The 57,065-nt window shown below is 71.1% G+C and carries 57 protein-coding genes (2 of these 57 cut by a window edge); 44 read left to right on the plus strand and 13 right to left on the minus strand.

What is annotated here, in order from left to right; genetic code table 11:
* The 19 genes from ffh to FHS29_RS10510 all read left to right on the plus strand — a co-directional run.
* Window positions 1-1,419, plus strand: partial view of a signal recognition particle protein gene (ffh, locus tag FHS29_RS10420; RefSeq protein WP_184690370.1) — the 3' portion only. Its footprint begins 120 nt before the window's first position; the window shows 1,419 of its 1,539 coding nt (coding positions 121-1,539); its start codon lies beyond the left edge, outside the window; its stop codon occupies window positions 1,417-1,419.
* Complete coding sequence (locus FHS29_RS10425; protein ID WP_184690371.1) at window positions 1,416-2,492, plus strand: amidohydrolase family protein; 1,077 nt, start codon at window positions 1,416-1,418, stop codon at window positions 2,490-2,492. The genes ffh and FHS29_RS10425 overlap by 4 nt, the downstream gene beginning before the upstream one ends.
* 99 nt (window positions 2,493-2,591) lie before the next feature.
* Entirely contained in the window at window positions 2,592-3,302 is a 711-nt protein-coding gene (locus tag FHS29_RS10430) for a CPBP family intramembrane glutamic endopeptidase (RefSeq protein WP_184690372.1), read from the plus strand.
* A gap of 14 nt (window positions 3,303-3,316) precedes the next feature.
* A complete protein-coding gene (locus FHS29_RS10435; protein ID WP_184690373.1) occupies window positions 3,317-4,093 on the plus strand; it encodes a CPBP family intramembrane glutamic endopeptidase in 777 nt (258 codons plus the stop codon).
* Complete coding sequence (locus FHS29_RS10440) at window positions 4,090-4,845, plus strand: LamB/YcsF family protein (RefSeq protein ID WP_184690374.1); 756 nt, start codon at window positions 4,090-4,092, stop codon at window positions 4,843-4,845. Before FHS29_RS10435 ends, FHS29_RS10440 begins: the two co-directional genes overlap by 4 nt.
* 152 nt (window positions 4,846-4,997) lie before the next feature.
* Entirely contained in the window at window positions 4,998-5,441 is a 444-nt protein-coding gene (rpsP, locus tag FHS29_RS10445; protein WP_184690375.1) for a 30S ribosomal protein S16, read from the plus strand.
* On the plus strand, window positions 5,438-5,677 hold the full coding sequence (locus tag FHS29_RS10450) for an RNA-binding protein (RefSeq protein WP_015104447.1): 240 nt from the start codon (window positions 5,438-5,440) through the stop codon (window positions 5,675-5,677). Before rpsP ends, FHS29_RS10450 begins: the two co-directional genes overlap by 4 nt.
* An 8-nt stretch (window positions 5,678-5,685) precedes the next feature.
* Complete coding sequence (rimM, locus tag FHS29_RS10455; RefSeq protein WP_184690376.1) at window positions 5,686-6,201, plus strand: ribosome maturation factor RimM; 516 nt, start codon at window positions 5,686-5,688, stop codon at window positions 6,199-6,201.
* Window positions 6,191-6,928 (plus strand): tRNA (guanosine(37)-N1)-methyltransferase TrmD, encoded by a 738-nt coding sequence (trmD, locus tag FHS29_RS10460; RefSeq protein ID WP_184690377.1) that lies wholly within the window; start codon window positions 6,191-6,193, stop codon window positions 6,926-6,928. The genes rimM and trmD overlap by 11 nt, the downstream gene beginning before the upstream one ends.
* Before the next feature lie 158 nt (window positions 6,929-7,086).
* Window positions 7,087-7,446: a 50S ribosomal protein L19 gene (rplS, locus tag FHS29_RS10465; protein WP_184690378.1), complete on the plus strand. Its 360-nt coding sequence runs from the start codon at window positions 7,087-7,089 to the stop codon at window positions 7,444-7,446.
* A gap of 35 nt (window positions 7,447-7,481) precedes the next feature.
* The gene (lepB, locus tag FHS29_RS10470) at window positions 7,482-8,399 is read left to right on the plus strand and encodes a signal peptidase I (protein ID WP_184690379.1); all 918 of its coding nucleotides are present in this window, start codon (window positions 7,482-7,484) and stop codon (window positions 8,397-8,399) included.
* 4 nt (window positions 8,400-8,403) lie between these two features.
* On the plus strand, window positions 8,404-9,306 hold the full coding sequence (lepB, locus tag FHS29_RS10475) for a signal peptidase I (RefSeq protein WP_184690380.1): 903 nt from the start codon (window positions 8,404-8,406) through the stop codon (window positions 9,304-9,306).
* A gap of 9 nt (window positions 9,307-9,315) precedes the next feature.
* Window positions 9,316-10,110, plus strand: a complete 795-nt coding sequence (locus FHS29_RS10480; RefSeq protein ID WP_184690381.1) for a ribonuclease HII — start codon at window positions 9,316-9,318, stop codon at window positions 10,108-10,110.
* Window positions 10,110-10,433 carry a DUF2469 domain-containing protein gene (locus tag FHS29_RS10485; RefSeq protein ID WP_015104440.1) on the plus strand — a complete coding sequence of 108 codons (324 nt, stop codon included), beginning with the start codon at window positions 10,110-10,112 and terminating at the stop codon, window positions 10,431-10,433. The genes FHS29_RS10480 and FHS29_RS10485 overlap by 1 nt, the downstream gene beginning before the upstream one ends.
* Before the next feature lie 185 nt (window positions 10,434-10,618).
* Window positions 10,619-10,975 carry a YraN family protein gene (locus tag FHS29_RS10490; RefSeq protein WP_184690382.1) on the plus strand — a complete coding sequence of 119 codons (357 nt, stop codon included), beginning with the start codon at window positions 10,619-10,621 and terminating at the stop codon, window positions 10,973-10,975.
* Between the two features lies 1 nt (window position 10,976).
* A complete protein-coding gene (locus tag FHS29_RS10495; RefSeq protein WP_184690383.1) occupies window positions 10,977-12,494 on the plus strand; it encodes a YifB family Mg chelatase-like AAA ATPase in 1,518 nt (505 codons plus the stop codon).
* Window positions 12,495-13,813: 1,319 nt separating this feature from the next.
* On the plus strand, window positions 13,814-14,962 hold the full coding sequence (gene dprA, locus FHS29_RS10500; RefSeq protein WP_184690384.1) for a DNA-processing protein DprA: 1,149 nt from the start codon (window positions 13,814-13,816) through the stop codon (window positions 14,960-14,962).
* Between the two features lie 33 nt (window positions 14,963-14,995).
* Entirely contained in the window at window positions 14,996-15,973 is a 978-nt protein-coding gene (locus FHS29_RS10505) for a tyrosine recombinase XerC (protein WP_184690385.1), read from the plus strand.
* Window positions 15,948-17,072, plus strand: a complete 1,125-nt coding sequence (locus tag FHS29_RS10510) for a FliA/WhiG family RNA polymerase sigma factor (protein ID WP_221455739.1) — start codon at window positions 15,948-15,950, stop codon at window positions 17,070-17,072. Before FHS29_RS10505 ends, FHS29_RS10510 begins: the two co-directional genes overlap by 26 nt.
* On the opposite strand, the gene FHS29_RS38465 is transcribed toward FHS29_RS10510, so the two are convergent.
* Complete coding sequence (locus FHS29_RS38465; RefSeq protein WP_376774404.1) at window positions 17,050-17,967, minus strand: peptidoglycan DD-metalloendopeptidase family protein; 918 nt, start codon at window positions 17,965-17,967, stop codon at window positions 17,050-17,052. The genes FHS29_RS10510 and FHS29_RS38465 overlap by 23 nt on opposite strands.
* A gap of 339 nt (window positions 17,968-18,306) precedes the next feature.
* Here FHS29_RS38465 and rpsB point away from each other — a divergent pair, with 339 nt between their 5' ends.
* The 5 genes from rpsB (at window position 18,307) to FHS29_RS10540 (ending at window position 22,579) form a co-directional block, all read left to right on the plus strand.
* The gene (gene rpsB, locus FHS29_RS10520) at window positions 18,307-19,221 is read left to right on the plus strand and encodes a 30S ribosomal protein S2 (RefSeq protein WP_184690386.1); all 915 of its coding nucleotides are present in this window, start codon (window positions 18,307-18,309) and stop codon (window positions 19,219-19,221) included.
* A gap of 109 nt (window positions 19,222-19,330) precedes the next feature.
* Window positions 19,331-20,146 (plus strand): translation elongation factor Ts, encoded by an 816-nt coding sequence (gene tsf, locus FHS29_RS10525; protein ID WP_184690387.1) that lies wholly within the window; start codon window positions 19,331-19,333, stop codon window positions 20,144-20,146.
* A gap of 112 nt (window positions 20,147-20,258) precedes the next feature.
* Entirely contained in the window at window positions 20,259-20,969 is a 711-nt protein-coding gene (gene pyrH, locus FHS29_RS10530) for a UMP kinase (protein WP_221455847.1), read from the plus strand.
* Between the two features lie 46 nt (window positions 20,970-21,015).
* Window positions 21,016-21,573, plus strand: coding sequence for a ribosome recycling factor (frr, locus tag FHS29_RS10535; protein WP_184690389.1), 558 nt, complete (start codon window positions 21,016-21,018; stop codon window positions 21,571-21,573).
* Window positions 21,574-21,667: 94 nt separating this feature from the next.
* Window positions 21,668-22,579: a phosphatidate cytidylyltransferase gene (locus FHS29_RS10540; protein ID WP_376774405.1), complete on the plus strand. Its 912-nt coding sequence runs from the start codon at window positions 21,668-21,670 to the stop codon at window positions 22,577-22,579.
* A 125-nt stretch (window positions 22,580-22,704) separates the two neighbouring features.
* Here the strand turns inward: FHS29_RS10540 and FHS29_RS10545 are convergent, their stop codons facing one another.
* A complete protein-coding gene (locus tag FHS29_RS10545; protein ID WP_312864855.1) occupies window positions 22,705-23,445 on the minus strand; it encodes a VOC family protein in 741 nt (246 codons plus the stop codon).
* Window positions 23,446-23,576: 131 nt separating this feature from the next.
* Between FHS29_RS10545 and FHS29_RS10550 the strand changes: the two genes are divergently transcribed.
* Window positions 23,577-24,323 (plus strand): class I SAM-dependent methyltransferase, encoded by a 747-nt coding sequence (locus FHS29_RS10550; RefSeq protein WP_184690391.1) that lies wholly within the window; start codon window positions 23,577-23,579, stop codon window positions 24,321-24,323.
* Window positions 24,324-24,359: 36 nt separating this feature from the next.
* Window positions 24,360-25,337: an aldo/keto reductase gene (locus FHS29_RS10555; RefSeq protein WP_184690392.1), complete on the plus strand. Its 978-nt coding sequence runs from the start codon at window positions 24,360-24,362 to the stop codon at window positions 25,335-25,337.
* 1 nt (window position 25,338) lies between these two features.
* On the opposite strand, the gene FHS29_RS10560 is transcribed toward FHS29_RS10555, so the two are convergent.
* Complete coding sequence (locus tag FHS29_RS10560) at window positions 25,339-25,971, minus strand: PadR family transcriptional regulator (RefSeq protein WP_184690393.1); 633 nt, start codon at window positions 25,969-25,971, stop codon at window positions 25,339-25,341.
* 108 nt (window positions 25,972-26,079) lie between these two features.
* Between FHS29_RS10560 and rlmN the strand changes: the two genes are divergently transcribed.
* Entirely contained in the window at window positions 26,080-27,186 is a 1,107-nt protein-coding gene (gene rlmN, locus FHS29_RS10565; protein ID WP_184690394.1) for a dual-specificity RNA methyltransferase RlmN, read from the plus strand.
* Window positions 27,187-27,192: 6 nt separating this feature from the next.
* Here the strand turns inward: rlmN and FHS29_RS10570 are convergent, their stop codons facing one another.
* Complete coding sequence (locus FHS29_RS10570; protein ID WP_184690395.1) at window positions 27,193-27,888, minus strand: PP2C family protein-serine/threonine phosphatase; 696 nt, start codon at window positions 27,886-27,888, stop codon at window positions 27,193-27,195.
* Between the two features lie 10 nt (window positions 27,889-27,898).
* Window positions 27,899-28,387 (minus strand): beta-class carbonic anhydrase, encoded by a 489-nt coding sequence (locus tag FHS29_RS10575; RefSeq protein WP_184690396.1) that lies wholly within the window; start codon window positions 28,385-28,387, stop codon window positions 27,899-27,901.
* Between the two features lie 141 nt (window positions 28,388-28,528).
* Between FHS29_RS10575 and FHS29_RS10580 the strand changes: the two genes are divergently transcribed.
* Window positions 28,529-30,115 carry a serine/threonine-protein kinase gene (locus FHS29_RS10580; RefSeq protein ID WP_184690397.1) on the plus strand — a complete coding sequence of 529 codons (1,587 nt, stop codon included), beginning with the start codon at window positions 28,529-28,531 and terminating at the stop codon, window positions 30,113-30,115.
* A 68-nt stretch (window positions 30,116-30,183) separates the two neighbouring features.
* Here the strand turns inward: FHS29_RS10580 and FHS29_RS10585 are convergent, their stop codons facing one another.
* Window positions 30,184-30,441, minus strand: coding sequence for a DUF2631 domain-containing protein (locus FHS29_RS10585; RefSeq protein ID WP_184690398.1), 258 nt, complete (start codon window positions 30,439-30,441; stop codon window positions 30,184-30,186).
* Window positions 30,442-30,621: 180 nt separating this feature from the next.
* On the opposite strand from FHS29_RS10585, the gene FHS29_RS10590 reads away from it, so the two are divergent.
* From FHS29_RS10590 to FHS29_RS10615, 6 genes are all read left to right on the plus strand, one after another.
* Complete coding sequence (locus FHS29_RS10590; protein WP_184690399.1) at window positions 30,622-31,773, plus strand: ABC transporter ATP-binding protein; 1,152 nt, start codon at window positions 30,622-30,624, stop codon at window positions 31,771-31,773.
* Window positions 31,766-32,911: a polyamine ABC transporter substrate-binding protein gene (locus tag FHS29_RS10595; protein ID WP_184690400.1), complete on the plus strand. Its 1,146-nt coding sequence runs from the start codon at window positions 31,766-31,768 to the stop codon at window positions 32,909-32,911. Before FHS29_RS10590 ends, FHS29_RS10595 begins: the two co-directional genes overlap by 8 nt.
* 167 nt (window positions 32,912-33,078) lie before the next feature.
* Entirely contained in the window at window positions 33,079-33,927 is an 849-nt protein-coding gene (locus FHS29_RS10600) for an ABC transporter permease (RefSeq protein WP_184690401.1), read from the plus strand.
* A gap of 164 nt (window positions 33,928-34,091) precedes the next feature.
* Window positions 34,092-34,736 (plus strand): ABC transporter permease, encoded by a 645-nt coding sequence (locus tag FHS29_RS10605; protein WP_312864856.1) that lies wholly within the window; start codon window positions 34,092-34,094, stop codon window positions 34,734-34,736.
* A gap of 40 nt (window positions 34,737-34,776) precedes the next feature.
* The gene (locus FHS29_RS10610) at window positions 34,777-36,408 is read left to right on the plus strand and encodes a sensor histidine kinase (RefSeq protein WP_312864857.1); all 1,632 of its coding nucleotides are present in this window, start codon (window positions 34,777-34,779) and stop codon (window positions 36,406-36,408) included.
* Between the two features lie 3 nt (window positions 36,409-36,411).
* Window positions 36,412-37,062 carry a response regulator gene (locus FHS29_RS10615; protein WP_184690404.1) on the plus strand — a complete coding sequence of 217 codons (651 nt, stop codon included), beginning with the start codon at window positions 36,412-36,414 and terminating at the stop codon, window positions 37,060-37,062.
* A 434-nt stretch (window positions 37,063-37,496) separates the two neighbouring features.
* Here the strand turns inward: FHS29_RS10615 and FHS29_RS10620 are convergent, their stop codons facing one another.
* Window positions 37,497-37,763 (minus strand): GlsB/YeaQ/YmgE family stress response membrane protein, encoded by a 267-nt coding sequence (locus FHS29_RS10620; RefSeq protein WP_184690405.1) that lies wholly within the window; start codon window positions 37,761-37,763, stop codon window positions 37,497-37,499.
* A gap of 156 nt (window positions 37,764-37,919) precedes the next feature.
* Between FHS29_RS10620 and dxr the strand changes: the two genes are divergently transcribed.
* The 6 genes from dxr to map all read left to right on the plus strand — a co-directional run bounded on the left by dxr (window position 37,920) and on the right by map (window position 45,268).
* Window positions 37,920-39,140, plus strand: coding sequence for a 1-deoxy-D-xylulose-5-phosphate reductoisomerase (gene dxr, locus FHS29_RS10625; RefSeq protein ID WP_184690406.1), 1,221 nt, complete (start codon window positions 37,920-37,922; stop codon window positions 39,138-39,140).
* A 2-nt stretch (window positions 39,141-39,142) separates the two neighbouring features.
* Window positions 39,143-40,336: a M50 family metallopeptidase gene (locus FHS29_RS10630; protein WP_312864858.1), complete on the plus strand. Its 1,194-nt coding sequence runs from the start codon at window positions 39,143-39,145 to the stop codon at window positions 40,334-40,336.
* A 21-nt stretch (window positions 40,337-40,357) separates the two neighbouring features.
* Window positions 40,358-41,515 (plus strand): flavodoxin-dependent (E)-4-hydroxy-3-methylbut-2-enyl-diphosphate synthase, encoded by a 1,158-nt coding sequence (gene ispG / locus FHS29_RS10635; RefSeq protein ID WP_184690408.1) that lies wholly within the window; start codon window positions 40,358-40,360, stop codon window positions 41,513-41,515.
* A 50-nt stretch (window positions 41,516-41,565) separates the two neighbouring features.
* The gene (locus FHS29_RS10640; protein ID WP_184690409.1) at window positions 41,566-42,420 is read left to right on the plus strand and encodes a GNAT family N-acetyltransferase; all 855 of its coding nucleotides are present in this window, start codon (window positions 41,566-41,568) and stop codon (window positions 42,418-42,420) included.
* 45 nt (window positions 42,421-42,465) lie between these two features.
* A complete protein-coding gene (locus FHS29_RS10645; RefSeq protein WP_184690843.1) occupies window positions 42,466-44,259 on the plus strand; it encodes a penicillin-binding transpeptidase domain-containing protein in 1,794 nt (597 codons plus the stop codon).
* 151 nt (window positions 44,260-44,410) lie between these two features.
* Window positions 44,411-45,268: a type I methionyl aminopeptidase gene (gene map / locus FHS29_RS10650; protein ID WP_184690410.1), complete on the plus strand. Its 858-nt coding sequence runs from the start codon at window positions 44,411-44,413 to the stop codon at window positions 45,266-45,268.
* Between the two features lie 30 nt (window positions 45,269-45,298).
* Here map and FHS29_RS10655 read toward each other — a convergent pair whose 3' ends face one another.
* Window positions 45,299-46,009, minus strand: coding sequence for an alpha/beta hydrolase family protein (locus FHS29_RS10655; protein WP_184690411.1), 711 nt, complete (start codon window positions 46,007-46,009; stop codon window positions 45,299-45,301).
* A 7-nt stretch (window positions 46,010-46,016) separates the two neighbouring features.
* Here FHS29_RS10655 and FHS29_RS10660 point away from each other — a divergent pair, with 7 nt between their 5' ends.
* Window positions 46,017-47,582, plus strand: a complete 1,566-nt coding sequence (locus FHS29_RS10660) for a cobyric acid synthase (RefSeq protein ID WP_184690412.1) — start codon at window positions 46,017-46,019, stop codon at window positions 47,580-47,582.
* A 333-nt stretch (window positions 47,583-47,915) separates the two neighbouring features.
* On the opposite strand, the gene FHS29_RS10665 is transcribed toward FHS29_RS10660, so the two are convergent.
* Complete coding sequence (locus FHS29_RS10665; RefSeq protein ID WP_184690413.1) at window positions 47,916-48,842, minus strand: pentapeptide repeat-containing protein; 927 nt, start codon at window positions 48,840-48,842, stop codon at window positions 47,916-47,918.
* Between the two features lie 63 nt (window positions 48,843-48,905).
* Here FHS29_RS10665 and FHS29_RS10670 point away from each other — a divergent pair, with 63 nt between their 5' ends.
* Window positions 48,906-50,852: an ATP-binding protein gene (locus FHS29_RS10670; RefSeq protein WP_184690414.1), complete on the plus strand. Its 1,947-nt coding sequence runs from the start codon at window positions 48,906-48,908 to the stop codon at window positions 50,850-50,852.
* Here the strand turns inward: FHS29_RS10670 and FHS29_RS10675 are convergent.
* Complete coding sequence (locus tag FHS29_RS10675) at window positions 50,841-51,734, minus strand: EamA family transporter (protein WP_184690415.1); 894 nt, start codon at window positions 51,732-51,734, stop codon at window positions 50,841-50,843. The two genes, FHS29_RS10670 and FHS29_RS10675, sit on opposite strands and share 12 nt — an antisense overlap.
* 73 nt (window positions 51,735-51,807) lie before the next feature.
* On the opposite strand from FHS29_RS10675, the gene FHS29_RS10680 reads away from it, so the two are divergent.
* Window positions 51,808-52,716 carry a LysR family transcriptional regulator gene (locus FHS29_RS10680; protein ID WP_184690416.1) on the plus strand — a complete coding sequence of 303 codons (909 nt, stop codon included), beginning with the start codon at window positions 51,808-51,810 and terminating at the stop codon, window positions 52,714-52,716.
* 253 nt (window positions 52,717-52,969) lie between these two features.
* On the opposite strand, the gene FHS29_RS10685 is transcribed toward FHS29_RS10680, so the two are convergent.
* Window positions 52,970-53,641 carry a FadR/GntR family transcriptional regulator gene (locus FHS29_RS10685; RefSeq protein ID WP_184690417.1) on the minus strand — a complete coding sequence of 224 codons (672 nt, stop codon included), beginning with the start codon at window positions 53,639-53,641 and terminating at the stop codon, window positions 52,970-52,972.
* Window positions 53,642-53,802: 161 nt separating this feature from the next.
* Between FHS29_RS10685 and FHS29_RS10690 the strand changes: the two genes are divergently transcribed.
* Window positions 53,803-54,984, plus strand: coding sequence for an MFS transporter (locus tag FHS29_RS10690; protein ID WP_312864859.1), 1,182 nt, complete (start codon window positions 53,803-53,805; stop codon window positions 54,982-54,984).
* Window positions 54,985-55,536: 552 nt separating this feature from the next.
* Here the strand turns inward: FHS29_RS10690 and FHS29_RS10695 are convergent.
* Together FHS29_RS10695 and FHS29_RS10700 are read right to left on the minus strand one after the other, a co-directional pair.
* On the minus strand, window positions 55,537-56,910 hold the full coding sequence (locus FHS29_RS10695) for a mycothione reductase (protein WP_184690845.1): 1,374 nt from the start codon (window positions 56,908-56,910) through the stop codon (window positions 55,537-55,539).
* A 61-nt stretch (window positions 56,911-56,971) separates the two neighbouring features.
* Window positions 56,972-57,065: the end of a YbhB/YbcL family Raf kinase inhibitor-like protein gene (locus FHS29_RS10700; RefSeq protein WP_184690418.1), read on the minus strand. It continues 434 nt past the right edge of the window; the window shows 94 of its 528 coding nt (coding positions 435-528); its start codon lies off the right edge, out of view — the gene reads right to left on this strand; the stop codon is at window positions 56,972-56,974.

Consider the following 57,065-nt stretch of genomic DNA (forward strand, 5'->3'; position numbering starts at 1 on the left):
GCCGACGTCGCCCTGCCCGTCGTCCGCACCTTCATCGCGAAGGTCAAGGAACGGGCCAAGGGCTCCGAGGTCTCCCAGGCGCTCAACCCCGCCCAGCAGGTCGTCAAGATCGTCAACGAGGAACTGGTCGGCATCCTCGGCGGGGAGACGCGGCGGCTGAACCTCGCGAAGAACCCGCCCACGGTGATCATGCTCGCCGGTCTCCAGGGCGCCGGCAAGACCACGCTCGCGGGCAAGCTCGCGAAGTGGCTGCGCGGGCAGGGGCACACGCCGATGCTCGTCGCGTGCGACCTCCAGCGACCCAACGCGGTCACCCAGTTGCAGGTCGTCGGTGAGCGGGCCGGAGTCCCGGTGTTCGCCCCCGAGCCCGGCAACGGTGTCGGCGACCCGGTCGACGTGGCCCGTCGCGGCATCGACGAGGCCAAGCGCGCGCAGCACGACGTCGTGCTCGTCGACACGGCCGGCCGGCTGGGTGTCGACGAGGAGATGATGCGCCAGGCGATCGACATCCGCGCCGCCGTGCAGCCCGACGAGGTGCTGTTCGTGGTCGACGCGATGATCGGTCAGGACGCGGTGAACACCGCGACCGCGTTCCGGGACGGCGTCGGCTTCACCGGCGTCGTGCTGACCAAGCTCGACGGCGACGCGCGCGGTGGTGCCGCGCTGAGCGTCCGCGAGGTGACCGGCCAGCCGATCCTGTTCGCGTCCAACGGCGAGAAGCTGGAGGACTTCGACGTCTTCCACCCGGACCGGATGGCGTCGCGGATCCTCGGCATGGGCGACATGCTGACCCTGATCGAGCAGGCCGAGCAGGCGTTCGACGCCGACCAGGCCGAGGCCGCCGCGGTCAAGATGGGGTCCGGCCAGCTCACGCTGGAGGACTTCCTGGAGCAGATGCTCACCCTGCGCAAGATGGGCCCGATCGCGAACCTGCTCGGCATGCTGCCCGGCGCGGGTCAGATGAAGGACCAGCTCGCGAACCTGGACGAGAAGCACCTGGACCGGGTGCAGGCCATCATCCGGGGCATGACGCCCGCCGAGCGGGACGACCCGAAGATCATCAACGCGTCCCGCCGGCTGCGCATCGCGAACGGCTCGGGCGTCCGGGTCAGCGAGGTGAACGACCTGGTCAACCGGTTCTTCGAGGCGCGCAAGATGATGTCGCAGATGGCCGGCCGGTTCGGTCTGCCGGGCGGCAAGAACACCCGCAAGGGCAAGGGCAAGAAGGGCAAGAAGGGCAAGGGCCGCGGCCCGACGCCGCCGAAGGTGCGCGGCGGCTTCCCCGGCATGCTGCCGGGCGGGATGCCCCCCGGTATGCCCGGTGGCGGCGGCGGGATGCCCGAACTGCCGCCGGGGCTGGGCAGCCTGGACCAGTTGCCGCCCGGGTTCGACCCGTCGAAGTTGAAGTTCGGCAAGTGACCGGTCTGCACCTGCGCGGCGTCGTCCTGCCCGACGGGGGCGACCCGCGTGATCTGTGGGTGGTCAACGGGCGCATCCGCACCCAGCCGGTGCCGGGTGCGCGGACCGTCGTGGACGGCGGGTACCTGGTGCCCGGCCTGGTCGACGCGCACTGCCACGTCGGGCTGGGCGCGAAGGGCGCGGTGGACCTGCCGGAAGCCGTCGAGCAGGCGTTGCTGAACCGGGAGGCGGGCGCGCTGCTGCTGCGCGACTGCGGTTCCCCGCTGGACACCCGTCCGCTGCAGGAACGCCTGGACCTGCCCCGCATCGTCCGGGCGGGACGGCACCTGGCACGGCCCAAGCGGTACATCAAGTACCTGGGCGTGGAGATCGAGGACGAGCAGGACCTGCCCGGTGCGGTGGCCGAGCAGATCGCCGAGGGCGACGGCTGGATCAAGCTGGTCGGCGACTGGATCGACCGCGGCACCGGCGACCTGGCCCCGCTGTGGTCCGACGACGTGCTGGCGCAGGCGATCAAGGTCGCGCACGACGGCGGCGCACGGGTCACCGCGCACGTGTTCGGCGAGGACGCCCTGCCGGGCCTGCTCGCGGCGGGCATCGACTGCATCGAGCACGGCACCGGCCTGACCGACGACACCATCGCCACCATGGCCGCCGCCGGCACCGCCCTGGTCCCGACGCTGATCAACATCGAGAACTTCCCCGACATCGCCTCGGCGGGCGCGGAGAAGTTCCCGGCGTACGCCACCCACATGCGGGACCTGTACGCGCGGAACAGGGCCACCGTCGCCGCCGCGGTCGAAGCCGGCGTCCCGGTCTACGCGGGCACCGACGCGGGCGGCGGCATCCGGCACGGCCGGATCGTGGACGAGGTGCGGGCGCTGCACGAGGTAGGCCTGTCCCGGCACGACGCGCTGGCCGCCGCGTCCTGGTCGGCGCGCGAGTGGCTGGGCTTCCCGTCGTTGGTGGAAGGCGCGGCGGCGGACATCGTCGTGTACGAGGACGACCCGCGCGAAGACCTCGAAGCCCTGCGGCACCCCGCGCTGGTCATGCTGCGCGGACGCATCCACTGACACGTCCGCCGACGCCTCGCGCGTAGCGCGCGTCCGTCAGAGTGATCTTGGGCCGATCCGGGCAGTGCGGCTCCCGGTTGTGCCGCTACGTTCGGACGAGTGGACGAACAGCGGGACAGCGGGCGGGCGCATTGGGGCTTCCTCGCCTTCTTCTCGGGCTTGGCCGGGTACCACCTGTCCACGCTGGTGTTCACCGCGGTCACCGCCGACCGGTTCGCCGAGGTCGACATCACCGACCCGCCGGTGCTCGGACCGTTGCTGCTGCTGCTCTTCCTGCCGAACGTCCTGCTGGGCCTCGGCCCCGTGGTCGTCTCGTGGCGCCGGGGTGAGGGGCCGAACAAGGACTTCGGCATCGCCCCGCGCTGGTACGACGTCAAGGTCGGCCTCCTGTGCGGCGGGTTGTCCCTGCTCGCCGCGTGGGTACTCGGCGTGGTGCTGCTCCGCGTCAACCGCGACACCGGCAGCTCCCCGGAACAGGTCGAGGCGCTGTCCGGCGGACGGTCGGTGTGGCTGGCGCTCGCGGCGCTGTTCGTCTTCCTCGGCGCGCCCCTGACCGAGGAACTGCTCACCCGGGGAGCCCTGTGGAACGCGCTGGAGCACTACCGGGTTCCCAAGGTCGCGATCCTCGGCCTCACCGCCCTGATGTTCGCGTTCCTGCACGAGGAGTCGTGGCGGACGGTCAGCCTGTTCGCCCAAGGCCTCGCCATCGGCGCCGCCCGGATGGTCACCGGGCGGGTCTCGGCGAGCGTCGTCGCGCACGCGGCCAACAACCTGCTGCCCGCCGTCTACCTGTACGTAGGCGCCTCCTGATTAGGGTGTTCGCTGTGAACCCACCGGATGAACCCCCGACAGGGCTGATCGCCGGAGTCCGCGCGGTCGGCCGTGAGCCGTCGCCCGCGAACGCCGGGCAGCGCTGGGGCTTTGGCGCGTTCCTGCTGGTCGAGGCGATCTTCGTGTTGAGCGCCGTGTTCATCACCGCGGTCGCCCGCACCTCCGGCACGGACATCGGCTCGTCGGTGGCGTTCATCCTGGTCGGCTCGATGGTGCCCACCGTGCTGGCGGCCGCGGTCGCCGTGGTCATCACCAGGGTCCGCGGCAACGGCCCGCTGGTGGACCTGCGGCTGAGCTGGAACTGGGCGGACGTCAAGATCGGCCTCAAGCTGGGGCTGCTCGGGCTGGTGCTGACCTACCTGGCCGCGCTGATCTGGTCCAGGGTCGTCGGCGACCAGAACGCCACGTCCGCGATCGGCGAGCTGGTGGACGGCGCCGGGCTGCCGCTGTCCGCCGCCATCGCGATGTTCCTCTACGTGTGCTTCGTGGGCCCGATCTGCGAGGAGCTGATCTACCGGGGCCTGCTGTGGGGCGCGATCGAACGGCAGGGCTGGAGCCAGTGGGCCGCGTTCGTGCTCACCACGCTGATCTTCGCGGCCAGCCACCTGGAGCCGCTGCGCACGTCGCTGCTGATCGTGATCGCCCTGCCGATCGGCATCGCCCGCCTGATCACCAGGCGGCTCACCGCGAGCGTCGTGGCGCACGTGGTCAACAACTTCCTGCCCGGCCTGACGCTGCTGCTCGTCTCGGTGGGGTTGATGCCCACGTGATCGACCTGAACAGCGACCTCGGCGAGGGCTTCGGCATCTGGCGGCTCGGTGACGACGCCGCCCTGCTCGACGTCGTGACCAGCGCGAACGTGGCCTGCGGCTTCCACGCGGGCGATCCGTCGACCATGCGCCGGGTGTGCGGGCAGGCCGCCGAACGGGGCGTCGCCGTCGGCGCGCAGGTGTCGTACCGCGATCTGGCCGGCTTCGGGCGGCGGTTCATCGACGCCGATCCGGCCGAACTGGCCGACGAGGTGCTGTACCAGGTCGGGGCTCTCGACGCGTGTGCGCGTGCGGCCGGCACACGGGTGTCTTACGTCAAGCCTCACGGTGCTCTCTACAACGCGACCGTGCACCACGACGCACAGGCCGAGGCTGTCGTGAACGGCGTCAAGGCGTTCGGTGACCTGCCCGTACTCGGACTGCCCGGCTCGCGTCTGCTGCACCACGCCGCACGTGCGGGGCTGCGGGCGGTGCGGGAGGCGTTCGCGGATCGCGCGTACACGCCCGAAGGCACGCTGGTGCCCCGTACGCGGCCCGGAGCCGTCCTGTCGAGCACCGAAGCCGTGCTCGACCAGGTGCTCCGGCTCGCTCGCCACGGCGAACTGGTCGCGGTGACGGGTGAGACGATCGCCACCGAAGTGGACTCCATCTGCCTGCACGGAGACACGCCAGGTGCCGTAGAGCACGCCCGATCCGTGCGGAAAGCGCTCCTCGAAGCCGGTGTGCGGCTGGGGCGATTCGTGGTGGAGTAGGCCTGTCTGGCAGAATGGCCTGTTGTTCGCCGCGGTCGGTCCCTCTCACCGTGCCATGGCGCCCAGACACTTGGGCTTTCCCACCCGTGCCCCACGCGGGTGAGGAGTGCCCGCACCTGAGCAAATTGAGAGCCTGAGGAGTACCCACACCCGTGGCCGTCAAGATCAAGCTTCAGCGGCTTGGCAAGATCCGTCAGCCGTACTACCGGATCGTCGTCGCCGACGCGCGCACCCGCCGCAGCGGCAAGGCCATCGAGACGATCGGCAAGTACCACCCGAAGGAAGAGCCGTCGTTCATCGCGGTCGACTCCGAGCGGGCCCAGTACTGGCTCGGTGTCGGCGCGCAGCCGACCGAGTCCGTGCAGCGCCTCCTGGAGATCACCGGCGACTGGCAGAAGTTCAAGGGCCTGCCGGGCGCCGAGGGCACCCTGAAGGTCAAGGAGCCCAAGACCAGCAAGGCGGAGCTGTTCGCCGCCGCGCTGGCCGCCGCCGGTGACGCGCCGACGACCGAGGCCACCACGCCGAAGAAGAAGTCCTCGAAGAAGGACGACTCCGCGAAGGCCGAAGAGGCCCCCGCCGCCAAGGACGAGGCGTGAGCTTGTTGGCCGACGCCCTGGAACACCTCGTCCGGGGCATCGTCGACCACCCGGACGACGTCCGGGTGAACCTGGTCACGACCCGGCGCGGTCGCACGCTGGAGGTGCACGTCCACCCGGACGACCTCGGCAAGGTCATCGGCCGCAGTGGCCGGACCGCGACCGCACTGCGCACCGTGATGGCCGGCATCGGCGGCCGTGGCGTGCGCGTCGACGTGGTCGACACCGACCGCTGAGCGCGCACATGGACGTCGTCGTCGGCCGGGTGGCCAAGGCGCACGGGATCAGCGGCGAGTTGGCCGTCGACGTGCGCACCGACTCGCCCGAGCTGCGGTTCGCGCACGGCTCGGCACTGGTCGCGAAGCTGCGTGACGGCACCTCCCGCACGCTCACCGTGGCAGCCGCCCGGAACCACTCCGGGCGGCTGCTGGTGCGTTTCGAAGAGGTCCTGACCAGGGACGTCGCCGAGACGCTGCGCGGCACGCTGCTGCTCGCGGCCACCTCCGACCTGCCGCCGACCGGCGACCCGGACGAGTTCTACGACCACCAGCTGGAAGGCCTGCGGGCCGAACTGCTCGACGGCACCGCGGTCGGGACGGTCCTGGAGGTCGTGCACGGTCCGGGTGGCGAGCTGCTGGTGATCCGCCGCGAGGGCGACGAGGTGCTGGTGCCGTTCGTGCGGCAGATCGTGCCCACCGTGGACCTGGCGGGCGGCCGTGTCGTGCTGGACCCGCCAGAGGGCCTGCTCGATGCGGATTGACGTCGTCACGATCTTCCCGGAGTACCTGGAGCCGCTGCGCGCGGCGCTGCTCGGCAAGGCCGTCGACAAGGGCCTGATCAGCGTCGACGTGCACGACCTGCGGGACTGGACGCACGACGTGCACAAGGCCGTGGACGACAGCCCGTACGGCGGCGGCCCCGGCATGGTGATGAAGCCCCAGGTCTGGGGTGAGGCGCTGGACGCCGTGTGCGCGGGGGAGACCCCGCGGCTGGTGGTGCCCACGCCGGCGGGTCGGCCGTTCACCCAGCGGTTGGCGCACGAGTACGCCGCCGAACCCCGGCTGGTGTTCGCGTGCGGCCGGTACGAGGGCATCGACCAGCGGGTGGTGGACGACGCGTCCCGGCGGATGCGGGTGGACGAGGTGTCCATCGGCGACTACGTGCTGGTCGGCGGCGAGGTCGCGGTGCTGGTCATGGTCGAGGCCGTGGTCCGGCTGCTGCCCGGCGTGCTGGGCAACCCGGCGTCGGCGGCGCAGGACTCGTTCTCCGACGGGCTGCTGGAAGGCCCCTCGTACACCCGGCCCGAGGTGTGGCGCGACCTGGCCGTGCCGGAGGTGCTGCGGTCCGGCAACCACCGGCTGATCGACCGCTGGCGGCGTGACCAGGCGTTGCGCCGCACGCTCGAACGCCGCCCCGACCTGCTCGACGCGCTCCCCGAGGGCGCGTTGGACAAGCACGACCGCAAGCTGCTCGACGAGCTCCGCTAGCCCCGATTTCGTCGGCGCACACCCGATCTGGCACACTGGACAGGTTGCTGCACCCGGTCAGCCCCGGCGTGCGCCGCAAAGCCCGCCCCCACGTAGGTACTTGACTTAGAACGTGCCCTGGGGGAGTACGTACACGTGAGGACGAGGACGGACCACCGATGAACACCCTGGACGCTCTTGACGCCCAGTCGCTGCGCTCCGACATCCCGAGCTTCCGGCCGGGCGACACGCTGAAGGTCCACGTCCGCGTCATCGAGGGCTCCCGCGAGCGGGTCCAGGTGTTCCAGGGCGTCGTGATCCGCCGGCAGAACGGCGGGATCCGCGAGACCTTCACCGTCCGCAAGGTCTCGTTCGGTGTCGGCGTCGAGCGCACCTTCCCGGTGCACTCCCCGAACATCGCCGAGATCGAGGTCGCCACCCGCGGCGACGTCCGCCGCGCGAAGCTGTACTACCTGCGCGACCTGCGCGGCAAGGCCGCCAAGATCAAGGAGAAGCGCGAAGCCAAGCCGGCCTCCTGACGGCGGGTTCACGCGCAACCAGTAGCCTGCCCCACGTGGCAGAACCCGTGCACAGCTCCGCTGACGAAGACGGTCAGGAACCAGATGCCGAGTCCACCCCGGACTCGGCATCTGGTCGTAAGGGCAAGAAGGACAAGAAGAAAGCCCCGTTGTGGCGCGAGATCCTCGTGCTGCTGGGCACAGCCCTCGTGCTCACAGTCCTGATCCAGACCTTCCTCGCGCGCGTGTACGTCATCCCGTCGGCGTCGATGGAGCAGACGCTGCACGGCTGCACGGCCCCCTGCTTCGGCGACCGGGTACTCGTGGACAAGCTGGTCTACGACTTCACCGACATCGAGCCGGGCGAGGTCGTGGTGTTCCGCGGGCCCCCCGCGTGGACCGCGAACGACTTCCAGTCGCCCCGTTCGGATAACCCGATCGTGCGAATTTTCCAATCCGGCCTGTCCCTGATCGGCCTCGCGCCGCCGGACGAGCGGGACTTCGTCAAGCGCGTCATCGCGGTGGGCGGGCAGACCGTGGAGTGCTGCGACGAGCAGCACCGGCTCAAGGTCGACGGCAAGCCGCTGGACGAGCCGTACATCTACTGGCAGCCCGGCACCGGCCCGCAGGACCACGACCCGTTCGAGCCGGTCAAGGTGCCCGAGGGGCAGCTGTGGGTGATGGGCGACAACCGCACCAACTCCACCGACTCGCGCCGCCAGGGCGGTGGCGGGGTGAACGGGACCGTGCCGGAGTCCGACGTCATCGGCAAGGCGCGGGCGATCGTGCTGCCGCCGTCCCGCTGGGGTGGCGTGGGCGACCACAACCCGCAGGCCGTGGCGCTGGGCGCGCCCGTCTGGCAGTCCGGCATCCCGGCCGGTGCGGGCTTGGTCGCCGCGTGGCCCGTGGTGTTCATCGGCCGGAAACTCCGCAGGCGGTTGACCAGGGCCTCACAGGCCGGATCGGTACGCTGACACAGTGGTAGACGTGGCACCTTCCCGCGACTCGTCCGACGAGGACCCCGAGCGCGCCTCCGACGAGGAGAAGATCGAGGAGTTCCGCAAGCGGTCGAAGAAGAAGCGGAAGGGCTCGTTCTGGCGTGAACTGCCGATCCTGGTCGTGGTCGCGGTGGGGCTCGCGTTCCTGATCCAGACGTTCCTGGCGCGGGTCTACATGATCCCGTCGGAGTCGATGGAGCAGACGCTGCACGGCTGCGCCGCGCCGTGCTTCGGCGACCGGGTGCTGGTCGACAAGCTCACCTACGACTTCACCGACCCCTCGGCGGGCGAGGTGGTGGTCTTCCACGGTCCGGACAGCTGGATCAACAACGACTTCGGGCCGACCGAGCCGCCGAACGCGGTGGTGGGGTTCTTCCAGGGGCTGGGGTCGCTGATCGGCATCCCGACCGCCAGCAAGGAGGACTTCGTCAAGCGGATCATCGCGGTCGGCGGGCAGACCGTGAAGTGCTGCGACGAGAAGAACCGCGTGCTGGTGGACGGCAAGCCGCTGGACGAGCCGTACGTGTACTGGGAGCCGGGGCGCGGCAGCTTCCAGGAGTCGTTCGACGAGCTGAAGATCCCGGACGGCTACCTGTTCGTGATGGGCGACAACCGGAACGACTCGTGCGACTCGCGGTGCCAGGGCGACCGGCGGCTCGGCGGTCTGGTGCCGGTGGAGAACGTGGTGGGCAAGGCGCGGGTGATCGTGCTGCCCCCGTCCCGCTGGGGTGGCGTGGGCGACCACAACCCGCAGGCCGTGGCGCTGGGCGCGCCCGCGTGGCAGGACGCGGTGCCCGCCGGGGTGGGTATCGCGGCGGCGTGGCCCGTGTTGCTGATCGGCAGGCGGGTGAGGGCCCGGATCCGGCGTTCGCGGCTGGGATAGGGTCGGGTGGTGATCCGCAAGCCGCCTCGCGCCCAGGTTCGGCAGACCGCGGGAATCTGGGCCTTCCAAGCAGCGCTCGACCGGCGTGGCCTGGGGCCGGTCGCCGGGGTGGACGAGGCCGGGCGCGGCGCGTGCGCCGGTCCGCTGGTGGTGGCGTCGTGCGTGCTCAAGCCGGGTGACGCGGCCCGGTTCGAGGGGCTGACCGACTCGAAGCTGCTGACCGCGCCGGCCCGGGACCGGATGTACGACCTGGTGCTGAAGCGGGCCGTGGACTACGCGGTGATCGTGATCCCGGCGTGGGAAGTCGACCTGATCGGTGTGCACGTGGCGAACATCGAGGGCATGCGGCGGGCCGTGGCGCGGCTGTCCGCGCACCCCGGCTACGTGCTGACCGACGGTTTCCCGGTGCCGGGGCTGACCGCGCCGAACATGCCGGTGATCAAGGGGGACCGGGTGGCCGCCTGCGTGGCGGCGGCATCGGTGCTGGCCAAGGTCACCAGGGACCGGATCATGACCGGGATGCACGATGAGCTGCCGGTCTACGGGTTCGACGTGCACAAGGGCTACAGCACGCCCGAGCACAGCGCCGCGCTGCTGGCCCACGGGCCGAGCGCGGAGCACCGCTGGTCGTATGCGAACGTGGCCTCGGCGGGGGCCCGGCACGGGTTGACGCCGCCGCACCGAGTGGCGCGTGACGTGCTTTCCGCCGCCGTGGTCCAGAATGGAACATCGCCGCAGACCAGCGGTGGCAGGCTCGCGACGAGGAGGGGCGCGGATTCGATGAGCACCCGCGCGGAGGCGTAATGAGTGCAGAGGATCTCGAGAAGTACGAGACCGAGATGGAGTTGTCGCTGTACAAGGAGTACCGCGACATCGTCAGCCAGTTCTCGTTCGTCGTGGAGACCGAGCGGCGGTTCTACCTGGCCAACTCGGTGGACGTGCAGGTCCGCAACGCGGACGGCGAGGTCTACTTCGAGGTGCGGATGTCCGACGCCTGGGTGTGGGACATGTACCGGCCGGCCCGGTTCGTGAAGAACGTCCGGGTTATCACGTTCAAGGACGTGAACGTGGAAGAGCTGGACAAGCCGGACCTGAGGCTGCCCGAGGACGGTCCGTTCAACTCCTGACCGCCGCTCAAAGTCGCAGGGGCTCACCCGAAGGGGTGGGCCCCTTTGCGGCTTTCGGGTGGGTTTCCGCCGAGTTGTCCACAGGCCCGAAATCCATCCACAGATCGTGATCTCCCCCTGGCTCCCCAAGATCCGCTTCGGCAAAGTCGATCACGACACGACTTCACACCGAACCGGGAGCCACCGTGCGGACCACGCAGGAGCTGGGCGAACTGGGCGAGCACCTCGCCTGCGAATACCTGTGCCGGCAGGAGCGCCTGGCGCTGCTCCAGCGCAACTGGCGCTGCCCCGAGGGCGAACTCGACATCGTCGCGACCGACCGCGCGCAGCTGGTCGTCTGCGAGGTGAAGTGCCGTTCCGGCCCCGGCCGGGGCAGCCCGCTGGAAGCCGTCACGCGCACCAAGCTGGACCGCATCCGGGCGCTGGCCCTGCGCTGGCGGGAGATCCACGACCTGACCCGCCTGAAGATCCGCTGCGACCTGGTGGGCGTCCTCTGGCCCCGGTCGGGTCCGATCCGACTGCACCACGTGCGGGGTGCCTGACATGGCGCTGGCGAGAGGGTGGTCGGTGGCGCTGTTCGGCGTGGACGGCGTGCCGGTGGAGATCGAGGCGGACGTGGGCGCGGGCACCGTGCGGACCCAGCTGCTCGGCCTGCCGGATGCCGCCCTGCACGAGTCGAAGGACCGCGTGAAGGCGGCCGTCCGCAACAGCAACCACACCTGGCCGACCCAGCGCGTCACGCTGGGCCTGTCCCCGGCCACCCTGCCGAAGGGCGGTTCGAGCTACGACCTGGCCCTGGCCTGCGTCGTGCTGGCGGCGTCGCAGGCCGTGCCCGCCGACCGCCTGGCCGGCACCGTGCTGATCGGCGAACTGGCGCTGGACGGCCGGCTGCGCACCGTCCGAGGCGTGCTGCCCGCCCTGATGGCCGCCCGTCGGGCAGGCCTGGCACGGGCCGTCGTGCCGACCGCGTCCCTGCCCGAAGCCGCCCTGGTGGAGGGGCTGGCCCTGCACGGCGCGGAGAACCTCACCGACGTGATCGCCTGGCTGAACGGCGACGACACCTCCCTCACCCCGGCCCCGACCCTCGACCCGACGCCGCCGCCCCCGCCCGGTCCGGACCTGTCCGACGTGGTGGGCCAGCCCGAGGCCCGCTGGGCGCTGGAGGTCGCCGCGGCGGGCGGCCACCACGTGCTGCTCACCGGTCCGCCCGGCACCGGCAAGACGATGCTGGCCGAACGCCTGGTCAGCCTCCTGCCGCCGCTGTCGACGGACGAGGCGATCGGCGTGACGGCCATCCACTCCGTCGCGGGCCTGCTCACCCCGCAGGCCCCGCTCGTGGCCACACCGCCGTTCGTCTCCCTGCACCCGTCCACGTCGACGGCGGCACTGGTCGGCGGGGGCACGGGCCTGGCGAAACCCGGCGCGGTGAGCCACGCGCACCGGGGAGTGCTGTTCATCGACGAGGCGTGCGAGTTCGGTGCCCGGAGCCTGGACGCCCTGCGCACCTGCCTGGAGGAGGGCGAGGTGCGGATAGCCAGGAGGGACGGCATCGCCAGGTACCCGGCCCGTTTCCAACTGGTGCTGGCCACCAACCCGTGCCCGTGCGCCCCGCCGAAGGACCTGGACTGCATCTGCCTGCCCACCACCAAACGCCGCTACCAGGCCAAGCTCTCCGGCCCACTGCTCGACCGGGTGGACCTGCGGGTGACCATGCGCCCGTTGACCGTGATGATGGCCCCCGAGGTCGCCGACCCCGAGCCGACCGCGGCGGTCCGCCACCGCGTGCTCGAAGCGAGGACCAGGGCGAGGAACCGCTGGGCAGCCCACGGCTGGCGGACCAACGCCGAAGTCCCCGGCCCGGCCCTGCGGCGGGAGTTCCGCCTGCCCCGGGAGGCGACGACCCTCCTGGACCGCGCCCTCGCCCTGGGCGCACTGACCGGCCGAGGCGCCGACCGGTGCCTCCGGGTGGCCTGGACGCTCGCCGATCTCGCCGAAACCCCCGAGCCCACCGCCGACCACGTGGCGGCAGCCCTCGAATTCCGAGAAAGACGAAGGCCATGACCCCGAAACTGTCCCGTCCGACAACCGGAAAACCCGCAAGACCCGACCCGACGCCGCCCGAACCGGACCTGGACACCTATCCCGCCAGACCGAGACTCCGCCGCCTGCAAATCCCCCGACGCGGCACCCGCTGGCCCTTGGGCCAACCCGCCAGGCGAATCAAAGCCCGTTCCCACCAACAAAACCCGGAAACCACCCACCCCACCGACGCGCCGAATCCACCCAACGGAGGCACCCCATGACCCACCCCACCAACCTCGACCCCGCCGCGCCCGAACTCCCCGCCAGCCCCGGACTCGCCACCACCCTCGAACCTGCTGCCAGCCCCGGACTGGCCCCCACCCTCGAACCTGCTGCCAGCCCCGGACTGGCCCCCACCCTCGAACCCGCTGCCAGCCCCGGACTCGCCACCCCGCCCGACGACCAACACCCTCGAACCTCTAGCGCCCCACCGGCCACGCATTCCGCCCTTCCCCTCCCGCACGCCCCATACGCAAGCCTCGGCCTCCCGCCCGACCCGCACTCCGCTCTCCCCCTCCCGCCCTCGCTAGGTGCGGGACAGGACGACTGGCCGGACACCTCGCCCGAAACCTGCGACCGTCTTCGGCGGCCCAAGGCCCCCAACCCCACCGCCGCGCACACCGACGGTCCACACCTCCATCGCGGACGCATCACCGCCCCGGCCTCACCACCGGGCAGCCTTCCCGCCTCACCACCCAGCAGCACCCCGCGCACCGACCGCGAGGGCACGGCCATGGCAGGTAGCAGGCAATCCAAGGGCCACCTGGCTTCTGATCCGACCACCGCTCACGGCTCCAAGCCGCGTGACTGCGAAACGCAGCGGCGTGAGCCGCACAACTGTGGATCGCACCGGTACGACAGCACCCGGCGGTGCGAAGGTGCCCAGTACGAAAGCGCCAGGCAGTACGACAGCGCCAGGCAGTACGACGGTGCCCCGTGGTGCGACTGTGCTCGGCGATGCGACCGCGCCTCGCGATGCGGCAGCAGCTCGCGGAGCGGCGGTGCCTCGCGGTGCGGAAGTGTCCGGCGGTACGACGGTGTTCCGCGATGCGGCAGTGTCCGACAGTCGCGTGTCTGTGCTGCCGCCGACGTGAGCCTCGGGTGCGGCGCGGGATGTGGCCGGGGTGTTCGCTGCAAGGGCTGGCTGTGCGGCGTGGTCGCACATGCGTGGTGGTCGCGCGTGAAAGCGTGTTGCGGCTCGTGGCCTGGAACCTGTCGGGGCTCGGTGCGCAGCTGTTCCCGGAGGGACCGGTCGTGGTGGGCGGTGTGGAGCGGGCTGTACCCGTTGGCGGCGTGTCGTGAGTGATGACGAACTCCGGTTGGCTCGGGCCTACCTCTCCCGCGTCGCCGAGCCGCCCGCGCACGCGGTGGCCGCCCTGGTTGCCGCGGTGGGGCCGGTGCGGGCGGCCCGGTTGATCCGGGACGGGGACGTCTCCGCTGCCGTCGACAGCCAGACCTCCGCTCGCCGGGACGGGGACACCGCCGCCGAAGACCTGGCCGCCGTCGCCGTACTCGGCGGCAGGCTGGTGATTCCCGAGGACGGCGAATGGCCCGCGTGGCCGTTCAACGCACTGGCGGTGGCCGCTTCGCACGGACTGCGGTGCGGGTTGGAGCCGCTTGCGCTGTGGGTGCGCGGGGACGGGGAGTTGGCCAAGTTGACCGAGCGGGCGGTGGCGGTGGTCGGCAGTCGGGCGGCCAGTGCGTACGGGCAGCACGTCGCGGCCGAGTTCGGGTTCGGGCTGGCCGAGGCCGGGGTCACGGTGGTGTCCGGGGCTGCCTACGGCATCGACGGAGCCGCTCACCGTGGGGCGCTGACCGCCGGCGGGCCGACCATCGCGGTGTTGGCCTGCGGCGTTGACATCGCCTATCCGCGTGGGCACGAAGGGCTGCTCGAACGCATCCCGCACCACGGCCTGGTCGTCAGCGAGTACCCGCCCGGATGTCGGCCGGCCCGCCATCGCTTCCTCACCCGCAATCGGCTGATCGCCGCCCTGGGCGAAGGGACCGTGGTGGTCGAAGCGGGGAAGCGCAGCGGCGCGAAGAACACCGCCGCCTCCACCGCCGCGCTCGGGCGGGTGCTGATGGCGGTGCCGGGACCGGTCACGTCGGCCAGTTCCTCCGGCTGCCACGAACTGCTGAGGTCGGGGGAGGCGGTGGCCGTGAGCAGCGTGGCCGAGGTCATCGAGTCGACCGGTCGGCTCGGCGTGGACCTCGTGGAGGCCACGCGGGCCACCGAAGTCGGTCTTCCACAGGGGGAGGCGCTGCGGGTGTTCGAGGCGCTCCCGCTGGGCTCCGGGATCAGTGCCGAGGCCGTCGCGGTGGAATCCGGGGTCGAACTGCCCCGGGTCCGGGCGCTGTTGCCGGAACTGGAGTTGGTCCGACTCGCGGAGCGCGTCGACACCGGATGGAAGCGCTCTCATGAAGGGAGTTGGCGTGGCGATACTTGACCAAGGGCGCTCGGAGGCGCAGCGTCAGGGGCTATGTCCCCGCCGCCGCCCGCTCGGACTCGCCGTGTCGATCTTGTCGGCCTGCGTCGTGCGCTGCCCGCCGACGTCTCGGTGGCCTTGGACGGCTACCAGCGCCATCTCGCGATGGAGCGCTCGCTGTCGCCGCACACCGTCCGCGCCTACCTGGCTGACGTGGTGTCCTTGCTGGTCCACCTGGCTGCCGGCACGGCTGCCGACGCCACCGTGGAGGCGATCGACCTGGCCGGCTTACGGTCGTGGCTGGCCGCCCAGCACTCGGCGGGCGCGAGTCGGACGACGCTGGCCCGCCGCGCGGCCGCCGCCCGGACGTTCACCGCCTGGGCGTCGCGGGCCGGGTTGCTCGCCGACGACCCGGGGCTTCGTCTCGCCGCGCCCCGACCGCACCGCACGCTGCCCGCCGTGTTGCGGGCCGACCAGGCGCGAGCCGCGATGTCCGCTGCGGAAGTCTCCGCGGAACGCGGCGATCCGGTTGCGCTGCGTGACCAGGCCGTGGTGGAGTTGCTGTATGCGACAGGGGTGCGGGTCGCCGAGTTGTGCGGTCTCGACCTCGACGACATCGACTACTCCCAAAGGGTGATCCGGGTTCTGGGAAAGGGTAGGCGCGAACGCACCGTGCCGTTCGGCGTTCCGGCCGAACGGGCAGTACGGCGGTGGGTGGAACACGGGCGGTCGGCGCTGGTCAGCGACCGTTCACAGGGCGCGCTGTTCGTCGGTGCGCGCGGCGGCCGGCTCGACCCGCGTACCGCCAGGAGGGTTGTCCACGATGTAGTGGGTGCGGTACCTGAAACGGCCGACATCGGGCCGCACGGCCTGCGCCACACCGCGGCCACGCACCTGTTGGAAGGGGGAGCGGACCTGCGCACCGTCCAAGAGCTTCTTGGTCACGCTACGCTCGCAACGACTCAGCTCTACACACACGTCACCGTCGAACGGCTGAAGGCGATCCATGACCGAACCCACCCCCGCTCCTGACGTCGCAGGGGGAGGTTCGCGGACCGCAACCGTGACCTCTCCTGCCGCCGCGCACGTCGGGACCTCGTCGGAGGCGCAGAACTCGGCTGCGCACGCCCCGACCGGGACGAACGGTCACCACGTCGACGAGCCCACGGCCAGCGGACATGACGACGAGCCCCTGCAAAGCGCGCCCGCCGATCAGGACCTTTCGCACAGTGGTCGCATCGACGACGAATCCCGGCGCAGTGAGCACGCCGTCGATGAATCCCTGCACAACGGGCATCCCGTGACCGCGCCCGTGGGCAGGCCCGCGCACCCGGCCTCCGAGTCGCGGACCGCCGACGACGTGGAAGCCGGCATCATCGCGCTCTGGCACACCTACGGCCAGTCGCACGAGCAGTTCCTGCGCGACCGCCTGGTGCTGCACTACGCCCCGCTGGTCAAGTACGTCGCGGGCCGCGTCGGCACCGGTCTGCCCGCGCACGTGGACGTCGCCGACCTGATCCAGTCCGGCATCTTCGGCCTGGTCGACGCGATCGAGAAGTTCGAACCCGAACGCGGCCTGAAGTTCGAGACGTACGCGATGCAGCGCATCCGGGGAGCGATCCTGGACGACCTGCGCTCGCAGGACTGGGTTCCCAGGTCCGTCCGCAGCCGTGCCCGCGACGTCGAACGGGCCCTGGAACGCCTCGGCGCGAGCCTCCAGCGCACCCCGACCGACCGCGAACTCGCCGTCGAGCTGAAGATCGGCCTGGCGGAGCTGCGTGAGCTGTACGCGCAGCTGCAGCTCACCAGCGTGGTCGCCCTGGACGAACTGATCGCGGCGGGTCGCAGCGTCGGCGGCGCGGGAGCCTCCCTGGCCGAGTCGCTGCCCGACGAGGGCGCGGAAGACCCGATCGCCACCCTGGTCGACCAGGACAGCCGTCGACAGCTGGCGGACGCCATCGCGCAACTCGCCGAACGCGACCGGGTGGTGGTGACGCTGTACTACTTCGAAAACCTCACCCTGGCCGAGATCGGCAAGGTCCTGGGCGTGACTGAGTCCAGGGTCTGCCAACTCCACACCCGCGCGGTCCTGCGCCTGCGCACCAAGCTCAACGAGCAGCTCGAAGCCTGACCGGGCTCGCGGACGCCCTGGCGGCCGGCCTCGCCCCGGGTGCGGCAGGTCTGGGCGCGTCCGGCCGGGATGCGTGGGGTTTGGGCGCGGTGCGCCTGGGCGCGGTGGGGCGGGATGCGGTGGGGCGGGATGCAGTGGGCTCGGGCGCGGTGGGGCGGGATGTGGCGGGCCTTGGTGCGGTGGGGCTCAGGGGCAGCAGGCGGACCTGGCCTCTGGCCAGGAGCGTGAGCGGGTCGAAGTACTCGCGGCCGGGTTGTGGGATGCCATCGGGCTCAAGCGTGACGTTGGGCTGTGGAGGGCTGGATTGCGGCGCGTTCGGCTGCGGTGCGCCGGGTTGCGGCGCGCTGGATGGTGAGGTGCTGGGCGGTGAGGTGCTGAGCTGGGGTTGTGGGGGACTCGGTTGTGCTTTGAGGCGGAATGCGCCCCAGTGCAGGCAGGTGGTCCGACAGCCCTCGTGGCCCGGTTGGAGGGTGCCGATCGGGGTACCTCTGGCTACCCGTTGACCACGGGCGACCAGCGGTTTCAGTGGTTCGTAGGTGGTGCGTAGGCCGCCCTGGTGGGACAGGGAGACCAGTTGTCTGGTGCCTACCGGGCCGGCGAACACGACCGTGGCGTCGCCTGCCGCCAGCACGCGTGCGGCGGGCGGACTGCCCAGGTCCACGCCTCGGTGGCCCGGGCCGAACGGGGTCGACGGGGCGTGGAAGGTGCGCAGCACCGGGTGCGGCGGTGCCAATGGCCAGGCGTAGCGGAGTGGTCGGGCGGCTGCGGGGAACGCTGCGGGGAGCGGGGTGACCAGTGAGGCCAGCAGAGCGGCCGTGGTCAGGACCAACAGGGTGGGCCGGGGCCGGAGCCGGAGCGTGGTCGGGGGCGGTGGGGGTCCGGGCTTTTGGGGCATGAGTCCACGTTGCCTGGACTCGGTGGGGGCTACCAGGGGCTATCCGTGAACTGTGGACAGGCGGACGGGCTGTGGATAACTCGGGGGCGGTTCGTTGTGCGGGGCGTTCTCGGCGTACACTTCCTGCGCGGCCCGTGTAAGTGCGGGGCGACTTCGCGTGCCAATGCAGATTCGATCCTCCCGCGGTCGGGTCACGGCGTCCGGCGGTCCTGAGGTCAACTCCGGTTCGGACGGCGGCAAGGGCACTAGGGCGGCGGTCCACCCCGGCCCGCCGCGAACAACCGGAACGCGTGCCGGACGAGTGCCGGCGCGCCTGATCGAAGAGGTGCGAACCCGGCCATGGCCGTCGTCACCATGAAGCAGCTGCTCGACAGCGGCGTGCACTTCGGGCACCAGACCCGCCGCTGGAACCCGAAGATGAAGCGCTACATCTTCACCGAGCGCAACGGCATCTACATCATCGACCTCCAGCAGACGCTGACCTACATCGACCGGGCTTACGAGTTCGTCAAGGAAACGGTCGCGCACGGCGGGTCGATCCTGTTCATCGGCACCAAGAAGCAGGCTCAGGAGGCCATCGCCAACGAGGCCCTCCGGGTCGGCATGCCCTTCGTGAACCAGCGCTGGCTGGGCGGCATGCTCACCAACTTCTCCACGGTCCACAAGCGCCTCCAGCGGCTCAAGGAGCTGGAGTCGATGGAGCAGACCGGCGGTTTCCAGGGTTTCACCAAGAAGGAAATCCTGATGATGAACCGTGAGAAGGACAAGCTGGAGCGCACGCTCGGCGGTATCCGCGACATGTCCAAGGTGCCCAGCGCCGTGTGGATCGTGGACACCAAGAAGGAGCACATCGCGGTCGGCGAGGCGCGCAAGCTGAACATCCCGATCGTCGCGATCCTGGACACCAACTGCGACCCGGACGAGGTCGACTACCCGATCCCGGGCAACGACGACGCCATCCGGTCCGCCGCGCTGCTGACCAAGGTCGTCGCCGAGGCCGCGGCCGCCGGTCTGATGGCCCGTTCCGGCGCCCGCACCCAGGCCGCCGACGGCGCCGACAAGCCGGAGCCGGGCGCCGACGAGCCGCTGGCCGAGTGGGAGCAGGAGCTGCTCGTCGGCGCCGAGCCGACGGACAAGCCCGCCGCTGCCGCCGAGCCCGTTGCCGCCGAGCCCGTTGCCGCCGAGGCTGCCCCGGCTGCCGAGCCCGCCGCGGCTGCCGCGCCGGCCGAGGACACCGAGGCCGTCCAGTCCTGACCCGTCGCACGCCGTGCCCGCGACTCGTCCCGGGCACGGCGTGCGCACCGGCATCCGGCCACCGCAACACCCCCGCGCGTATCCCGCAGAAGGAACGGAAAACCGCACGATGGCGAACTACACCGCCGCTGACGTGAAGCGCCTGCGTGAGCTGACCGCCGCAGGCATGATGGACTGCAAGAAGGCGCTGGAAGAGGCTGACGGCGACTTCGACAAGGCGGTCGAGATCCTGCGCATCAAGGGTGCGAAGGACGTCGACAAGCGCGCCGCGCGGACCACCTCCAACGGTCTGGTCTCCGCCGAGGACGGCGTGATGATCGAGCTGCGCTGCGAGACCGACTTCGTCGCCAAGAACTCCGACTTCCAGGAGTTGGCCTCCCGGATCGTCGCGGTCGCCAAGGCCACCCGCCCGGCGGACGTCGAGGTGCTCAAGGCCACCGACCTCGACGGCCAGAGCGTCGACGCGGTCGTCCAGGAGTTCTCCGCCAAGATCGGCGAGAAGCTCGAGCTGGCGAAGGTCGCGATCTTCGACGGCACCGTGACCACCTACCTGCACCGCCGTGCCGCCGACCTGCCGCCCGCCGTGGGCGTCGTGGTCGAGTACACCGGTGACAACGAGGACGCCGCCCGCGGCGCCGCGATGCAGATCGCCGCGATGCGTCCCCGGTACCTCACCCGCGACGAGGTGCCGGCCGACGTGGTCGCCAACGAGCGTCGCATCGCCGAGGAGACCTCGCGCGAGGAGGGCAAGCCGGAGGCGGCGCTGCCCAAGATCGTCGAAGGTCGGGTGAACGGCTTCTTCAAGGACGTCGTGCTGCTGGAGCAGGCTTCCGTGACGGAGTCCAAGAAGACCGTCAAGGCCGTGCTGGACGAGGCCGGGGTCACCGTGACCCGCTTCGCCCGGTTCGAGGTCGGCGAGGCCTGATTCGCGTGAGGGCGGGGTTGCGCAAGGATGCAACCCCGCCCTTGCCGTGTCCAGAGGAGGACCTGTGAGCGCAGAGGTAGACGAGGAACCGGGCCACGGTTACCACCGGGTCATGCTCAAACTCGGCGGCGAGATGTTCGGCGGCGGTGGTGTGGGCGTCGACCCCGACGTCGTGCAGACCGTCTCCCGCCAGATCGCCGCGGTCGTCCGGACAGGCGTCCAGGTCGCCGTCGTCATCGGTGGCGGCAACTTCTTCCGGGGCGCCGAGCTCCAGCAGCGCGGCATGGACCGCAGCCGCGCCGACTACATGGGCATGCTCGGCACCGTCATGAACTGCCTGGCGTTGCAGGACTTCCTGGAGCGCGAGCACGGCATCGACACCCGCGTGCAGACCGCCATCACGATGGGCCAGGTCGCCGAGTCCTACATCCCCCGCCGCGCCATGCGCCACCTGGACAAGGGCCGCGTGGTGATCTTCGGCGGCGGCGCCGGCATGCCGTACTTCTCCACCGACACCACCGCCGCGCAGCGGGCGCTGGAGATCGGCTGCGAGATCGTGCTGATGGCCAAGGCCGTGGACGGCATCTACACCGCGGACCCGAAGATCGACCCGGACGCGCAGATGTTCGACCACATCACGCACCGCGAAGTGCTCGAACGCGGGTTGAGCGTGGCCGACGCGACCGCGTTCAGCCTGTGCATGGACAACAACATGCCGATCATGGTGTTCAACCTGCTCACCGAGGGGAACATCGCGCGCGCCGTGCGTGGTGAGAAGATCGGCACACTGGTGAGCACCCCCGGTGGTCGCCCGTCTTTCTAGACCTGCTGGGATTTGAGCCGAACTTCGCACACCAAGGGAGTCAGCCGTGATCGACGAGACCCTCCTCGATGCCGAGGAGAAGATGGAAAAAGCGGTAACCGTGGCGAAGGAAGACCTGGCCGCGGTGCGCACCGGCCGCGCCACACCCTCGATGTTCTCCCGCATCGTCGTCGAGTACTACGGTTCGCCGACCCCGTTGAACCAGCTGGCCAGCGTCGCCATCCCGGAGGCGCGGATGGCGGTCATCAAGCCCTACGACGCCAGCCAGCTGAACTCGGTCGAGAAGGCCATCCGCGACTCGGACCTGGGCGTGAACCCCAGCAACGACGGCGCGGTCATCCGCGTGGTGATCCCGCAGCTGTCCGAGGAGCGCCGCCGCGAGATGGTCAAGGTCGCCAAGGGCAAGGGCGAGGACGCCAAGGTCTCCATCCGCAACATCCGGCGCAAGGCCAAGGAAGAGCTGGACCGCCTGGTCAAGGACGGCGAGGTCGGCGAGGACGACGGCTCCCGCGCCGAGAAGGAACTGGAGAACGTGACGCACCGCTACGTCGCCCAGGTCGACGAGCTGGTCAAGCACAAGGAAGCCGAGCTCCTAGAGGTCTAGGTGGTCGGGTCGGTTCCGTCCGGCCGGGTGGTCGGTCGGGTGGCTCTTCTTGGCCGGTCGACGGCCGTGACGGGAACTCAGGTATCAGGCGGCCGTGACGGGAGCACAGGTGTCAGGCGGCGGTGAGCAGGGCGCGGCCGGCCGGGACGCGGCCGGTGGGAGCGCGGCCGGCCGGGGTGCGGTCGGCCAGGGCGCGTCGCGCGCGGGCCGGGACCTGCGGTCGGCCATCGTCGTCGGCGTGGGCCTGGGCGCGGTCATCCTGTTCGCCCTGTTCACGGTGCGGCAGACGTTCGTGGGCATCGTCGCGGTGGCGGTCGCGGTGTCGATGTACGAGCTCGCCGGCGCGGTGAAGCGCGGCGCGGGTATCCGGGTCGCCCTGGTGCCCGTGCTGCTGGGCGGCCAGGCGGTGGTGTGGCTGGCCTGGCCGTACGGGCGTGACGGCGTGCTCACGGCGTTCGCGGTCACCGTCCTGGTGTGCCTGCTGTGGCGGCTGAAGGACGGGGCGGACGGGTACCTGCGGGACGTCACGGCGTCGATCTTCACCGTGGTGTACGTGGCGGTGTTCGCCTCCTTCGCGGTCATGCTGGTGGTGGCCGAGGACGGCGTGTTCCGCGTGCTGTGCTTCCTGATCGGCGTGGTGCTGTCGGACACCGGCGGCTACGCGGCCGGGGTCTTCCTCGGCAAGCACCCGATGGCCCCCACCATCAGCCCGAAGAAGTCCTGGGAGGGCTTCGCGGGCTCGATGGTGGCGGGCATGGTCGGTGGCGCCCTCACGGTCGGGTTGATGCTGGGCGGGCAGTGGTGGCAGGGCGTGCTGTTCGGCGCGTCGCTGGTGGTCACCGCCACCACCGGGGACCTGGTCGAGTCGCTGATCAAGCGGGACCTCGGGATCAAGGACATGGGGACGCTGCTGCCGGGGCACGGTGGGCTGATGGACCGGATGGACTCGTTGCTGCCCTCGGCCGTGGTGTCCTCGCTGCTGCTGCAAGCGTTCGTACCTGCCTGACGCCGCCAGGCGCGGGCGAGGTCGCCGATGCGCCTCTACCCACGCCTGAGCAGTCGCGTGCCGCCGGACCAGTCGCGTGCCGAGGGAGCCGTGCCGAGGGAGTACCGGGGCCGGGTTCCCGGAGTTCAGTCGTCGAAGGGGTCGTCGACCGGCGCGCCGACCTCCTCCTCGGTCAGCGGCACGGAGCGGGACGGGTCGATGACCGAGAACACCGAGCCGATGTGGTCGGCCACCACCGTGACGCGGCCGAACGGTGTGTCGTAGGGCTCGACGGTGACGCGTCCGCCCAGTTCGAGCACCCTGGAAGCGACCGAGTCGGCACCGATCTCGGGCGCGGCGTTGAAGTACACCATCCAGTGCGCCGGGGTGTCCGGGCTGAACGCGCGGCCCATCCGCTGGCGTCCCAGCACCGTGTTCCCCTCGACGGCCCAGGTCGTGTAGTCGACCGCTTGGCCGTCGCCGATCTGGGTGATCTCGAAGCCGCACAGCTCCTCGAAGAACGCGTCCGCCACCGCGCCGTCCCGGGTGTTCAGCTCGGCCCACGCGTAGGCGCCGTGCCCGTCCGTGCCGAACACCCAGTCGGGCGGCACGTGCCGGAAGCCGACCACACCTCCGGTCGGGTCGGCGATCAGGGTGTTCACCTCGTCGGGCTCGCGCAGGACGTGCCCGCCGATGGAGTACGCCTTCTCCGCGGTGGCACGGGCGTGCGGCGTGTTCAGGTACAGCGTCCAGCCGAAGCCGCCGTCGGCGGGCAGCAGTTCGGCGACCGGCAGCCCGTCCACCACGGCGATGGTGCGGCCGTGCACGTCGGCGTAGGTCCAGCCGAACAGGCCGGAGTAGAAGTCGATCGCGGCTTGCTCGTCCACGATCGGTAACTCCACCCAGCAGGGCGCACCGTGGTGCATTTCGGCCAAGGCGGGGGAATTCGGGACAATCGACACCGTCTACCTCCTGCGTGCCGGGGGGAACGATCACGGTACGGCTCTAGAGTCGTCTCGTGAAGGGATTCGTCCGTGCCGCGTTGGCCGCCGTACGACCGGTCGACGTCCTGCCGAGCCCGAACATCTGGCACTGGCCCGAGGTCTACGAGGTCGAAAACCGTGCCCAGGACGTGGACGGGGCGATCTGGCGGGCGTTGCGCGAGGTGTGCGACTGGACCAGCGGGGACGTGGTCGACGTCGGCTGCGGTGACGGGTTTCACCTGCCGGTTTTCGCGCGGGATGCCGGCCGGGTGACCGGGGTGGAGCCGCATCCGCCGTTGGTGCACCGGGCGCGCGCCAGGGTCGCCGACCTGCCCAACGTGTCCGTGGTCGCCGGTCCCGCGCAGCGGCTGCCGCTGCCCGACAGCAGCGCGGACCTCGTGCACGCGCGCACGGCGTACTTCTTCGGTCCCGGCTGCGAACCTGGTCTGCGTGAAGCCGACCGGGTGCTGCGCCCCGGTGGCACGCTCGCGATCGTGGATCTCGACGGCCTGGCCGAGCCCTACGGGCCGTGGCTGTGTGCCGACGAGCCGCGCTACAACCCCGTGGACGTGGAGGAGTTCTTCACGGCACAGGGCTTCGGGTTGCGCCGGGTACGCGCGCTGTGGCGGTTCGAAACGCGCGAGGACCTGGAAGCGGTGCTGCGCATCGAGTTCTCCGCCAAGGTCGCCGAACGGGCCATCGCCCGGACGCCCGGTCTGTCGTTGGAGGTCGGCTACCGGGTGCACACCCGGCGCAAACCGTCCGGTCTGGTGCTGCGGTAGGTGCCGTACGCGCGAGTGTGCACATAGGATCGGGGCGTGGAGAACCGGAACGCGCGCAGGTTGGGTCGTCAGGTCGGCGTGGTCGGGCTGGGCTGCTGGCAGCTCGGTGCCGACTGGGGGCAGGTGGACGAGTCGGACGCGCTGGCCGTGCTGCACGCCGCCGCCGACACGGGCGTGAACTTCTTCGACACCGCCGACGTCTACGGCGACGGTCGCAGCGAGACGCTGGTCGGCCGGTTCCTGCGGGAACGTGCCGACTCCGGCATCACCGTGGCCACCAAGATGGGCCGCCGCGTCGAGCAGACCCCGGAGAACTACAACCGGGACAACTTCCTGGCCTGGAACGACCGGTCCCGCGCGAACCTCGGCGTGGACACGCTCGACCTGGTGCAGCTGCACTGCCCGCCGACGCCGGTGTACTCCACCGACGAGGTGTTCGACACCCTGGACGAGATGGTGCAGGCCGAGCGGATCGCCGCGTACGGCGTGTCCGTGGAGACCACCGAGGAGGCGCTGACCGCCATCGCCCGGCCCGGGGTGGCCAGCGTCCAGATCATCCTCAACGCGTTGCGGCTCAAGCCGTTGGAGCGGGTGCTGCCCGCGGCGGCGGACGCGGGCGTGGCGATCATCGCCCGCGTGCCGCTCGCCTCGGGACTGCTCTCCGGGAAGTACCGCCGGGACACCGCGTTCGCGGCCGACGACCACCGCAGCTTCAACCGCAACGGCGAGGCGTTCGACGTCGGCGAGACCTTCTCCGGCGTGCCCTACGAGGTGGGCCTGGAGGCCGTGGAACGGCTGCGCGGCCTGGTGCCCGACGGCGCGACCATGGCGCAGTTCGCGCTGCGCTGGATCATCGACCAGCCGGGCGTGACCGTGGTGATCCCGGGCGCCCGCAACGCCGAGCAGGCGCGTGCCAACTCGGCTGCCGCCAGCCTCGCACCGCTGACCTCGCACGACCAGGTGCGCGCGGTGTACGACGAGCTGGTTCGGCCGTTGGTGCACGACCGCTGGTGACTCACTCGTCGTCGGTGTCCTCTTCGACGTCCAGCTCGCCCAGGATGGCGTAGAGCTTCCGCCGGGCCTCGCTGAGGACCTCGACGGCACGGGACTGCTGCTCACGCGTGCCCGCGTGCGCCATCTGCTGCATCGCCGCGCCCAGGTGCCGTGCCGCCGTGCGCAGCTTCGCCGCGTTCACGTCGAGCTCGTCGTTGACCTGCTGCCACGGCGGCGCCCCCTCCAGCTTGGCGGCCTCCGCCCGGCCGTTCTCGGTGAGCGTGAACAGCTTCTTGCCGCCCGCTTCCTCGGTGGACGCGACGAGCCCTTCGTCGGCCAGCAGTTGCAGCGTCGGGTAGACCGAGCCGGGGCTCGGCCGCCAGAGGCCGTCGGTGCGCCGGCCGATCTCCTGGATCATCTCGTAGCCGTGCATGGGGCGTTCGGCCAGCAGGGCCAGCACCGCCGCGCGGACGTTGCCCTTGCGCTGCCTGCCGCCGCGCCCGCGACGGCCTCCCGGGAAGAAGCCCGGCGGCTCGGGCGGTACCGGCGGGCCCCCGAACGGCCCGAACCCGCCGCCGAAGCCGCGTCGCGGGTCGCCGGAGCCGTGCTCCCGGTGGTGCCGGTCGTGGTGTCGGTGTTCGTGGTGGAACCTCATATCGTTCGCTCCTTCTGCGATCGGTTGTGACGTGTCGACGATATATCGGAACGTATCGCGATGCAACGGTGAACCGGCTCGCGCAGTCGTGGGACACTGGAGGGCGCCATGACTGCACTTCCCCTCGTCTTCGACGCGCCCAAGCGCGGCCTGCCGCCGCGACACCTCGCCGACCTCACCGCCGAGCAGCGGAAAGAGGCCGTGGCGGCGCTGGGTGAGAAGCCGTTCCGCGCCGCCCAGCTGTCCAACCACTACTTCAGCCGGCTGACCGTCGACCCCGCCGAGATGACCGACATCCCGGCCGCGTCGCGGGACCGGCTGGTCGCCGACCTGATGCCGCCGCTGTGGACGGAGCTGCGCAGCGTGGAGGCCGATGCCGGGGCGACCCGGAAGACGCTGCTGCGGGCGCACGACGGGACGCTGGTCGAGAGCGTGCTGATGCGCTACCCGGACCGGGCGACGCTGTGCATCTCGTCGCAGGCCGGCTGCGGCATGGCGTGCCCGTTCTGCGCGACCGGCCAGGGCGGGCTGACCCGGAACCTGTCCACGGCGGAGATCGTGGACCAGGTGCGGCGCGGTGCCGCCGCCATGCGCGACGGTGAGCTGCCCGGTGGACCGGGACGGCTGTCGAACATCGTGTTCATGGGCATGGGCGAGCCGCTGGCGAACTACAAGCGCGTGATCGAGGCGGTGCACCGGATCTGCGACCCGGCTCCCGGCGGGCTGGGGATCTCGCAGCGGTCGGTCACGGTGTCGACGGTGGGCCTGGTGCCCGCGATCCGGAAGATGACCGAGGAGGACCTCCAGGTCCGGCTGGCGGTGTCGCTGCACACGCCGGACGACGAGCTGCGCGACACGCTGGTGCCGGTCAACACGCGGTGGAAGGTCGCCGAGGTGCTGGAGGCCGCGAGGGGCTACGCGGACCGGACCGGCCGGCGGGTCTCCATCGAGTACGCGTTGATCCGGGACATCAACGACCAGGGCTGGCGCGCGGACATGCTGGGCAAGGTCCTGCGCAGGCACCTGGGGCAGCTGGTGCACGTGAACGTGATCCCGCTGAACCCGACGCCGGGCAGCAAGTGGGACGCCTCGCCGAAGCCGGTGGAACGCGAGTTCGTGCGCCGGGTCGAGGCCCAGGGCGTCGCCTGCACGGTGCGCGACACCCGGGGCCAGGAGATCGCCGCCGCCTGCGGGCAGCTGGCCGCCGAGGGCTGAGCCGGGTCAGCCCACGGTCACGACGACGGCGGTGGCGTTGTCGTTGCCGCCGGCGGCGTCCGACGCCTCCACGAGGGTGCGGACCATGGCGTCCGGGGTGGGCTGCCGGCTCAGCGTCTCCAGGATCCGGTGGTACGGCACCTGTTCGGCCACGCCGTCGGTGCACAGCAGGTACACGTCGCCGGATCGGGGCGTGATCTTCACCAGGTCCGGTTCCGGCTGCCCGGGGTGGCCGATGTAGCGGGTCAGCTGGTAGCGGGCCGCCGCTGCCTCGCCCGAGTCGAACGGGTACCAGCCGTGCACCGCGCCCAGCCACGCCATGGTGTGGTCGACGGTGAGCAGTTCCAGCAGGCCCGCGCGCAGCCGGTACAGCCGGGAGTCGCCGATCTGCACCAGCCAGAAGCCGTCGGGCAGCTCGACCAGGGCCGTCAGCGTGCAGCCCGCCAGGCCGCCGATCTGCCGGCCGTAGTCGCCGACCCGGCGCTGCGCCTCGGCCACCGCGTCGACGGGCGAGCCGCCGGAACGCACGCCGGCGACCAGCAGGTCCACCGCCGTCCGCCCGGCCATGGTGCTGCCGGGGCCGTCGCCCATGCCGTCGGCCACCGCCGCCAGCAGCGGGCCGGTGCTCAGGTGTGCCACGTCGAAGTTCGCGGGGTAGCGGCGGCCGGGGGTGGTGCCGGCCGCCGCGGTCAGGGCTGTCACGCCACGAAGGTTAGGCGACCTCGGTCAGCTTCCCGGTCGCGACGTCGAACACGAACCCCCGGATCGAGTCCTTCACCGGCACGTACGGGCTGTTGCGGATCCGGCCGATCGACTGCCGCACGTCCTCGTCCAGGTCCTTGAACGACTCCGCCGCCCACGGCGGCTTCACGCCCACCTCGTCCTGGATCGAGCGCTTGAACTCGTCGTCGGTGAACGTCAGCATCCCGCAGTCGGTGTGGTGGATGAGGATGATCTCCTTGGTGCCCAGCAGGCGCTGGCTGATCGCCAGCGACCGGATCTCGTCTTCGGTGACCACGCCGCCCGCGTTGCGGATGACGTGCGCCTCGCCCTCGTTCAGGCCCAGCACCCGGTATACGTCCAGGCGCGCGTCCATGCACGCCACCACGGCGACGTGCTTCGACGGGGGCAGCGGCAGCGGGCCGGTGAACTGCTCGACGTAGGCGGCGTTGTTGGCCAGGAGTTCGTCCGTGACGGACATGGCGGATCTCCATCTCACAGTGAGCAAGTGAATGTGTGCGCTGCGCGACACTGAGCCAACTGTCGTATGCGCACGTGCGCAACAGCGTTCACAAGGTGGGAAGCGAAGGCGGATAACATCTGCCCGACAAGGGGGGACGGGGTGGAATCGAAGCTGGTCGCGGGCAGGTACCGGAAGCTCCGCGAGCTGGGCCGGGGCGGCATGGGGGTCGTCTGGCTCGCCGAGGACCAGGTCATCGGGCGGCGGGTCGCGCTCAAGGAGCTGCGCACGTCGTCGCGGACCGAGCTGGAGCGGGTGCTGCGGGAAGCCCGCACGGCCGGCCGGCTGAACAGCCCGGCGGTGGTCACCGTGCACGACGTGCTGTCCGAGCACGGCATCACCTACATCGTGATGGAGCTGGTCGAAGCGCCGACGCTGGCCGACCTGATGCGCACCGGGCCGATGCCCGCGCCGAGGGTGGAGGCGATCGGGCTGGAGGTGCTCAAGGCGCTGGAGACCGCGCACGCGGCGGGTGTCGTGCACCGGGACGTCAAGCCCGGCAACGTCATGGTGCTGCCCGACGGCGGCGTGAAGCTCGCCGACTTCGGCATCGCCCGCGCCATGGACGACCCGGGCCTCACCGCGACCGGCGGCGTCATGGGCTCGCCCGGCTACATGGCCCCCGAGCTGTTCCACGGCCGACCGCCGTCACCCGCCTCCGACCTGTGGGCGCTGGGCGCCACCATGTTCCACGCCGCCGAGGGCCGTTCGCCGTTCCAGCGCGAGACGACCGCCGCGACCATGCACGCGATCATGTACGAGGAGCCGGTCCTGGTGCGCACCACGGAACCGTTGGCCGGCGTCGTGATGGGGCTGCTCACCCAGTCCGCCGAGGCGCGCCTCACCGCCGCGCAGGTCCGGGCGCACCTCACCGACCGCACCAGGGCCGTTCCCCGCGAGCCCGACACGGTGGTCATCGAGGCCCCGACGTCGTTCGTCACCACCGCGCCGCCGTCGGACACCAGGCCGGGCCGGGGCGACGCGTGGGACGACGAGACGCCCAAGCCGAAGCGCCGGATCGCGGTGCCGGCGGGGGCTGCCGTGGCCGTCACGGCGCTCGCGCTCATGGCCGTGTTCGTGCTGTTCCCGGAGGCCGAGCCGGGTCGGGCCTCCGGCGCGCAGGACACCGGGCCGTCCGGTGCGGTCACCACGACGACGGGGACGTCCGCCGGGACGTCGTCTGCGGCGAGCAGCACTTCCGCTCCGAGCACCACCACGACGACCACGACCGCCGCCGTGACGACGTCACAGGGCGCGGCACCGCCCCCGGCCGTTGCGACGACCACCACCACGACCGCTGCCACGCCGGCCCGTGAGACGACGGTGTTCACCCGGTTCCGCAACGCGGAGGGCTGGCACTACAGCGGTTCGGCGCTGCTCGGTGTGCCGGCCGGGTACGCCGCCGAGGGGCCGCTGGGCAAGCTCGCCGTCAACCCCGAGCCCGGCACCCGGCCGCTGTACTCGTGCAAGATCGCCGGCAGTGCGGACCGGATGAGCTCGGTGTCCGCGAACTGCGAGAACCAGCAGGTCTACGGCGTGGTGGGGCACATCTTCACGGCCAGGCCGGCGGACGCCCCGGCGCAGCCGATCTACCGGTGCAACATGGGCGGGCACCACTTCGAGTCGCTCAGCCCGAGCTGCGAGGGCAAGACTGTGGAGTTCCAGCTGGGCTGGGTGCTCGGGAACTAGCGTCCCGGGCAGTACGTCCGGCGGTGTGGTGGGCCGGCGATGCGGCGCCGGCCGGCGGGGCGGTACCGCTAGCGGCGCCACGAGGTGCGGCTGCGCACCTGGTCCCAGATCAGCAGCAGCGCCAGGCCGGTGCCGAACGCGATCACCCAGATGTCCTCGGTCCGGCCGTGGTGGTTGCCGATCAGCAGGGAGAACGTGGCCAGCACGGACACCCAGCCGGCGATCTTCATGCCCTTGGGGAGACTGCCGTGCCAACCCCAGTCGGCAGACGGCTCGTCGTGGGTGTCGACCGCCGGACGCTTGTCCGGTTCCGAGGACGAAGACACAGCCGCACGACCTTCCTGCCCGATCACGTTCACCAACGCCGGCAATCGTCGCACATGGCGGGCGCGCGCGAGACGTGAGGTGCGCGGCACCGCCCCGGCGTCTACCCTCGGCCGCTGTTCGACCACGGGCGCCGCCCGGGGGCTGCCGTAGCCGCCCGCACGTGCCGGAAAGGCGACGAGTTGACCGAACAGCCCGGCTTCCACCCGGCCGAGGAGCCGACCCCGGACACCTTCGCACCCGTCGAAGTCGGTCTGCACGGGGTGACCAAGCGGTTCTCCGACCAGACCGCAGTGGACGACATCACGCTGCGGGTCCACGAAGGCGAGTTCTTCTCCGTGCTCGGGCCGTCCGGCTGCGGCAAGACGACGCTGCTGCGCATGGTCGCCGGGTTCGAGCACCCGGACGCGGGCCGGATCGAGCTGGACGGCGTGGACATGGTGGGCGTGCCGCCCTACCGGCGGGACGTGAACACGGTCTTCCAGTCCTACGCGCTGTTCCCGCACATGTCGGTGTGGGACAACGTGGCGTACGGCGTGAAGCGCAAGGGCGTCAAGGGTGACGCGCTCAAGAAGACCGTCGGCGAACACCTGGAGCTGGTGCGGCTGAGCCCGTTCGCCAAGCGCCGCCCGGCGCAGCTGTCCGGTGGCCAGCAGCAGCGGGTGGCGATCGCACGGGCGCTCGCCGCCGGGCCGCGGCTGCTGCTGCTGGACGAGCCGCTGGGCGCGCTGGACGCCGTGCTGCGCAAGGAACTCCGGATGGAGCTGATGCGCATCCAGCGCGAGGTCGGCACGACGTTCCTCTACGTGACGCACGACCAGGAGGAAGCCCTGGTCCTGTCGCACCGGATCGCCGTGATGAACGCCGGGAAGCTGGAGCAGGTCGGCTACCCGGAGGACGTGTACGAACGCCCGGCGACCCGGTTCGTGGCCGGGTTCATCGGCACCTCGAACATCCTGGACGCCAAGGTGTCCGGTGTGGACGGTCACCGGGTGGAACTGGACGCGCCGGGCGTGACGCGGCTGCGCGCACCGCTGCACGGCGAAGTGCGGCACGGGCAGCGCGTCGCGGCGACCGTGCGCCCGGAGAAGGTGCACCTGTACGACCAGGCGGGCGAGCCGCCGTCGGGCTGGTGCGTGTTGAACGGCACCGTCCGCGATGTCGTGTACACCGGGGTGTCGACGCAGTACGTGGTCCACATCCCCGGTGGCGGCGAGCTGGTCGCTTTCGTGCAGAACACGCGCCGGATCGACGACGCCGGCGCGCCGGGGCAGCCCGTGCGGCTGGCCTGGGATCCCGACTTCACCGTGCTGTTGGAGAGCGCCGATGACTGAACGAAACCTCCGGATCGCCCGCCTGTGGGACGTGGACAGCCGGCGGGTCACCCGGCGGACCGTGCTGCGCTCCACGGCGTTCTTCGCGCTGGCCGCGACGGGCGCGTGCGGGGTCGGCGAGGCGCCGAGCACGAGCAGTGCGCCCACCTCGAAGGTCAAGGCGTCCAACGCCAGGAGCGAGCCGAAGCTCAACTTCTACAACTGGACCGACTACATCGCGCCGGACACGCTGTCGGGCTTCAGGACGGCGAGCGGCATCGACGTCACCTACGACAACTTCAGCACCAACGACGAGATGGAAGCCAAGATCGCGTCCGGCGCGGCGGGCTACGACCTCGTGGTGCCCAGCGACAACTTCCTGCGCCGGTTCCTGCGGTCGGGTCTGCTGTCACCGCTGGACCACGACCTGCTGCCGAACCTGAAGAACCTGGACAAGCGGTTCACCGAGGCCGACTACGACCCGGGCAACGCGTACTCCGTGCCGTGGGCGTGGGGGACGACGGGCCTGGCGTACTCGAAGTCGCAGCTCGGGGACGTGACCGGCTTCTCCGCCTACGACCTGGCCGCCGCGCAGGGGCGCAGCACGATCCTGGACGAGGCGCGGGACGCGCTGGCGCTGGGGCTGTTGAAGGCCGGCCACGACCCGAACACCACCGACACCGGGCAGATCGGCGAAGCGGTGGCGGTGCTGCTGGAGTTGAAGAAGAAGATCGGGCAGATCACCTCCGACGTGATCGAGCCGCTGACCGGCGGGCAGGTCCCGCTGGCCCAGGCCTACTCCGGCGACGCGTTCCAGGCGCGGGAAGCCAACCCGGACATCGCCTACGCCATCCCGGGCGAAGGCGGTCTGTCCTACGTGGACCTGCTGTGCGTGCCGAAGGACGCACCGCACGCGGAGAACGCGCACAGGTTCATCGACTACATCCTCGGCGCCGAGGTGGGTGCGGCGTTGGCGAACGCGGTCCGGTACGGCAGCCCGAACGCCGCCGCCAAGCCGTTGATCGACAAGGAGTTGCTGGACGACCCGCTGGTGTACCCGTCGGCGGAGCGGTTGGCGAAGCTGCCGTTCACCAAGGACCTCGGCGGCGAGGTGGAGGCCCGCTACGCCGACGCGTGGACGAAGGTCAAGACCGGCTGACCGGGAAGCTCGTGAAGCTCCGGATCACGGTGGAGTAGCGGTATGCGGCACGGCCTGCCCGGCGCAGTCGGGGCAGGCGGGCCTGGGAGCGGAACGCCACGTCGCCCTGCATGCGCGCCCAGCGCGGAAGCGCGGGCGTTCGCGGTGTGACACTAGGGTGTGCGCTCGTGCTTCCGTCACGGCGCAGGTGGCTCGTCGCTACCGGCCTCCTCGCTCCTACCGGCCTCTGGCTGGGGATCTTCCTGATCGCGCCGCTGGCGCTGGTGGTGCAGTTCAGCTTCGCCACCCGGGACACCGGGGTGGCCCGGGCGGTGCTGCCGTGGACCACGCAGGCGTATCTGACCGCGTTGGATCCGGCGTTCCTGCCGATCTTCGGGCGGACGCTGGCGTACGCGGGTGCCACCACCGGGCTGTGCCTGCTGCTGGGTTTTCCGTTGGCGTGGTTCATCGCGCGGCACGGCGGGAAGTACCGGACGGTGTTGCTGGCGGCGGTGCTGGTGCCGTTCTGGTCCAGCTACCTGGCGCGGATCTACGCGTGGAAGGCGTTGCTGGACGGAGAGGGGCTGGTCAACCGGCTGCTCGGGCTGATCGGGTTGGACCGGGACGGCGGCTTCCTGTTGACGGACGGCGCCGTGGTGCTGGGCCTGACGTACGGGTTCCTGCCGTTCATGGTGTTGCCGCTGTACGTGGCCTGCGAGCGGTTCGACCACCGGCTGGTGGAGGCCTCGTACGACTTGGGGCACGGGCGGGTGTCCACCTTCGTGAAGGTCGTGCTGCCCGGGGTCCTGCCGGGTGTCCTGGCCGGGTCGTTGCTGGTGCTGGTGCCGGCGGCGGGCGACTTCGTGACGCCTCGGTTGTTGGGCGGAGTCGACCAGTCGACGTTCGGCAGTGTGATCGACGATCAGTTCCGGGGTGGCAACAACTGGCCGCTCGGGTCGGCGATGGCGGTGTTGCTGCTGGTGCTCGTCGTGGTGGTGCTGGTGTTGCGCGGGCGTCGCGGGGAGGACGTGCTGTGAATCGTCGCCCGTGGGTGTTGGGTGGAATCGCCGGCGGTGTATTCGTCTTCCTGTACGCGCCTATTGCGTGGTTGGCCGTCGTGTCGTTCAACGATTCACGGTCGCTGAGCCGGATCACCGGTTTTTCGATTCGGTGGTACGCGGAATTGTTCGACGATTCCAGAGTGCTGGAGTCCTTGGGGCTGACGTTGCGGCTCGCGGTGACCAGCGCGGTGGTTTCCACCGTGATCGGCACGTTGGCGGCGTTCGGGTTGCGGCGGGCGTTCCCGGGACGCGGGTTGTGGACGGTGCTGCTGAGTCTGCCGCTGGTGGTACCGGAGGTGGTGCTCGGCGTGGCGCTGCTGGGGTTCTGCGTGAAGCTGGCGGGGATCCCGCTGGGGTTCGGGGCGCTGCTGGCGGCGCACGTGGCGTTCTCGCTGAGCTTCGTGGTGGTCGTGGTGCGGGCGCGGGTCGCCGGGGTGGACCACCGGCTGGAGGAGGCCGCGGCGGATCTGGGGGCGGGACCGTGGGTGGCGTTCCGGACGGTCACCCTGCCGCTGGTCGCGCCCGCTGTGGCGGCGGGGGCGGCGTTCGCGTTCCTGCTGTCGTTCGACGACGTGGTGACGTCGAGCTACCTGACCGGGGTGGGTTCGACGACGTTGCCGGTGTTCGTCTACGCGCAGGCGGGCAAGCGAGGGGTGTCGCCGGAGATCGTCGCGCTGTCCACGCTGATGGTCGCGGTCAGTGCGGCGCTGCTGGTGGCGGGCGTGATGCTGGCGAGCAGGCGTGCCCGGGCGTCAACTTTCGTCGAGTCGATCCGCGACCAATGAACGCGGCCGGACAGCGGGAGGTTGTTTAACGTTGTCCTATGTGACGTCTGTTGTGCAGCGCCTGTGGCCGGACGCCGCGGACCTCCGGGCGGCGCCGGCGGCGTTCCTCCGCACCCACGCCCAACGCCTCCGCGAGATCACCCCGTGGCGGGTCGGGCGCGAACTGCTGGCGATCGCGGTCATCGTCGTGCTGGACGTGTACCCGGGCTGGTTCGTGGGCGAGAACCGGCTCACCTCGTGGTCGGTCGTCTGGCTCGGCGCGGTGTACGTGGGGCTCTACCTGCTCCGGCTGGGGTTCCCCGCGATCGCGCTGCTGGTGGGGATCTGGGTGGTGTTCACCGTCGAGCACGGCGGGCTCGCCACGATCATCATGCTCTCGTACGCGGCGGGCTACCGGATCGTGTCGTGGCAGCGCGCCCTGGTCACCGCGGCGCTCGGGCTCGCCCTGCACATGATCGCTTTCGACGTGTCCGCGCCGGGGCTCACCGGGACGTTCGGCTCGTGGGTGATGCTCACCGTCTACGGCATGGCGGTGGCGCTGCCGTTCCTGGTCGGGCGGTACTCGGCGCAGCGGAACGCGCTGGTCGCGGCGTTGCACGACCGTGAGGAGACGCTGAGCCGGGAGCGTCGGATGGTGGCGCGGCAGGTGCGGCTGCGGGAGCGCAACCGGATCGCCCAGGACATGCACGACAGCCTCGGCCACCGGCTCAGCCTCATCTCGGTGCACGCGGGCGCGCTGGCGCTGGACACCGGGCTCGGCGAACGGCAGCGCGACGCCGTGCAGGTGCTGCGCAGTGCGGCGCTGACCGGGATGGAGGAGCTGCGCGGGGTGATCGGCGTGCTGCGGCGCGACGAGCCGGACGAGGACCAGGTGCGGCGGACCGTCGACGCGATCGACGAGCTGGTGGAAGGAGCGCGGCGGGCCGGCGTGCGGGTGAGCCTCGTGCGCGGCGGCCAGCCCTGCCCGTTGCCCGCGAAGGTCAGCCACGCGGCGTACCGGATCGCGCAGGAGGGGCTGACCAACGCCAGCAAGCACGCGCCGGGGGCGAGCGTGCAGGTGACCGTGAAGTACGAACCGGACGCGCTGGTGGTGGAGGTGCGCAACAACCCGCCACGGGTCAGACCGGCGGACGGGAGCGGGTTCGGGCTGATCGGGCTGCGTGAGCGGGTGCGGCTGGCGGGCGGGATGCTGCACGTCGGCGAGCTGCCGACGGGCGGGTTCCGGATCGCGGCGGTGCTGCCGTACGAGGACACGGCGGCGTCCGGGGACGAGCCGGCCGACGACCTGCCGGTGGAGCCCGCCAAGCCGACCGGGATCCGGAAGTGGGCCGGGGTGGGGTCGATCCTGCTCGCCGGGATCGTCGTGGTGGTCGTGGTCGGCGGTTACACCTGGTTGGGCACCCAGCCCGTCAAGCGGGTGGTCGGGCCCGCGCTGTACGACTCGATCCAGGTCGGCGAGTCGGAGTCGGCGGTGCTGGCGAGGCTGCCGCAAGGGGCGGAACCACCCATAGGCGAGCTCAAGTCCGATGCCGCGCCCGAGCCGCCGGGAGCGCGGTGCGAGTACCTGGTCGCGGACGACCAGACGTACTCGGCGCGGACGACGAAGGTCGTGCGGTTCTGCTTCGCGGACGGCAGGCTCGTCGAGAAGAACACCCACCAGCAAGGGACGTGAACGTTGATCCGGGTCCTGATCGCCGACGACGAACCGTTGATGCGGGCCGGCATCAAGGCGATCCTCGGCACCGCCGAGGACATCGAACTGGTCGCGGAGGCCGGTGACGGCCGCGAGGCGGTGCAGATCGCGTTGGAGCGGCGGGTGGACGTCGCGGTGCTGGACATCCGGATGCCCCGGCTGGACGGGCTGGGGGCGGCGCGGGAGTTGCGCAGCGTCGCGCCCTCGGTGCGGGTGGTGATCCTGACCACGTTCGGTGAGGACGACAACATCGTGCGGGCGTTGTCGGACGGGGCGGCGGGATTCCTGCTGAAGGACTCCGCGCCGGAGGAGTTGCTGCGGGCGGTGCGGGCCGTGCACTCGGGGGAGGCGTACCTGTCGCCGATGGTCACCAGCCGGGTGGTGGGGATGGTGGCGCAGGCGGGCCAGCCCCGGCGGCAGGAGGCGCGGCGGCAGGTGGCGGGGCTGACGGAGCGTGAGGTGGAGGTGCTGGCCCTGCTGGGGTTGGGGATGTCGAACGCCGACGTGGGGCAGCGGCTGCACATGAGTGAGGCGACCGTGAAGACGTACGTGAGTCGGTTGTTGGCGAAGTTGGGGCTGACGAATCGGGTGCAGGCGGCGTTGTTGGCTCGGGATGCGGGGTTGGCTGGGTGAGTGGGGGTGAAGGCGAAGGCGAAGGGGGAAGGGCGTAAAAGCGTCCTCGCCGGACGGGCAGACCGCCAAGGATCTCCACAAAGCCCTTCAAAGCTCTTTGAGCTTTGAGGGCGGTGGGTCTGCGTGTCATCCCCGTATGGCCAGGTCAAAGACAACCACATGCGTCAAGGGCAGATCGTGAAGCGGGTGCGGTGGTCGCGCGACCGATCTGCCCTTGACACATGCGGTTCCCTGCGGGCAGGCCATACGGGGATGACACGCAGAGGCAGAGGTGTGCGCTGGCGCGCGGCCGAACCGCAGGAGTGCGCGGGGTGCGTAGGTCGTAGGCAGGGTGTTCGGGGTGTGTGCGGGGTGTGTTGGGCGCGTAAAAGCGCCCCCTCGTCGACGTGTCGACGAGGGGGCGCTGGGGTCGCGCCGCGCGAGGGGGGGACGCGTTAGGCGCGAGCTCGGTTGCCGGTCACCAAGCGGTAGATGCCGAGCACGATCAGTGAGCCTAGGATGGCGAGGAGCCAGGTGCTCAGGTCGAAGAACGTGTTGATGTCGGTACCGAAGATCGCTTGTCCGACGAACCCTCCAACGATGGCGCCGACGATCCCGAGCAGCATGGTGATGATGATGCCGCCGGGGTCGCGACCAGGCATGATGGCCTTGGCGATGGCGCCTGCGATGAGGCCGAGGACGATCCAACCCAAGATGCCCACGGGGGCTCTCCTTCCTGATGGCCGCAACAGGCGGAATCCGTGCGGCGCTTGATCAGGGAGTGCCCACGTTCGAGTGAGAACATGTCTGCGTTACCATTATGTGACCTTAGTACCGCTGTGCGGGCTATCAGGTTGGTTCCGGAACAATGGTTGGTGATGAGCACATCACGCACGGTCCTGGTCCTGGGGTCGACCGGTTCGGTCGGCACCCAGGCCCTCGACGTCATCGCCGCCAATCGGGACCGCTTCTCCGTCGTCGGGCTGGCCGCCGGCGGGGCCGACCCCGCCGCGCTGGCCGCCCAGGCAGTCGAGTTCGGCGTGCAGGCCGTGGCGGTGGCCAGGGCCACCGCCGTGGAGGACGTGACCCTGGCGCTCTACGCCGAGGCGCAGAAGCGGGGGTACGCGCGTGGGGAGTTCCGGCTCCCCCGGATCCTCGCGGGGCCCGCGGCGATGACGGACCTGGTCGACTCGACGCCGGTCGACGTCGTGTTGAACGGCATCACCGGGTCGATCGGGCTGGCACCCACGCTGCACGCGCTGCGGACCGGGGCGACGCTGGCGCTGGCCAACAAGGAGTCGCTGATCGCGGGCGGCCCGCTGGTGCTCAAGGCGGCGAAGCCCGGGCAGATCGTGCCGGTGGACTCCGAGCACTCCGCGTTGGCCCAGTGCCTGCGCGGGGGACGCCGGGACGAGGTGGCCCGGCTGGTGCTCACGGCCTCCGGCGGACCGTTCCGGGGACGCGGGCGGGACGAGTTGGCCGGGGTGACGGCCGGTGAGGCGATGGCCCACCCGACCTGGTCCATGGGACCGGTCATCACGATCAACTCGGCGACCCTGGTGAACAAGGGGCTGGAGCTGATCGAGGCGCACCTGCTGTTCGACGTCCCCTACGACCGCATCGACGTGGTGGTGCACCCCCAGTCGGTGGTGCACTCCATGGTCACCTTCGCGGACGGCTCGACGCTCGCCCAGGCCAGCCCGCCGGACATGCGGCTGCCGATCGCGCTCGCCCTCGGGTGGCCCGACCGCGTCGCCGGCGCGGCGGCCGCGTGTACCTTCGAGGCACCGACCGCCTGGACGTTCGAGCCGCTGGACGACGACACGTTCCCGGCGGTCCGGTTGGCCAGGCAGGCCGGCTCCGGTGGCGGGTGCCTGCCCGCCGTCTACAACGCCGCCAACGAGGAAGCGGTCGCGGTCTTCCTCGGGGGTGGCACCTCGTTCACGTCCATCGTGGACACGGTGGGACGGGTGCTGGCGGAGGCGGACGGCTGGGCGCACGAGCCCGCCGACGTCGCCGAGGTGCTCGCCGCCGAGGAATGGGCCCGGGCTCGGGCGCGGGAACTCGTGGCCACTTCGGTGGGGTCTGGAAGGGACTGACCGTGGTCTTCTTGTTGGGCATTCTGCTCTTCGCCCTGCTGATCGGCATCTCGATCGCCTTGCACGAGCTGGGCCACCTGGGCACGGCGAAGATGTTCGGGATGAAGGTGACCCGGTACTTCATCGGGTTCGGGCCGAAGATCTGGTCGTTCCGGCGGGGCGAGACCGAGTACGGGCTCAAGGCGATCCCGGCCGGCGGGTTCTGCGAGATCACCGGCATGACCGCGCTGGAGGAGGTCCCCCCGGAGGACCGCGACCGGGCGTTCTACCGGCAGAAGACGTGGAAGCGGGTCGTCGTGCTGTCGGCCGGCTCGATCACGCACTTCATCCTCGGGTTCATCATCCTGTACCTGATGGCGGCCACCATCGGCATGCCCAACCTGCGCAACACGGCCGTCATCGAAGAGGTCGCGCCGTGCGTGCAGAGCGTGTCCAAGCCGGACTGCGCGCCCGGCGACGTCTCGCCCGCCGGCAAGGCCGGGTTCCAGCCGGGTGACGAGATCGTGGCGGTCGGCGGCACCGCCGCCCCCACCTGGACCGACGTGCTGAAGCTGACCCGCGACGAGTTCGGGTCCACCGAGTTCACCGTCAAGCGCGGCGACCGGGAGCTGAAGCTCACCGCCGAGGTGGCGCGGGTGGACCGGCAGTTCCAGCGGGCCGACGGCTCCCTCTACACCAAGGAGGTCGGCGCCATCGGCGTCGTCCAGCAGCGGGAGTTCAACTACAACGTGATCACCGCGTTCGGCGGGGCCACCAAGTACACCGGCGACATGTTCGTCAACACCTGGCACGGCCTGCTGAAGTTCCCGCAGAAGATCCCGGCCGTGGTCGAGGCCATCGGCGGCGCGGAGCGCGACCTGGAGTCGCCGGTCAGCGTGGTGGGCGCGTCCCGGCTGGGCGGCGAGGCGGTCGAGCGCGGGCTGTGGCCGTTCTTCTGGCTGATGCTGGCCGGCCTGAACTTCTTCGTGGGTGTGTTCAACCTCCTGCCCCTGCTGCCGCTTGACGGTGGTCACATCGCCGTCAACCTGTACGAACGGGTGCGAAACTGGATCCGGAAGCTGCGCGGCATGCCCGCCGGCGCGCCGGTGAACTACCTGCGGCTGCTGCCGCTGACCTACTTCGTGATCTTCGTCGGCGGCGCGGTGACGCTGCTGACCGTGACCGCGGACATCGTGAACCCCATCCGGCTCCAGTGATCGTGTGCGAGGTGTTTGTCCATGAGTGACGGCGTGATGCTCGGGATCCCGGGATTGCCGCCTCCCGTGCTGTCCGAACGGCGCAAGACCAGGCAGTTGATGGTCGGGTCGGTCGGGGTCGGCAGTGAGTTCCCGGTGTCGGTGCAGTCGATGACGACCACGGTCACCGCGGATGTGAACGCGACGTTGCAGCAGATCGCGGAGTTGACGGCGGCGGGGTGTGACATCGTGCGGGTGGCGTGCCCGTCGCAGGACGACGCGGACGCCCTGTCCGCGATCGCGCGCAAGTCGCAGATCCCGGTGATCGCGGACATCCACTTCCAGCCGAAGTACGTGTTCGCGGCGATCGAGGCCGGGTGCGCGGCGGTGCGGGTCAACCCGGGCAACATCAGGAAGTTCGACGACAAGGTCCGGGAGATCGCGGCGGCGGCGCGCGACCACGGAACCCCCATCAGGATCGGGGTGAACGCCGGTTCGTTGGATCCGCGGTTGATGGCGAAGTACGGCAGGGCCACCCCGGAGGCGTTGGCGGAGTCGGCGTTGTGGGAGGCGTCGCTGTTCGCCGAGCACGACTTCCACGACCTCAAGATTTCGGTCAAGCACAACGATCCGGTGGTGATGGTCCGGGCCTACGAGATCCTCGCCGAGCGGTGCGACTACCCGCTGCACCTCGGGGTGACCGAGGCGGGACCGGCGTTCCAGGGCACGATCAAGTCGGCGGTGGCGTTCGGGGCACTGTTGCGGCAGGGCATCGGGGACACGATCCGGGTGTCGTTGTCGGCTCCTCCGGTGGAGGAGGTCAAGGTCGGGCATCAGATCCTGCAGTCGCTCAACCTGCGGCCCCGCAAGCTGGAGATCGTGTCCTGCCCGTCGTGCGGCCGTGCCCAGGTGGATGTGTACACGCTCGCGGAGCAGGTCACGGCCGGTCTGGAGGGTATGGAGGTGCCGCTGCGGGTGGCGGTGATGGGCTGCGTGGTCAACGGGCCGGGCGAGGCCCGCGAGGCCGACCTCGGTGTCGCCTCGGGCAACGGCAAGGGCCAGATCTTCGTCAAGGGCCAGGTCATCAAGACCGTCCCGGAACACCAGATCGTGGAAACCCTCATCGAGGAGGCCATGCGCCTCGCCGACGAGATGGGCGAGGCCGTCGAAGGCGGCGAACCGGTCGTCACAGTCGGCTGAGCGGGTGGCCTGACGCGCGTGGAACGCGGTCCGTCTGGCAGGCTTGAATGGTGCTGAGGTTGGCTGGCGCGCGGGTGCTGGACGAGCGGGACCTGGCTGAGGTCCACGCGCTGCTGGCGAACGACCCGGTGGCCTCCTGCATGGTGGCCGCCCGGATCGAGGTGGCGGGGCTGGACCCGTGGCGGCTGGGCGGCGAGGTGTGGGCCTACGACCACCGCTCGCTGCGCGGCGCGCGGGTCGACGCGCTGTGCTTCGCCGGTCCGAACCTCATCCCGCTGTACGGCAACTCCTCGGCGCTGCGCAGCTTCGCCGACCGGGCGCGCCGGCGCGGCCGGATGTGCTCGTCGCTGGTCGGGCCCGCCGAACAGGTGCTCGGCCTGTGGGAGGAGCTGTCCCCGGACTGGGGACCGGCCCGCGAGGTGCGCGGCGACCAGCCGCTGATGGCCCTGGGCGCCAACCCGTCCGTGCCGCCGGACCCGCTGGTGCGGCAGGTGCGGCCGGAGGAACTGGACCGGTACCTGCCGGCGGCGATCGCGATGTTCGTCGAGGAGGTCGGCGTCGACCCGTGCGCCGACGACGGCGGCGCGTCCTACCGGGCGCGGGTGGCCGAGCTGATCGCGGGCGGCCGGGCGTTCGCCCGGTTCGAGGGCGGCGAGGTGGTGTTCAAGGCCGAGATCGGGGCCATGTCGGCGAAGGTCGGGCAGATCCAGGGCGTCTGGGTGCGGCCGGACCGGCGCGGGCACGGCATCGGCACCGCCGGGACGGCCACCGTCGCCGAACGGCTGGTGCGGGGCCTGGGCCGGACCGCCTCGCTGTACGTGAACTGCTACAACGACGTCGCCAAGGCGGCGTACCGGCGCATCGGCTTCACCCAGGTCGGGCAGTACGCGACCGTGCTGTTCTAGGTGTCGGGCGGACCGTCCCGGCAGTTGGGCATACTCGCACCCGTGATGCTTCGGAAGTCCGCCCTGGCCGTCGTCGCGCTCCTGGTCGTCAGCGGGTGCGGCCTGTTCTCGTCACGGCCCGGCCCGGACCAGGTCGCCGGTGACTTCCTCGGCAAGCTGGCGTCGGGTGACGTGGCCGGCGCGGTCGCGCTGACCGACGACCCCGGCGCCGCCAAGGAGCTGCTCGACAAGGTGCGCGGCGCGCTCAGGTCGGCCCCGCTGAAGGCGTCCGTGGAGCAGGTGCGCTCGGCGGGCGAGTCGTCCACGGCGGACGCCACGGCGAAGCTGGAGTGGGACCTCGGGCACGGCCGGACGTGGTCCTACCAGACCAGGTTCGACCTGCGGCGGGAGGAGGACGACTGGAGGGTGCACTGGGCGCCGTCGGTCGTGCACCCGAAGCTGGCCGCCCAGCAGTCCCTCGGGATGGTCGACGTGCAGCCGAACCCGGCCCCCGTGCTGGACCGGGAGGGCAACCCGCTGCTCGCGCCGGAGCAGGTGGTGTCGATCCTGCTGGACCCGGCGCAGGCCGGTGACCTGGCGGCGGTGGCGGGCGCGCTGGGCGGTGCGCTGGGGCGGATCGACCCGGCGATCACCGCGCAGAGCATCACCGAAGGCGTGGCGAAGGTGCCCGCCGGGCAGGTGTACCAGGTCGCGGCGCTGCGGGACGCCGACTACCAGACCGTGAAGGCCGCCATCTACGAGCTGCCGGGCGTGCGGTTCACCTCTCGAACTTCGCTGCTGGCCCCTTCCCGCGACTTCGGGTCGCAGGTGCTCCCGGCCGTGCGCAAGGCCGTGGAGGAGGAGATCGCCGGGCGTGCCGGTGTGCGGATCTACACGGTGAACGCGGCCGGGGCCGAGGTGGAGAACCTGCACGAGGTCGCGCCCGAGCCCGCGCAGGCCATCACCACCGGCCTGAGCCGGACCGCGCAGACGGCGGCGGAGGACGCGCTGGAGCCGATCGCGGAGCCCGCGATGCTGGTGGCGCTGTCCGCGTCCACCGGGGAGGTCCTGGCCGTCGCGCAGAACGGCCCGGCCGACGCGCAGGGCGCGATCGCGCTGACCGGCCGGTTCCCGCCGGGCTCCACGTTCAAGATCATCACGGCGGCGGCGGCGCTGGAGGCGGGGATCGCGGCGGACTCGCCGCAGCCGTGCCCCGGCAGGCTGACCATCGACGGGCGGCGGATCGTGCCCAACGACAAGGAGTTCGACAAGGGCACCATCCCGCTGCACTCGGCGTTCGCGTTCTCCTGCAACACCACGTTCGCGCAGCTCGCGGCCGGTCTGCCGGCCGACGCGCTGACCAAGCAGGCGGACCGGTTCGGCATCGGCGTCGACTTCGAGATCCCGGCGATCACCACCATCACCGGCTCCGCGCCGCCCGCGACCGACGTGGTGGAGCGGGCCGAGGACGGCTTCGGCCAGGGCAAGCTGCTGGCCAGCCCGTTCGGCATGGCGCTGGTGGCGGCGACCGTGGCGCACGGCTCGATGCCCACGCCGTCGCTGCTCAAGGGGCGGGAGACCAAGGCGAGCCACCAGCCGGCGGCCCCTGCCCCGACCGTGCTGGAACCGCTGCGGGCGATGATGCGGGAGGTCGTGGAGGCCGGCACGGCGCCGCAGCTGAGGCCGTTGGGTGACGTGCGGGGGAAGACCGGGACGGCGCAGTTCGGCGACGGCACGAACTCGCACGGCTGGTTCGTCGGGTACCGGGGCGACATCGCGTTCGCGACGTTGTTGCTGGGCACGAACACGTCGGCGCCGGCTGTGGACGCCTCGGCCCGGTTCCTGGGCGCGGTCGGCTGACCGTACTTCGAGGGGAACACCGCTGTCACCCGATCCCGCGGGACCACCTGCTCCGCGACCGCTGTGACCGGTGCCACCGCTCGATGTCCGGCTGACCACAATGCGGGCACACGGCGCATGGCTCGTCACGCTGAGCCGTAATGTGTCGGGTATGCCCGTGCGTGCCGTCCTCAAGCCAGGTGAGCTCTCCCCACGTCGCCCGGTGCCCGCCGAGATCGAGCGGCCCGAGTACGTGGACCGGAAGGAGCCCAAGCGCAACACCGACCCCTGGGTGCAGCCTCCCGAGGTCGTCGAGGCCATGCGGGTGGCCGGGCGGTTGGCCGCGCAGGCGTTGCAGGAGGCCGGGAAGGTCGTGGTGCCCGGCGTCACGACGGACGAGATCGACGCGGTCGCGCACGAGTTCCTGTGCGACCACGGGGCCTACCCGTCGACGCTCGGCTACCGGGGGTTCCCCAAGTCCTGCTGCACCTCGCTGAACGAGGTCATCTGCCACGGCATCCCCGACTCGACCGTGGTCGAGGACGGGGACATCGTGAACATCGACGTCACGGCCTACATCGGCGGCGTGCACGGCGACACGAACGCGACGTTCCTCGCGGGCAACGTGTCGGAGGAGGTCAGGCTCCTCGTCGAACGCACCCACGAGGCCACCATGCGGGCCATCAAGGCGGTCAAGCCCGGCCGGCAGCTGAACGTGGTGGGGCGGGTGATCGAGGCCTACGCGAACCGGTTCGGGTACGGCGTGGTGCGCGACTTCACCGGGCACGGGATCGGGCGGACGTTCCACAGCGGGCTGGTGGTGCTGCACTACGACGCGCCGCACGTGCCGACCGTGATCGAACCGGGCATGACGTTCACCATCGAGCCGATGATCACGCTCGGCGGCATCGAGCACGACATCTGGGCGGACGGCTGGACGGTCACCACCAAGGACAAGAGCTGGACCGCCCAGTTCGAGCACACCATCGTGGTCACCGACACCGGCTCGGAGATCCTCACCGTCTGCTGAGCGGGCTCCCGCCGCCCGCCGAGCGGGCACTCACCGCCCGGCGCCGAGGTCGGCGATCAGCCCGGCCAGCGGCGCGGCCACCTCGGCGGGCGCGGACGCGGCGGCCAGGTGGTGGCCGTCCAGCTCGCGGACCGGCCAGCCCAGCTCGCGAGCCGCCGCGCAGGCCGGCCCGCAGGCCTCGCTCAACCGCAGGTAGCCGCACGGCCCGTGCCACGCCACGGTGGGGCGGGGCTCCTTGAGGAACGCCAACGGCACCTCCGGGGCCTCGCCCACGATCTCCTCCAGCAGCCGCACGTCCGGCACCATCGCGGACAGCGCCTCCGGGGCGAACCAGCGGTCCCAGCGGGGCATCAGGCCGTCCCGCGAGATGGCCTTGAGGTGCGCCATGCGGTCGGCCGGCGCGTCGTCCCGCCAGCTGCGGCCGGGGGTGGGCAGCTCGGCGTCCAGGAACACCAGGCCGGTGACCGGGGTCTCCAGGGCGTCGGCGAACGCGGGCAGCAGCGGACCCGCCCCGCTGTGCCCGACGAGCACCAGTTCGCCCTCCACCAGCGAGTCCTCCACCGCGTCGGCGAACACACCGATGAGCCGCTGGTGCACGGGGGCCGCGTTCACGGTCACCCGCAGGTCGAGCAGCAGCACCGGGTGGCCCAGCGCGGCCAGCGCGCCGGCCAGCGGGCGCAGGCTCGCCGGACCCAGGTAGGGGCTGTGCACCAGGACGGTGGTGGCGGGCGCGGAGACCATGACGTGGATGATGTCAGCCGGGACCGACAACGAGGGGGTTTTGCGGACGGTGAGCGGTGCGTTGTTGATCGCCGGGACCACCTCGGACGCGGGCAAGAGCGTCCTGGTCGCCGGTCTGTGCCGGTGGCTGGCCCGCGAGGGCGTCCGGACGGCCCCGTTCAAGGCCCAGAACATGTCGAACAACTCGGTGGTCACCCGGGACGGCGGCGAGATCGGCCGTGCCCAGGCGCTCCAGGCGGCGGCGTGCGGGCTGGAGCCGAGCGTGCGGTTCAACCCGGTGCTGCTCAAACCGGGCGGCGACCGCAGCTCCCAGGTGGTGGTGCTGGGCAAGGCGGTGGGCGAGGTGTCCGCGCTGTCGTACCGGGAGCGCAAAGCCGGGCTGATGGAGATCGTCCTGTCCACCCTGGAAAGCCTGCGCGACGACTACGAGGCCGTGGTCTGCGAGGGGGCGGGCTCGCCGGCCGAGATCAACCTGCGGGCCGACGACATCGCGAACATGGGTCTCGCGCGCGCCGCGGACCTGCCGGTCCTGGTGGTCGGCGACATCGATCGCGGCGGCATCTTCGCGCACCTGTTCGGCACGCTGGCGCTGCTCGACGCGGCGGACCAGGCGCTGGTCGCCGGGTTCGTGGTGAACAAGTTCCGGGGTGACCCGGCGCTGCTGGAACCCGGTCTGGGCCAGCTGCGCTCGTTGACCGGCCGTCCCGTGCTCGGCGTGCTGCCGTGGCGGGAGGAGCTGTGGCTGGACGCCGAGGACTCGCTGTCCTACACGGCGGACGGCGTGATCGGCCGCCCCGCGCCGCCGCACGGCGACCAGTGGCTGCGGGTGGCGGTGGTCCGGCTGCCGCGCATCTCCAACGCCACCGACGTGGAGGCGCTGGCCTGCGAGCCGGGGGTGTCGGTGCGGTTCGTCACCGAGCCGTCCCGGCTGGCGGACGCGGACCTGGTGGTGGTGCCGGGCTCCAAGGCCACCGTGGAAGACCTGAAGTGGTTGCGCGCCAACGGCCTCGCCGAGGCCATCGGCAGGCACGACGGCCCGGTGCTGGGCATCTGCGGTGGGTTCCAGATGCTCGGCCGCACCATCGAGGACGCCGTGGAGTCCCGGGCGGGCACGGTGGACGGCCTGGGCCTGCTCGACGTCGACTTCCGGTTCGAGCCCGACAAGACCCTGCACCGGCCGCACGGCCGGGCGCTGGGCGAGCCGGTCACCGGCTACGAGATCCACCACGGCCGGGTGGTCCGGCAGACCGGGGACAACCTGGTCACGCTGCCCGACGGCACGCCGGAGGGCGTGCTGAGCGGGCGCGTCGCCGGCACCCACTGGCACGGCCTGCTGGAGAACGACGGGTTCCGGCGCGCGTTCCTGCGCTGGGCCGCCGGGCACGCCGGCAGGGACGGGTTCACCCCCGCGTCGGACACGGATTTCGCCGGGCGCCGGGCCGCGCAGCTCGACGTGCTCGGCGACCTGGTCGCCGACCACCTCGACACCGACGCGGTGCGCGCGTTGCTGGAACGAGGTGCTCCCGCCGGACTTCGGGTCGTCCCGCCCGCGGGTGCTCCGCCGATCGCCTGACCGCGCCGCGCGGGTGCGCGCAACCGCCAAGTCGCGCGGGATCACCGGCACTGCGCCGTCAGGGTGTCGATCGAAGACCACCGGGAGGACGCGGCAGCGTCCATCCAACCGCCAAGTCGGGGTAACCACTCGCCGACGCCGGCCCGGTGGCCGCGAACGCGGCCTGCGGGAAACGGGAACTCGGAAGTCCGCTAGGAGAAGTCGACACCGGCGGACACGTGGAGCCGCATGCGTTCCGTGAATCGCACAGCACACCTCCACGTTCGAGTAGTCACACAAGGAAAGTACCGCTGGGCCGCTCGGGGATACGTAGCCCGTTCGGGGGACGGATAGTCACGATTCGTGCACGAGCACCGCCCACCCCTCCTCGGCCGGCCGCTCCACCCACCCCTCCGGCCACTTCCGCCGCAGGTCACCGACCTTGGCGTGGGCACCGGCGAGGGACGCGGTGGTGAGCACGCCGAAATTCGCCTCGCCGGAGAATCGCGCACCGCGGAACACCGCGGAGCCGAATCCGACCCGCCGGAAGTCCGCCAGACCGCGGAATTGCGTTTCCCGGAAATCCGCCTGCTCGGTGAACTCGGTGCCCCGGAACGTGGCCGGCCCGACGAAGGTGGTGCCGACGAACGAGGCCTGCCGCACCCGCGCGTGCGTCAGCGTCAGCTTCACCAGCGTGGCGTTGGACAGGTCCAGCTCGATGTCCGACCAGAACGCGTCGGGCCGGTCCGGCCGCAGGTGCCCGGCCAGCAGCCCGGTCGCGGTCTGCCGCACCTCCTGCTCCTGGAACCGCACGGCGTCCCGCGGCCCGACCCGCAGCCGGATCTCCGGCGGCGGCGTGAACGGCATCCGCAGGTAGGCGCACAGCAGGTTGACGATGGTCTGCCGGTGCGCCGGGTTGCCCTGCCCGAGCCGCTCCAGCGCGTACAGGCCGGCCAGCCGCACCGGGGCCTTGTCGCTGCCGAGCTGGTCGGCCGCCTTGCCGTACAGCTCGGTGACCCGGCGCTCGGTGGCGTCGTGGTCCTTCTGCACCAGGTCCAGCTCGGTGTAGCGCTGCTTGCGCGCGGTCAGCAGCAGTGCCGCCGCCCCGCCCGCGCCCAGCACGATGCTCGACGCCGTCCGGATCACGTCCAGCCGCACGCCGTCCTCCGGTGCGCCGGACCCGAGGGTGGCCAGCAGCAGCACCACCGACCCGGCGGCGAGCAGGAGCAGCCCGACGGCCCAGACCACGATCGTCCTGGCCGACAGGACCCGGTGTTCCACGGTTCCAGCTCATCGGAACCGCGGCAGCCCGTCAATCACCGGTCCGTGCGGTACAAAAGCGTTGTGGTGGAGCAGCGCAACGACATGAGCGGCACGGTGTCGGGCGCGTTGATCCAGGCCCGGGACCTGGCGCTCGGCGCGCAGCCCCCGGTGGCGCTGTCCGGGCTCCCACCGGTGGACGTGTTCACCGGTCGCGCGGAAGCGCTGGCGAGCCTGGCCGAGGCCCTGCGCCCGGCGGACGACACCGCGCCCGTGGTGCTGTCGGCGGTCGCGGGCCTGGCCGGGGTCGGCAAGACGACCCTGGCGGTGCGGGCGGCGCACGACGCCGTGGCGGCGGGCTGGTTCCCCGGCGGGGCGCTGTTCATCGACCTCCGGGGCTACGACCCGAACCACCGGGTGACCCCGGACGGGGCCCTGTCGACGTTCCTGCGGGCGCTGGGCGTGCCCGCCGAGCACCTCTCGGCCGACCGCGCGGGCCGTGAGGCGCTGTACCGGTCGATGCTGGCCGGACGGGACGCCGTGCTGGTGGTGCTGGACAACGCCTCCTCCGCCGACCAGGTCCGGCCGCTGTTGCCGAACGCGCCCGCGCACCGGGTGCTGGTCACCAGCCGGCACACGCTGGCCGACCTGACCGGCGCACGGCTGCTGGACCTCAACGTGCTGACCGACACCGAAGCGGTGGCCTTGGTGGACGCGGCCGTGCGCGCGGCCGGCCCGGACGACGACCGGGTGACCCCGGAGACCGCCGCCGAACTCGTCCGGCTGTGCGGGAGGCTGCCGCTGGCGCTCGGCATCGTGGCGGCGATCCTGGCGGGCGACCCGGAACTGCCGGTCGGCGAGCTGGTGGACGCCCTGGGGAACGCCTCCACCCGGCTCGGTGAACTGGCGTACGGCGACAGCGCGGGCGTGCGCGCGGCGTTCGACCTGTCCTACCACCGGCTGTCCCCGGCCGAGGCCAGGCTGTTCCGCCTGCTGTCGCTCGACCCCGGTCGGCAGATCGGCGTCCCGGCCGCCGCCGCGCTGGCCGACCTGCCCGAGCGCGACACCGCGAAACTCCTGGCGAACCTGCGCCGGGCGCACATGGTCGAGCCGGGGGAGCCGCGCGGCTGGTTCCGCTACCACGACCTGCTCCGGCTGTACGCCGAGGAACGGGCACGCGACGAATCCGAGCGGGACGCCGCCCTGGAGCGCCTGTTCGACTACTACGTGGCGGCCACGGAGGAAGCCGACGCCCAGCGCGCCCCGACGCAGTTCATCAGCCGTGATGCCGTAGCATGGCTGGACACCGAGGGCCCGACCCTGGTGGAGAACGCCGTGCGGGCCGCCGAGACCGGACACCACCGGCACGCGCTGCGGCTCGTGCTCGCCATGTCCAGGTACCTGTTCTACCGACGCCATTGGGACGACTGCGAGGTGCTGTTCCCGCTGGCGCTGGAGATGGCACGGCGGATCGGCGACCGCACGGACGAAGTCAGGGCGTTGCGGCGATTGGGCAAGCTGGCCCGTGAACAGCGCCGCCACGACGACGCGCGCGAGCACTACACGGCCTACTTGGCGATCAGCCGCGAACTGGACGACCAGGCGCGCGTCGCGCAGGCGTTGCACAACCTCGGCTCGATCGCCCGCCGCGTCCGCGACCTGGACGTGGCGCAGGCGCACTACGACGAGGCGCTGGCCCGCTACCGCGAACTCGGCGACTGGCGCGGCGAGACCGACATCCTGTTCAACCTCGGCACCGTGTCGCGGCACAAGCGTCGGTTCCCGGCGGCGCACACGTACTACAGCGAAGCGATGGCCTTGGCGGTCGAGCACGGTGACGTGCTGCGCGAGGCGCGGGTCTGCCTGTTCCTCGGCATCCTCGCGGCGAGGGAGCGCAAGTCCGAGGCGGCCCGGCACTGGTGGACGCTCGCGGTGGAGCTGTACGAGAAGCTGGGCGACGGCGACATGGTCCGCAGCATCCGGAAACGCCTGAACCGCATCGGCCGTCGGGCCCGGCGGCTAGCCGACTGATGCCGGTTCGGGTTCCGGTGCCCGGCGGACGGGCCTGTGCAGGGTCGCCGCGGCCATGCCGGCGATCACCAGCGCGGCCGCACCCAGGCGCAGCGGGCTGATCGCCTCGTCCAGGAACAGCCACCCGGAGAACATGCCGGCGACCGGCACCAGCAGGGCGAACGGGACGACGGTGCCGGCGTCGTACTCCCGCAGCAGGAAGCCCCACACGCTGAAGCCGAACAGGGTGGAGACCCAGGCGATGAACAGCAGCGCGCCGAGCCCCGTCCAGCTGATGCCGGCCAGCGAGGTGATCGCGGCCGAAGGCCCCTCGAAGACCAGGGACAGGCCGAGCAGCGGCAGCACGGCGAACGCGCAGACCCACACGTTGAAGCTCAGGGCGTCCGGCGGCTTGGCGTACCGGGTGGCCACGTTGGACAGCCCCCACGCCACAGCGCCCAGGATGACCAGCACCAGCGCGGAAAGCGGGCTGGTCACGCCGTAGTCGACCGCGATCAGCACGATCCCCAGCGCGGCGACCGCCATGCCCACGAGCTGCACCGGGCGCGGTCGTTCGCGCAGGAGCGCGGCGGCGAAGATCACCGTGAAGAAGACCTGGCTCTGCAGCACCAGGGAGGACAGGCCGGCGGGCATCCCCGCGCCCATGCCGAGGAACAGCAGGCCGAACTTCGCCACGCCCAGCGCGAGGGCGACGGCGACCACCCACTTCCACGGCACGCGGGGGCGGCCGACGAACCACAGCGCCGGCACGGCGGCGGCCAGGAACCGCAGCGAGGAGAACAGCAGCGGCGGGAACTCGTGCAGCCCCACCTTGATGACGACGAAGTTGACGCCCCAGATGGTCGTGGTGAGCACCGCCAGGGCGGCGTGACGAGGATTCACATCGCCGAGTCTCGGTGCGGAAACTGTTTAGCACCAGTGATGACTTCTGAACCTTTTGGTTTAGGATCACTACATGCTGGATCTGGGAAGGCTTCGGGCCCTGCACGCGGTCGCCCGCCACGGCTCGGTCGGTGCCGCCGCCACCGCGCTGGGGTTCACGCCGTCCGCGGTGTCCCAGCAGATCGCCAAACTGGAACGCGAAACCCGTACCACGCTGCTGGAACGCCGAGGCCGCGGCGTCGCGCTGACCGACGCCGCGTTCCTGCTGGCGAGCACCGCCGACGAGGTGCTGAGGCTGGTCGAACAGGCCGAGGTGACCCTGGAGGAGCAGCGCGGCGCGGCGGTGGGACAACTCCGCGTCGGCGCGTTCGCCACCGCCGCCCGGGGTGTGCTGCCCGCGGCCCTGGTCGCGCTGGCCCGCGACCACCCGGCGCTGGACCTGCGGCTGGTGGAGATGGACCCGCCGCAGGGGTTGGAGGCCGTCGCCCGGGGTGAGCTGGACATGGCCGTCACCCACGACTGGGTCAACGCCCCGCTGCCCGTCCCGGACGGGGTGTCGCGGGCGCGGTTGGGCGAGGACTTCGCGGACGTGCTGCTGCCCGCCGGGCACCCGCTGGCGGACCGGGACGTGCTGGTGCCGGAGGACCTGGCGGGCGAGCGGTGGATCTGCCAGCCGGAGGGCACGATCTGCCACGACTGGCTGATGAACACGTTCCGGGGTGCCGGCATGGAACCCGACCTGGCCTACCGGATCGCGGAGTACGAGACGCAGCTCGCGCTGCTGGCCAACGGGGTCGGTGTCGCGCTGCTGCCCCGGCTCGGGCGCGGGGCGCTGCCGGACACCGTGCGGGCGGTCGGGTTCACCCCGACGCCGACCCGGCGGGTGTTCGCCGTGTGGCGCACGCAGGCCACTCGCCGGCCTGCCGTCGCGGCCACCCTGACGGCGCTGCGGGGCTGCTGGGACGACCGCCTGACCGCCTGACCGCCTGACCCGCCTGACCGCCTGACCCGCCTGACCGCCTGAGCGACGATGGGGCAAGTCGGTGTTGCGACATCGGCGGGTACGACGATGTCCGTGTCGGAGGTGCCCGACCACGTGCCTCCGTGAGGCCACCACCCCAGGGGACCTCCCACGGAACATCCGCCGCCGTGGGAGGTTCCCGCCCTCACCGGGGCCGGGTGACCACCCGCACGCGCCCCGGGTGGTCGGTCGGATCGCGGACGTGCCGCCCCGGTCAGTCCGAGTGCCGCTCCAGCAGCTCCTCCAGGAACCCGCCCGCCTCGGCCGCCGCCCGCGCCGGGTCGCGTTCGCGGACCGCGTCCAGCAGGCCGCCGTGGGAGACCTGTTCGTCCTCGTGGTCGGTCTCCACGGTCGCCGTGATGCTGGCCCGGACCGCTTCGGTCAGGCCCTGGTACAGCTCGGCGAGCAGGGTGTTGTGCGAGCACTGCACGAGCAGCACGTGGAACGCGGCATCGCGCTCCACCAGTCGTTCCCAGTCCTTCGCGGCGAGCGCGGCGTCCCGTTCGGAGAGCAGCGCCTCCAGCCGGCGCAGCTCCTCGTCGGTGCGCTGGACGGCGGCCAGCCGGGCGCCTTCGACCTCAAGCGTGCGGCGCACCTGGAGGACGTCGCGCAGCTCGCTGCCGCACAGCCGGCGGACGGCGCCGGACAGCTCGCTGGTGGCGCGCACGAACGTGCCGTCGCCCTGGCGGACCTCCAGCAGTCCGGCGTGGGACAGCGCACGCACCGCCTCCCGCACGGTGTTGCGACCCACGCCGAGCGCGGTGACGAGTTCCGGTTCCGGCGGGATGCGCTGGCCGACCGGCCATTCGCCGCCGGCGATCGCGTCCCTCATCTGGTCGATCACCTGGTCGACGAGTCCGGCCCGTCGGGTAGTGGCCAACGGCACAGCGTCGTCCTTTCATCCGAACATCCCATGTCTGTAATAGTAGGCCGGTGACGATCCAGCAGACCCAGCCAGACCGGACACCGTCGAAGGTTCACATTGCCACTGATCCCGGTGCCAATGCGACGATCGCGGCCCATCCTTCTGGTAGTCCCGCTGGTCCGGTGGTCCGGAACCGCCAAGTTGCCCTGGTCGGCAGCACCCTGTTGGCGATCGGCGTAGCGCTGGCCGCCGCCAACCTCCGTCCGGCCGTCACCAGCCTGGCATCCGTGCTCGGCGACGTGCGCGGCTCCCTCGGGGTTTCCACGGCGTGGACTTCACTGTTGACGGCCATTCCGACCCTGTGCTTCGGCTTCGCCGCCTTCCTCGCCCCTTGGCTGGGCCGCCGCCTGGGCATGGCCCGCGCGGTCGCGCTGTCACTGCTCGTGCTGACCGTCGGCCTGGTGCTGCGGATCGTCGACGGACCCGCGGTGGTGCTCGGCGGAACGTTCATCGCCTGCGCCGGCATCGCCGTGTGCAACGTGCTGATCCCCGTCGTGGTCAAGGACTCCTTCCCCGGTCGGGTCGGACTGGTCACCGGCGTCTACACGGCGGCGCTGGCCGCCGGTGCCGCGCTGGGTGCCGCGTTCACCCCCGGTCTGGAGTCGCTGCTCGGCTCCTGGCGCCTGGCCGTGGGGGCCTGGGCCTTCCTGTCGCTGGCGGCGCTGCTCGTGTGGCTGGCAGGCGCGCGGCACGGGGAAGTCGTCCGCTCGGCGGGCCCTCGCGCGGTCACGCCCAAGCGATCCCTGGTCCGCAACCCGCTCGCGTGGGTGATCACGGTGTTCTTCGGGCTCCAGTCGCTGCTCGCCTACACGGTGATGGGCTGGCTGCCGCAGATCCTCGGCGACGCCGGGGTGGACCGGACCACCGCGGGCCTGCTGCTGGCGATCACGATGGTGCTCGGCGTCCCGGTCAGCCTCATCGTCCCGCCACTGGCGGCCCGCCGTTCGAGCCAGTCCGGGATGGTGCTGGGCCTGGGCCTGCTGTCGGTGGCCGGCGTGCTGGGCCTCGCCCTGGCGCCGTCCCTCGCGCCCGGCCTGTGGGTCGTGCTGGTCGGACTCGGCATGGGCATGTTCCCGCTCGCGCTGGTCATGATCTCACTCCGGACTTCATCCACTTCTGACACCGCCCGGCTCTCGGCCATGGCGCAGAGCATCGGCTACCTGATCTCGGCCTCCGGCCCTTTCGCCTTCGGGGTTTTGCGCGGCGTCACCGGCACCTGGACCGTCTCCATGCTCGTCCTGGTCGCCCTCCTCGTCCTGCTCACCGCCCTCGGCTGGATCGCCGGCCGCCCCCGCACGGTCTGACCCCAGCTCACCCGCCTTTCCCGCCCCACCCAGACGCCCGTGCACGCGCCGCACAGACCTGTCGCCTCGTGTTCTCCCCGTATGGCCTGCCCGCAGGGCTACCGCGCTTGTCCAGGGAGGTCAAGCACGCTTTCCGCTTGACCTCCCTGGACAAGGGTGGTGGTCTTTGACAGGCCATACGGGGAGAACACGACGCCCTTCCGTTTTTCCTCCCCGGAGGTCTGCCCAGCGGCGAGCGTCGCTCTTATTGCTAAGATCCGTACAGGGCCAAGTCTGAAAAGAGTCCTCGCCGGACGGGCAGGCCGCCAAGGATCCCCCGAAAAGCCAAAGCATAAAAGATGCGAGCAGTGCTGTGTGTCATCCCCGCATGTCCTGGTCAAAGACAACCACCGTTGTCCGGGGAATGCAAGCGAAAAGCGTGCTTGCATTCCCCGGACAACGGTGGTTCGCTGCGCGCAGGCCATACGGGGATGACACACAGCCCGACCGGAGGTGCGTGCTGGCGCACGGCTGGTGCCGGTGGGCTGGTGCGGGTGGTGGGGGGTGGCCAGGTCAGTCGAGGGGGAGGTTGAGCAGTGCGTTCTCGATGACCTCGGGCATGGCCGGGTGGATCCAGTACTGGCCCTTGGCCATGGTCTTCGCGTCCAATCCGAAGCTCATCGCCTGGATGATCGGTTGGATCACGCTGGATGCCTGTGGGCCGATGATGTGCGCGCCGAGGATCCGACCGGTGGAGGGATCCGCCAATACCTTGGCGAAACCGGTGGTGTCCTCCATCGCCCAGCCGTAGGCGATGGACGCATAAGCCTGAGAAGCCGCGACGTACCGCACGCCCTGTTCGACGGCCTGTTCCTCGGTCAAGCCGACCGAAGCCACCTGCGGAGCGGAGAAGACCGCAGCGGGCACGTATCGGTGGTCGGAGGCGATGGGCGAATCAGGGTTCAGGAGGTTGTGCTGCACGACGCGTGCCTCGTGGTTGGCGACGTGCTTGAGCTGGTATTCCGAGCTGATGTCACCGAGCGCGTAAATGCCCTCCACGGACGTCCGCTGGTACTCGTCCACCACCACCCGGCCGTCCGGGTGCAGCTCCACGCCGGTCGTGGACAGGTCCAACAGGTCGGCGTTCGGGGTCCGGCCTACGGCGACCAGGAGTTCGTCGGACGTGACGACCTCCGCGCCGTCCGGACCCTCCAGGTGCAGCCGCACCTCGCCGTTCACGCGTTCGGCGCGTACGGCCTTCCGGCGCAGCCGCACGTCCCACTTCTCCGACGCCACGGACGTGAACCGGGACGCGACCTCGTGGTCCTCGTGCCGCAGCAGCACGTCCGAACGGGCGATCACGGTCACGGCCACGCCGAAGGACGAGAAGACGTGCGCGAACTCGGCCGCCACGAAGCCGCTGCCGAGGATGGTGAGGCGTTCGGGCAGTTCGTCCAGGCGCATGATCGTGTCGGACGTGTGGTAGCCGACCGTCGCCAGGTCCGCCACGTCGGGGACGACCGGGCGGGAGCCCGCGGCCAGCACGAAGCGGTCGGCGGTGATGGTCTCGCCGGTTCCGGTGTCCAAGGTCTTCGGGCCCACGAACTTCGCCGTGCCCTCGTAGACGGTGACGTTCGCGTTCTCCTCCGCGCGCCAGCGCCTGCCGCCTTCGGAGATCGGGTCGATGCGGCCGAAGATGCGGTCCCGCACATCCGTCCAGCGGACGCCGTCGAGCGTCGCGTCGACACCGAGGCGCGCGCCGGAAGCGGGGGCGGCGGCGACGTCCGCGGTGTGCACGAACATCTTCGTGGGGATGCACCCGACGTTCAGGCACGTGCCGCCGAAGACGCCCTTCTCGACGATCGCGATGTTCCAGTCGGCGAATCGCTCGTCGGCGATCGAGTTGCCGGAACCGGTGCCGATGATGACCAGGTCGAAGTGCCTCACGTCGTGCTGCAACCCACGACGTGAGGCGCTCATTCCCGGACGGCCCGCCCGGCCCCGCCGGTCAGGCGGCGTAGGTCGGGGTCACGATGGCGCGTGCCAGCGTGTGGAACGCCAGGTTGAAGCTGACCACGGCCGGGGACACGTCGGGCGTCACG

Source organism: Saccharothrix tamanrassetensis (genome assembly GCF_014203665.1).
Classification (GTDB): Bacteria; Actinomycetota; Actinomycetes; order Mycobacteriales; family Pseudonocardiaceae; genus Actinosynnema; species Actinosynnema tamanrassetense.

What these genes read in the sequence shown, in the direction of transcription:
- rimM (WP_184690376.1), top strand. Translation starts at nt 5,686, where the DNA reads ATGGACGTCGTCGTCGGCCGGGTGGCCAAGGCGCACGGGATCAGCGGC.
- trmD (WP_184690377.1), top strand. Translation starts at nt 6,191, where the DNA reads ATGCGGATTGACGTCGTCACGATCTTCCCGGAGTACCTGGAGCCGCTG.
- rplS (WP_184690378.1), top strand. Translation starts at nt 7,087, where the DNA reads ATGAACACCCTGGACGCTCTTGACGCCCAGTCGCTGCGCTCCGACATC.
- FHS29_RS10485 (WP_015104440.1), top strand. Translation starts at nt 10,110, where the DNA reads ATGAGTGCAGAGGATCTCGAGAAGTACGAGACCGAGATGGAGTTGTCG.
- FHS29_RS10495 (WP_184690383.1), top strand. Translation starts at nt 10,977, where the DNA reads ATGGCGCTGGCGAGAGGGTGGTCGGTGGCGCTGTTCGGCGTGGACGGC.
- FHS29_RS10505 (WP_184690385.1), top strand. Translation starts at nt 14,996, where the DNA reads ATGTCCCCGCCGCCGCCCGCTCGGACTCGCCGTGTCGATCTTGTCGGC.
- FHS29_RS10510 (WP_221455739.1), top strand. Translation starts at nt 15,948, where the DNA reads ATGACCGAACCCACCCCCGCTCCTGACGTCGCAGGGGGAGGTTCGCGG.
- FHS29_RS38465 (WP_376774404.1), bottom strand. Translation starts at nt 17,967, where the DNA reads ATGCCCCAAAAGCCCGGACCCCCACCGCCCCCGACCACGCTCCGGCTC.
- rpsB (WP_184690386.1), top strand. Translation starts at nt 18,307, where the DNA reads ATGGCCGTCGTCACCATGAAGCAGCTGCTCGACAGCGGCGTGCACTTC.
- tsf (WP_184690387.1), top strand. Translation starts at nt 19,331, where the DNA reads ATGGCGAACTACACCGCCGCTGACGTGAAGCGCCTGCGTGAGCTGACC.
- pyrH (WP_221455847.1), top strand. Translation starts at nt 20,259, where the DNA reads ATGCTCAAACTCGGCGGCGAGATGTTCGGCGGCGGTGGTGTGGGCGTC.
- FHS29_RS10560 (WP_184690393.1), bottom strand. Translation starts at nt 25,971, where the DNA reads ATGAGGTTCCACCACGAACACCGACACCACGACCGGCACCACCGGGAG.
- rlmN (WP_184690394.1), top strand. Translation starts at nt 26,080, where the DNA reads ATGACTGCACTTCCCCTCGTCTTCGACGCGCCCAAGCGCGGCCTGCCG.
- FHS29_RS10575 (WP_184690396.1), bottom strand. Translation starts at nt 28,387, where the DNA reads ATGTCCGTCACGGACGAACTCCTGGCCAACAACGCCGCCTACGTCGAG.
- FHS29_RS10595 (WP_184690400.1), top strand. Translation starts at nt 31,766, where the DNA reads ATGACTGAACGAAACCTCCGGATCGCCCGCCTGTGGGACGTGGACAGC.
- dxr (WP_184690406.1), top strand. Translation starts at nt 37,920, where the DNA reads ATGAGCACATCACGCACGGTCCTGGTCCTGGGGTCGACCGGTTCGGTC.
- ispG (WP_184690408.1), top strand. Translation starts at nt 40,358, where the DNA reads ATGAGTGACGGCGTGATGCTCGGGATCCCGGGATTGCCGCCTCCCGTG.
- FHS29_RS10645 (WP_184690843.1), top strand. Translation starts at nt 42,466, where the DNA reads ATGCTTCGGAAGTCCGCCCTGGCCGTCGTCGCGCTCCTGGTCGTCAGC.
- map (WP_184690410.1), top strand. Translation starts at nt 44,411, where the DNA reads ATGCCCGTGCGTGCCGTCCTCAAGCCAGGTGAGCTCTCCCCACGTCGC.
- FHS29_RS10655 (WP_184690411.1), bottom strand. Translation starts at nt 46,009, where the DNA reads ATGGTCTCCGCGCCCGCCACCACCGTCCTGGTGCACAGCCCCTACCTG.
- FHS29_RS10660 (WP_184690412.1), top strand. Translation starts at nt 46,017, where the DNA reads ATGATGTCAGCCGGGACCGACAACGAGGGGGTTTTGCGGACGGTGAGC.
- FHS29_RS10680 (WP_184690416.1), top strand. Translation starts at nt 51,808, where the DNA reads ATGCTGGATCTGGGAAGGCTTCGGGCCCTGCACGCGGTCGCCCGCCAC.